The sequence below is a fragment of the Cohnella sp. GCM10027633 genome (genome assembly GCF_042675445.1).
GTDB lineage: Bacteria > Bacillota > Bacilli > Paenibacillales > Paenibacillaceae > Cohnella.
On the sequence record NZ_JBHTGV010000008.1, the window covers coordinates 1 to 57,671 of the forward strand.

General features: G+C 61.6%; 40 protein-coding genes (1 of these 40 running past the window's edge). 35 read left to right on the forward strand and 5 right to left on the reverse strand.

Annotated elements, in window-relative coordinates; translation table 11 throughout:
• Positions 1-260 precede the first annotated feature (260 nt).
• From ACFQZG_RS17930 to ACFQZG_RS17985, 12 genes are all read left to right on the forward strand, one after another.
• On the forward strand, positions 261-1,139 hold the full coding sequence (locus tag ACFQZG_RS17930; protein ID WP_378154950.1) for a glycosyltransferase family 2 protein: 879 nt from the start codon (positions 261-263) through the stop codon (positions 1,137-1,139).
• Between the two features lie 69 nt (positions 1,140-1,208).
• On the forward strand, positions 1,209-2,240 hold the full coding sequence (locus ACFQZG_RS17935) for a hypothetical protein (protein WP_378154952.1): 1,032 nt from the start codon (positions 1,209-1,211) through the stop codon (positions 2,238-2,240).
• Positions 2,241-2,268: 28 nt separating this feature from the next.
• On the forward strand, positions 2,269-2,994 hold the full coding sequence (locus ACFQZG_RS17940) for a sugar phosphate nucleotidyltransferase (RefSeq protein ID WP_378154954.1): 726 nt from the start codon (positions 2,269-2,271) through the stop codon (positions 2,992-2,994).
• Positions 2,991-4,019, forward strand: a complete 1,029-nt coding sequence (locus tag ACFQZG_RS17945) for a GT-D fold domain-containing protein (protein WP_378154955.1) — start codon at positions 2,991-2,993, stop codon at positions 4,017-4,019. The genes ACFQZG_RS17940 and ACFQZG_RS17945 overlap by 4 nt, the downstream gene beginning before the upstream one ends.
• Positions 4,020-4,024: 5 nt before the next feature.
• Positions 4,025-5,401, forward strand: coding sequence for a glycosyltransferase family 2 protein (locus tag ACFQZG_RS17950; protein WP_378154957.1), 1,377 nt, complete (start codon positions 4,025-4,027; stop codon positions 5,399-5,401).
• Between the two features lie 203 nt (positions 5,402-5,604).
• On the forward strand, positions 5,605-5,898 hold the full coding sequence (locus ACFQZG_RS17955; protein WP_378154959.1) for a nucleoside-diphosphate sugar epimerase: 294 nt from the start codon (positions 5,605-5,607) through the stop codon (positions 5,896-5,898).
• A 30-nt stretch (positions 5,899-5,928) separates the two neighbouring features.
• Entirely contained in the window at positions 5,929-6,264 is a 336-nt protein-coding gene (locus ACFQZG_RS17960; protein WP_378154961.1) for an alpha-helical endospore appendage domain-containing protein, read from the forward strand.
• Entirely contained in the window at positions 6,261-6,596 is a 336-nt protein-coding gene (locus ACFQZG_RS17965) for a hypothetical protein (RefSeq protein ID WP_378154963.1), read from the forward strand. Before ACFQZG_RS17960 ends, ACFQZG_RS17965 begins: the two co-directional genes overlap by 4 nt.
• The gene (locus ACFQZG_RS17970; protein ID WP_378154964.1) at positions 6,593-6,859 is read left to right on the forward strand and encodes a hypothetical protein; all 267 of its coding nucleotides are present in this window, start codon (positions 6,593-6,595) and stop codon (positions 6,857-6,859) included. Before ACFQZG_RS17965 ends, ACFQZG_RS17970 begins: the two co-directional genes overlap by 4 nt.
• Before the next feature lie 191 nt (positions 6,860-7,050).
• Positions 7,051-8,172 (forward strand): CgeB family protein, encoded by a 1,122-nt coding sequence (locus tag ACFQZG_RS17975; protein ID WP_378154966.1) that lies wholly within the window; start codon positions 7,051-7,053, stop codon positions 8,170-8,172.
• 20 nt (positions 8,173-8,192) lie between these two features.
• On the forward strand, positions 8,193-9,293 hold the full coding sequence (locus ACFQZG_RS17980; protein ID WP_378154968.1) for a CgeB family protein: 1,101 nt from the start codon (positions 8,193-8,195) through the stop codon (positions 9,291-9,293).
• Positions 9,290-10,747 (forward strand): glycosyltransferase family 4 protein, encoded by a 1,458-nt coding sequence (locus ACFQZG_RS17985; protein ID WP_378154970.1) that lies wholly within the window; start codon positions 9,290-9,292, stop codon positions 10,745-10,747. The genes ACFQZG_RS17980 and ACFQZG_RS17985 overlap by 4 nt, the downstream gene beginning before the upstream one ends.
• A gap of 56 nt (positions 10,748-10,803) precedes the next feature.
• Here ACFQZG_RS17985 and ACFQZG_RS17990 read toward each other — a convergent pair whose 3' ends face one another.
• Positions 10,804-11,847, reverse strand: a complete 1,044-nt coding sequence (locus tag ACFQZG_RS17990; protein ID WP_378154971.1) for a ketoacyl-ACP synthase III — start codon at positions 11,845-11,847, stop codon at positions 10,804-10,806.
• 387 nt (positions 11,848-12,234) lie between these two features.
• On the opposite strand from ACFQZG_RS17990, the gene ACFQZG_RS17995 reads away from it, so the two are divergent.
• The 7 genes from ACFQZG_RS17995 (at position 12,235) to ACFQZG_RS18025 (ending at position 31,167) form a co-directional block, all read left to right on the forward strand.
• Positions 12,235-12,948, forward strand: a complete 714-nt coding sequence (locus ACFQZG_RS17995; RefSeq protein ID WP_378154973.1) for a 4'-phosphopantetheinyl transferase family protein — start codon at positions 12,235-12,237, stop codon at positions 12,946-12,948.
• Positions 12,949-12,960: 12 nt separating this feature from the next.
• Positions 12,961-16,896: a beta-ketoacyl synthase N-terminal-like domain-containing protein gene (locus tag ACFQZG_RS18000; RefSeq protein ID WP_378154975.1), complete on the forward strand. Its 3,936-nt coding sequence runs from the start codon at positions 12,961-12,963 to the stop codon at positions 16,894-16,896.
• 77 nt (positions 16,897-16,973) lie between these two features.
• Positions 16,974-19,241 (forward strand): SDR family oxidoreductase, encoded by a 2,268-nt coding sequence (locus ACFQZG_RS18005; protein WP_378154977.1) that lies wholly within the window; start codon positions 16,974-16,976, stop codon positions 19,239-19,241.
• Positions 19,242-19,256: 15 nt separating this feature from the next.
• Entirely contained in the window at positions 19,257-28,037 is an 8,781-nt protein-coding gene (locus tag ACFQZG_RS18010; protein WP_378154979.1) for a beta-ketoacyl synthase N-terminal-like domain-containing protein, read from the forward strand.
• Positions 28,021-29,634 carry a PfaD family polyunsaturated fatty acid/polyketide biosynthesis protein gene (locus ACFQZG_RS18015; RefSeq protein WP_378154981.1) on the forward strand — a complete coding sequence of 538 codons (1,614 nt, stop codon included), beginning with the start codon at positions 28,021-28,023 and terminating at the stop codon, positions 29,632-29,634. Before ACFQZG_RS18010 ends, ACFQZG_RS18015 begins: the two co-directional genes overlap by 17 nt.
• A gap of 15 nt (positions 29,635-29,649) precedes the next feature.
• Positions 29,650-30,519 (forward strand): phosphatidate cytidylyltransferase, encoded by an 870-nt coding sequence (locus ACFQZG_RS18020; protein WP_378154982.1) that lies wholly within the window; start codon positions 29,650-29,652, stop codon positions 30,517-30,519.
• 42 nt (positions 30,520-30,561) lie between these two features.
• Entirely contained in the window at positions 30,562-31,167 is a 606-nt protein-coding gene (locus ACFQZG_RS18025) for a CDP-alcohol phosphatidyltransferase family protein (RefSeq protein ID WP_378154984.1), read from the forward strand.
• 77 nt (positions 31,168-31,244) lie between these two features.
• On the opposite strand, the gene ACFQZG_RS18030 is transcribed toward ACFQZG_RS18025, so the two are convergent.
• A complete protein-coding gene (locus ACFQZG_RS18030; protein ID WP_378154986.1) occupies positions 31,245-34,919 on the reverse strand; it encodes a glycoside hydrolase family 9 protein in 3,675 nt (1,224 codons plus the stop codon).
• Between the two features lie 349 nt (positions 34,920-35,268).
• Here ACFQZG_RS18030 and ACFQZG_RS18035 point away from each other — a divergent pair, with 349 nt between their 5' ends.
• The 14 genes from ACFQZG_RS18035 to ACFQZG_RS18100 all read left to right on the forward strand — a co-directional run bounded on the left by ACFQZG_RS18035 (position 35,269) and on the right by ACFQZG_RS18100 (position 51,256).
• Complete coding sequence (locus ACFQZG_RS18035; RefSeq protein ID WP_378154988.1) at positions 35,269-36,903, forward strand: response regulator; 1,635 nt, start codon at positions 35,269-35,271, stop codon at positions 36,901-36,903.
• Positions 36,904-36,932: 29 nt separating this feature from the next.
• Positions 36,933-38,639, forward strand: coding sequence for a sensor histidine kinase (locus tag ACFQZG_RS18040; RefSeq protein WP_378154989.1), 1,707 nt, complete (start codon positions 36,933-36,935; stop codon positions 38,637-38,639).
• Between the two features lie 175 nt (positions 38,640-38,814).
• Complete coding sequence (locus ACFQZG_RS18045; protein WP_378154991.1) at positions 38,815-39,747, forward strand: ABC transporter permease; 933 nt, start codon at positions 38,815-38,817, stop codon at positions 39,745-39,747.
• 13 nt (positions 39,748-39,760) lie between these two features.
• A complete protein-coding gene (locus tag ACFQZG_RS18050; RefSeq protein WP_378154993.1) occupies positions 39,761-40,681 on the forward strand; it encodes a carbohydrate ABC transporter permease in 921 nt (306 codons plus the stop codon).
• 90 nt (positions 40,682-40,771) lie between these two features.
• A complete protein-coding gene (locus tag ACFQZG_RS18055) occupies positions 40,772-42,376 on the forward strand; it encodes an ABC transporter substrate-binding protein (RefSeq protein ID WP_378154995.1) in 1,605 nt (534 codons plus the stop codon).
• Between the two features lie 68 nt (positions 42,377-42,444).
• Positions 42,445-43,797 (forward strand): polysaccharide deacetylase family protein, encoded by a 1,353-nt coding sequence (locus ACFQZG_RS18060; protein ID WP_378154997.1) that lies wholly within the window; start codon positions 42,445-42,447, stop codon positions 43,795-43,797.
• Between the two features lie 4 nt (positions 43,798-43,801).
• Positions 43,802-44,473, forward strand: a complete 672-nt coding sequence (locus ACFQZG_RS18065; RefSeq protein ID WP_378154999.1) for an SGNH/GDSL hydrolase family protein — start codon at positions 43,802-43,804, stop codon at positions 44,471-44,473.
• A 108-nt stretch (positions 44,474-44,581) separates the two neighbouring features.
• Positions 44,582-45,178, forward strand: a complete 597-nt coding sequence (locus ACFQZG_RS18070; RefSeq protein ID WP_378155001.1) for a YhcN/YlaJ family sporulation lipoprotein — start codon at positions 44,582-44,584, stop codon at positions 45,176-45,178.
• A gap of 219 nt (positions 45,179-45,397) precedes the next feature.
• Positions 45,398-45,622 (forward strand): helix-turn-helix domain-containing protein, encoded by a 225-nt coding sequence (locus ACFQZG_RS18075; protein ID WP_027087904.1) that lies wholly within the window; start codon positions 45,398-45,400, stop codon positions 45,620-45,622.
• A gap of 186 nt (positions 45,623-45,808) precedes the next feature.
• The gene (locus ACFQZG_RS18080; RefSeq protein ID WP_378155003.1) at positions 45,809-46,531 is read left to right on the forward strand and encodes an SDR family oxidoreductase; all 723 of its coding nucleotides are present in this window, start codon (positions 45,809-45,811) and stop codon (positions 46,529-46,531) included.
• Between the two features lie 146 nt (positions 46,532-46,677).
• On the forward strand, positions 46,678-46,908 hold the full coding sequence (locus ACFQZG_RS18085; RefSeq protein ID WP_378155005.1) for a helix-turn-helix transcriptional regulator: 231 nt from the start codon (positions 46,678-46,680) through the stop codon (positions 46,906-46,908).
• Between the two features lie 220 nt (positions 46,909-47,128).
• Entirely contained in the window at positions 47,129-48,988 is a 1,860-nt protein-coding gene (locus tag ACFQZG_RS18090; RefSeq protein WP_378155007.1) for an ABC transporter ATP-binding protein, read from the forward strand.
• Positions 48,989-49,063: 75 nt separating this feature from the next.
• Complete coding sequence (locus ACFQZG_RS18095; protein ID WP_378155008.1) at positions 49,064-49,789, forward strand: hypothetical protein; 726 nt, start codon at positions 49,064-49,066, stop codon at positions 49,787-49,789.
• A gap of 123 nt (positions 49,790-49,912) precedes the next feature.
• On the forward strand, positions 49,913-51,256 hold the full coding sequence (locus ACFQZG_RS18100) for a DRTGG domain-containing protein (protein WP_378155010.1): 1,344 nt from the start codon (positions 49,913-49,915) through the stop codon (positions 51,254-51,256).
• Here the strand turns inward: ACFQZG_RS18100 and ACFQZG_RS18105 are convergent.
• From ACFQZG_RS18105 to ACFQZG_RS18115, 3 genes are all read right to left on the reverse strand, one after another.
• Positions 51,253-51,564, reverse strand: coding sequence for a YtpI family protein (locus ACFQZG_RS18105; protein WP_378155012.1), 312 nt, complete (start codon positions 51,562-51,564; stop codon positions 51,253-51,255). The two genes, ACFQZG_RS18100 and ACFQZG_RS18105, sit on opposite strands and share 4 nt — an antisense overlap.
• A gap of 116 nt (positions 51,565-51,680) precedes the next feature.
• Positions 51,681-52,181 (reverse strand): sporulation membrane protein YtrI, encoded by a 501-nt coding sequence (locus ACFQZG_RS18110; protein ID WP_378155014.1) that lies wholly within the window; start codon positions 52,179-52,181, stop codon positions 51,681-51,683.
• A 3-nt stretch (positions 52,182-52,184) separates the two neighbouring features.
• On the reverse strand, positions 52,185-52,508 hold the full coding sequence (locus ACFQZG_RS18115) for a YtrH family sporulation protein (protein WP_378155015.1): 324 nt from the start codon (positions 52,506-52,508) through the stop codon (positions 52,185-52,187).
• A gap of 131 nt (positions 52,509-52,639) precedes the next feature.
• On the opposite strand from ACFQZG_RS18115, the gene ACFQZG_RS18120 reads away from it, so the two are divergent.
• Entirely contained in the window at positions 52,640-56,470 is a 3,831-nt protein-coding gene (locus tag ACFQZG_RS18120; RefSeq protein WP_378155017.1) for a DNA polymerase III subunit alpha, read from the forward strand.
• 485 nt (positions 56,471-56,955) lie between these two features.
• On the forward strand, positions 56,956-57,671 hold the 5' end (the start) of the coding sequence (locus tag ACFQZG_RS18125) for a sensor histidine kinase (RefSeq protein ID WP_378155019.1). The gene runs 1,036 nt beyond the window's last position; 716 of the gene's 1,752 nt are visible here — the first part of the coding sequence; its start codon is at positions 56,956-56,958; its stop codon lies beyond the right edge, outside the window.

Sequence of the window (57,671 nt, forward strand, 5' to 3'; positions counted from 1 at the left end):
GGGTTCCCATTCAAATTTCACGACCGTAACGGCAGCGTAAGGAGATAGATGTCCGACCACACTAACATCGAAAAAACAGGGACTGTCCCTTAGTCATTTAAATAATGACTTTTGGGACAGCCCCTTCCGCTTGGGCGGCGCGCGCCTGATCGCGGGCGGTAGGTTACCGTTCCGATTCCCCGTACATATGCCGTTGCGCATGTACACGTCACACATACAATGGTTTGTAAACCGATGCCCGAGCTGAGGGGGTGGATGGATTGGCCTACAAGCGTGGGAGAGTACCGGTCCGGGTTGCCGCGCTCCGAAGGAAAGACGCGGGAAGGCCGCGTGATAAGCTCGCAACGGTGTCCGCGAAGTCGGCATATCGGAGCGAGGCGTCCGTCGATTCACGTCCTTCGCCGCGTTCCGAGCCTTACGTCTCGGTCGTTATCCCGGTCATGAACGAAAGAAGAACGTTAAGCAGAGTCATCGCCGAAGCTTACCGCGTCCATCCTCGTACGGAAGTGATCGTCGTCGCGAACGGCTCCACGGACGGTTCGATGGAAATCGCGAGGAAGCGAGGCGCTAAGGTGTTGGCATACGGACGCGCGCTCGGCCACGACGTGCCCCGGGCGATCGGGGCGAGGGCGGCGAAGGGAGAAGTGCTGCTGTTCATCGACGCGGATATGGTCATTCCGGCCGCGAAGCTGAGAGCCTTCGTCGACGCCGTATCCGGCGGAGTGGACGTCGCGCTTAACGATTATTCCGGGCCCGTCAACAAGGCGGTCGTGCACGGCGTCGTGCTCGCGAAGCACGCGCTCAACGCGTTGTTCGGCAGGCAGGATCTGCAAGGCGCATCGATGACGGCGATTCCCCACGCGCTAAGCCGCAGGGCGCTGCAGCGAATCGGGGCTTCGGCTTTGGCCGTGCCTCCGCTCGCGCACACGATGGCCATACGCGAAGGGTTGAAAGTTCAAAGAACGGTTCGGGTGAACGTCGGAAGGCTGAACCCGTTGCGAATGAAACGCGAGCGCAAGCATTCGCTCGAGCCGCTCATCGTGGGAGATCATCTCGAAGCGATTCAATGGTGGCTGAATCAGACCGATTCCCGCGGCGGCTTCGATGACGGAGCGCGTCAACGTTGGATGGTGACGTAGGAGACGATGAGAACGAGAAGCACAACGCGGCTTTCGGCGCCGAAGCGTCGGGCGGGTTCGAGACCGGGCATGGCGGAAGCCAAACGGAAGCGAACGGCCTCGCGCGGCAAGCGAAGAAGGCCGGGCGAAGCGGATTCGCGGGACGGTTTCGCGGAAGGCATGAGCGACGCCGCGCGATGGTTGCAGCGCCGGGGCGCGGAGGACGTTACGCCGAAGGAAGCCAGAGAGACGTTGCACCGCATGTGGAGCGAGAGGTATTACGGCGGCCATGCCCTGATGGGCATGGCGTGGAAGCGACTGTTGACTTGCGGCCGGCATTATGCGGCGGGATTCCTGCACCGGTTCCGGGACGTTGCGCCGATCGTGCCGGTTCCTCTTCGCAAAGAGGCGGCCGCGATCGTGTGCACGAACGACCCGAACGGCGCTTTGCCGCGAGTGCTGACGGAGCTCGACGCCTTGCCGCTGCGCGAAGTGATCGTCGTCGTCTACGGGGAACAGAAGCATCTTCCTCCGTCGGAGAGCATTCATCCGACCGCTTCGGTAGTCGTCGCCCCAAACGTCTCCGATCCCGATGTCGGACGGGCTCTAGGCGCCAGACTAGCCGCATCGGATATGCTGCTGTTCGTAAGCGGAGAGAAACCGGTCGCCGCGAGCGTGCTGGCGCGCTTCCTCTGGGAATGCGACGGACGGGCGGATATCGCGCTAAGCGATCTGTCGATGCGGAACATTTTGTTCCGGCAACGCGGAAGCATCGCGCAGCTGCAAGAATTCCTGAACGCAAGCCTGAACCGTCCGGACCTGAAGTCGAATTCGTTAACGGCGCTTCCGTACGCGCTCTCCCGCAAGGCGCTGGACACGATCGGGGCGGCCACGCTGTGCGTGCCGGCCAAAGCGCATGCGGTCGCCATCCTGAGCAAGCTGCGGATCGTAACCGGGGGAAGCGCGGGAGGATCGAACGCCTTGACGGGGCAATCGGTCAGCCGACTCGCTGCGGGAGACCATGCGGAGGCATGGCATGCGGCGATCGCGATTCGCGGGGGCAGGCTTACGCGTCCGGATCTCTATCGCAACCGCGCCGTCTTAGGGGACTTGGATCGTTGATCGTTACCAATAACGGGGAGGTATTGACTTGAAGGCAGTCATACTGGCGGGTGGAACGGGCTCACGCCTCAAGCCGCTTACTTACTGGACGAATAAGCATCTGCTGCCGGTCGGTTCTTATCCGATGATCTGCTACGGCGTCGCGAAGCTGCGCGACGCCTGCATACGGGACATCGTCATCGTTACGTCGCGAACGGCGATCGGAGGCTTCGTGGACGTGCTCGGCAGCGGACGCGATTGGGGCGTATCCATCGTGTACCGCATCCAAGAGGAAGCGGGCGGCATCGCGCAGGCGCTGGAGCTTGCGCGGCCGATCATGTCGCCGAAGGAGAAGTTCGCCGTATTGCTCGGAGACAATCTGTTCGAGGAGAGCTTGAGGCCCTACTTCGAGCAGTACGAACGGCAGGCGGGCGGAGCGATGCTATTGTTGAAGAAGGTGGCAGACCCTCGCCGCTACGGCGTACCGAAGCTGGACGAGGCGAGCGGCCGCATCGAATTCATCGAAGAGAAGCCGGAGAAGCCGAAGTCGGATTACTGCGTGACGGGCATGTACTTCTACGATACGGCCGTGTTCGACCTGATCGACGGCGTGAAGCCTTCGCGCCGGGGAGAATTGGAAATCACGGACGTGAATAACGCCTACGCCGAGCGGGGGCAGCTGACCTACCGCGAGCTGACGGCTTGGTGGACCGACGCCGGCACGTTCGAATCGCTCGAGGAAGCGGGAAGGAGATTAAAGGGGGCGATCTCATGAAAGCCGTCATCATGGCCGTTCGGACCGCGCGACAGACGAGACGGCTGCGCAGCAGAGTCCGCGTCCGCCGCGCGGGCAAGCATCGCCGCGCGCACAGGCATCATGCGGCGCGAGCCCAGAGAAAGAAGGCGACGGGCCTATCTTGGTCAGAGGCCGGCCCGGGCTACGAAACGTCCGCCGGCACCGAATACGAGCTCGGGTACAGGCGCGGCATGGTCGACGGAGCGGAGAAGCTGCTCGAGCACCATTTGCCCGCGGACCGAATCATTCCGGACGTAACCGCGGACGAGGCGATGGCGGCCGGCGTGCAGGCGCTGCGGATTCGTTCGCTGCCGTTGATCGGGATAGATCGCGTCTTCGAGGAGCTTGACGGCGCGGCTAGAGAGCGTCGGCCTTATTCGTTCATTCGTCTTGGGGACGGCGAGCTGATGACGCTCGCGCAAGAGGTCGTGATGCCCGTATCGGAGTTGCGAACGTCGAGCCCGTTCCTGCCGTACGCGGGCATCGTCGTTCCCGATCTGTCCGCGCGGGACCGGCTTGCCGAAGCGATTCGATCGGCTACGCTCGTCGGCGTGCCGGTGTCCCGGCAGCCGCAATACCAGCCGCTGTTGTTCCGTGTGTTGCATGCCCACGGCATCCCGTGCGCAAACCTTAGCCTTACGACGTCGACGATGAACTACTCGCTCTACGAGCATGATTGCTTGCCCCGCTTGCTCGGCGGGCGCAAGCTGTTGCTCGTGGGCAACGTCGCGAACGAGCTGGCGATGGCGTTCAAGGCGCAAGGCTATCACGTCGCGGGAGTCGTGAGCCCGGTCAAGGGCTTCGGGGACGTCGATCGCGTCGTCGCCGAAAGCGCGGCGCACGACTTCGACTTCGCGCTCGTGTCGGCGGGCATTCCCGCCATTCCGATCGTCGTCGGCCTGGCGGCAAGAACGGGCAAAGTCGCGATCGATTTCGGGCATCTGGCCGACCGGATCGCGGGCGTGAAGACGAGAATATCTTCGCTATCAAGCGACGAGGGGTGAATGGCATGGCGGCGACCCGCAAATTGTCGCGTCGGAAACATCGCGCACGCGCCGGGCGCCCTCGCGGAAGAAGCCGGGCACGCTTCGCCGGCGGCGCGTCATCGAGCGTTCGCAACCCGATTTTCGAACAAGGCTTCGAGCAAGGCTACCAATTGGGCGTCCAGACGGGCATTCAGCGGTATCCGGTTCCGTTCGAGGGCACGAGCATCGTCATTCCGACCTATAACCAAGCGGCTCTCGTGCAGCAATGCATCGAGGCGATCAAATGGAACACGCCCGAGCCTTACGAAATCATCGTCGTCGACAACGCGTCCGCCGACGGGACGGGCGATTACTTGCGCCGCGCGTGCACGGAAGTCCGGTTCCGCGTGCTCGACCGGAACTACGGCTTCGCCGGGGCGATCAACGTCGGGCTGATGATGGCCAGAGGACGCACGATCGTGCTTCTGAACAACGACACGATCGTTACGCACAATTGGCTCGGCAATATGCTGCGTTGTCTGAACAGCGACGAGGGGATCGGCATGGTCGGCCCGATCACGAACTATATCAGCGGCAGCCAACAAGTCAGAGTGCCTTACGAGACGCTGACCGACATGCCGGAATTCGCCAGGCGCAACAACCGCCCCGACCCTTCGAGGTGGCGGGAGACGGACCAACTGATCGGCTTCTGCCTGCTGTTCCGGCGGGAGCTGTTCGAGGATGTCGGCTACTTCGACGAAGGCTTCGAGATCGGCAACTGGGAGGATAACGACTATAGTCTCCGGGTCCGGCTGCTCGGCCGCAAGCTAATGGTCGCGGAAGATTCCTTCATCCATCATATCGGCAGCGTAAGCATTAAAGCGGTCGGCGACAAAATGGTAAAGGTAAACGATCAGAACGAGCGGTTCTACCATCGAAAGTGGCCGAAGCCCGGCGAGCTGATCGGTTCGATGAAGACGAAGGCCGACTCCCGGTCTCCTCGCGCGGGCACTTCGGCGTTCTACCCCGAGCGCGTCATCGTCAGAGGCATCGGAGCGAATTATTATTGGATCGAGCAAGGGAAGAGAAGGCTCGTGGACGGCGTCGTGAGCGTGCCGGTTACGAAGCTGTCCCAGATCGAATTGCGCGGCTGGCCGATCGGCGATCCGATCTCCGCCGAGGAAGCGGAACAGCGCTGGCATGGACGGGATACCGACGATCCGACGGCGATCGTCAAGACGGCGGACGGCAGAACGTATTATCGGGAAGGAAACGTCGTACGCAGGTTGCACGGAGAAGCCGCGCTGCAAGGCTGGAGTCTCGGCGGCAAACCGGAGATGAAGCTATCGGCAGCCAACATGGCCGAGCTGCGCGAAGGATTGCCGATCATCTGTCCCCCCGTGCTGAAGCAGTCGTTGTGAACCGCCCGCGAACCGCCGCGCCGTCCGCTCCGATCGGTCTCGCTCTGCGCGCCGGCGGCGGGACGTCGCGGCGTTGCTGTGGCAAGCGCCGACAGGCGGCATATGCTATAGGGGATAACATTGTCGGCCCGAAAACCGCGCGCCCGACGTGATTCGCCCGTCTCGCGCGGGGGCAATATCCGAAGATGGAGGAGTCGGATCGCATGCAACAGGAGCTATTGACGGAGATCGTCATTCACTTGTCGCACTCCCACCAGCAGATGGCCAGAATATTGAGCGCGAAGCGGCAAGTGACCGTCCGAATGGCGCAGTTGATCGACGTGCTGCCGAACGAGCATCCTCATCTGAACGGATTGAACGGGTTGGTCGATAGCTCCTCCGAAGTGACGAAGAGCGTCATCTCGTTCTTGAACAGCTTGGCCGATCTCGAGGAAGCGGTGGCGGACAGCATGACGCACGTACTGAAAGCGATCGGAGATACGGGAGACGAGGAATAACGGAATTGGCCTGCGGAAGGAGGGGCGACATTGACGCGCGAGGATGCTTATCATATTACGTTGGACGCGATCGCCAAGATGCAATGGAACGTGGCGATGATCTTGGAAGCGAAGGCGACGGAAGCCGAGAAGGTGCGCAATTGGCTGCTGCACCACGTGACGAACGATACGTACGAAGCGCATAGCGAACAGCTTACCGCATGCTTGGGCTTCCACGAGCAGAACGTCGAGGTGATCGAGGGGCTCACGAAGCTATGCAACGGCTTAAGCCGGAACCTGAAGGAAATCATCAATCCGGACAAAGAAGACGGCGACGCCATGTCGTCGTTCATGAGCGGATTCGGTTCCGAGGACAAAGGCAAATGAGCCGTCGGGAACAGGAATGGACGATTAAGCTAAGCGTGATGGGCGCGATCGCGCGCAGCCAGGAAGCGCTCGCCCGGATTCTGAGCCACGTCGCGGACGTTACCGATCTGAGCGGGGTGACGCCGGAGACGTTGCAGGAGCACGTACGCGTCATTACGGGCATGCAGGGCGCCTTGCTTCGCGCCGCGGCCGGAATGAGCTGGCGTCCGCCCGTCAGGGGAACGCCGGCGTCGCCTTGGCTGTCGGAGCAGGTCGCGGTTCGGACGAAGCGAGAAGACGCCCGGGAACGTCGGCAGCATAGGAATAACGATCGCGGAGGTGCCGTGCAGTGAAGCGCAGGAAGATCGTCTCCCGGAGGACGAGACGAACCGGGGTCAAGTCGGGAATCAAAGGACGCGGAGCGGGCCAACGCTCGGCATTCGCGCGCAAGCCGAGAACCGGCCAAGGGAAGCTGCGGAGCCGGAAACGGCGCGCGGTCGGTAGAAACCGGCGTACGGGCGCGGAATATACGCAATCGTATAACGAGGGTTATAACGCGGGGTTCAGCAAAGGCTTCGAGGACGGTCACCAGATCGCTTACGAGCAGCAAGCCTGAACCGCTTCGCATACGGACGCACGAATAGGACGGGGGCGCATATCGCGCCTTCGTCCTTGTTCGCGTTGCGGCGCGGCCAGGCGGGGGCCTCGTCTCCGGGCCGCAAGCTTGTGCCTAAATTCGCCTTCCGGGCGGGTTAGTATCCAAGTCTATCCCCGCGCATGCGCATATATTGATTGCGGGTGATGAGGATGCGGAGGCATCGGCAAGCGATATCCGTGCGCGACGAACGCGCGGCGGCGTTCCGCGACGGTTGGATCGAAGGGTGGCGGCTCGGCGCGTGCCGCCGCATCGATCAATCGATCGTCCCGGCGAACGGACCGATCCGCGCGGCGCGCGTGCTCTATGTTCCACAAGGCTTCGAAGCGATCGATCAAGGAATCGTCGAAGCGCTGCGGGCCAACGTCTCCGAAGTCATCGTGGGCTCCAACGACGGCCTCAGGCGCCAAGCGGAACAGTTCCGGCCCGACGTCGTCGTCGTGCTGAACGGGGTGCACCTGTTCGCGCCCGATTACTTGGAGCAGCTCGGATACGTCCGCCGGATGGGCATTCCGACCGTCGTCTGGTTCGTGGACGATCCCTACGTAACGGACGATACGGTGAAGCTGGCGCTGCACTACGATTACGTATTCACGCACGAGCGATCCTGCGTTCGCCTCTATCGATCGATCGGCTGCGAACAGGTGCATCATTTGCCGCTCGCGGCGCACTTCGGCACGTTCCGTCCGATGCCGACGCCGCGGGCGTACGAATCGGACATTTGCTTCATCGGCACGGGCTTCCCGAACCGAATCGCGCTCTTCGATCGGCTCGCCCCCTACTTGCAAGACAAGAGAGTCGTCATCGCGGGCGGCCTATGGGACAGAATGCGCCATTACCGGTCGATCGAACGGTTTCTGCGCAAGGGCGGCGTGGCCGTCCCCGAGTCTGCCTACTTCTACAACGGAGCCAAGATCGTCATCAATCTTCACCGCATGCCGGGCCTTAGTCCGGAGAACCGCAACGCCCTCGACTGGCCGGCGGAATCGATCAATCCGCGGACGTTCGACATGTCGGCTTGCGGCACGCTGCAATTGACGGACGAGAGAAGCGAGCTTAGGGAGATGTACGCGGTCGGTTCGGAGCTGGGGGTCTATCGGGACGCTAACGATCTGATCGAACAGATCGACTATTATTTGACTCATGAAGCCGAGAGGCTGATCGTCGCCGCCAAAGGCTACCGCCGCACGAGAACGCAACATACGTTCGACGACCGCATTACAAAAATGCTCGACATCGTCGGATTCCCGATCATGCGGGCGCACGAAGAATAGGATCGCGGGAGGGATCGACAGTGGCCAATGGGATAGCGAGGTCGCGAACGAGGGCGCGGAGCGATGCCTACGCGCTCGGGTGGAGCCACGGCCATTGGTTCGGCCGATGCGAAGTCGCCAAGCTGCGGGCGCTGCCGCCGATCGTCAAGCGTCCGCTGCACGTCCTGTACGTGACGTCCGGCAAGGGTTACCCTTACAGCCCGCTGGACTATGCGATTCACGAGACGCTGAAGGAAATCGTCATTCGCGTTACGATCGCCGAGCCGACACAGGATATCGAATTCATCGCTTCGCAGGCGAAACCCGATCTCATGCTCGTGCTCGACGGGATGAACATGCCGCCCGAGAAGGTGCGGGCGGTCCGGACGCTCGGCGTCCGAACGGCGATCTGGTTCACCGACGATCCGTACTATACGGACATTACGTCGGGCATCGCCCCGCATTACGACCGCGTGTTCACGCTAGAGCGCAATTGCTTGGCTTTCTACGGGAGTCTAGGTTGCGAGAGAGTCCATTACTTGCCGCTCGGCGTGTTCCCCGCGGCATTCCGCCCGTTCAACCCGAGGCAATCGCTGCGCGGGGACATCAGCTTCATCGGCACAGCCTATTGGAACCGGGTCAATCTGTTCGAACGCGTCATTCCGCTCATCTCTCATCGGAAGCTGTATATATCGGGAATGTGGTGGGACCGGCTATCGAACTTCAATAGATACAAGCATCATATCGATCTTCAGGCTTGGCAGGATCCGGGGAAGACGTGCGAACGATACAACGCCAACAAAATCGTCATCAATACCCATCGCGCGCACGACGACGATACGTACAACATGAACCGGGCGAGGGTGCAAGCCTTGTCGCCGAACCCGCGAACGTTCGAGATTTCCGCATCGGGCACGCTGCAATTGACCGACATGCGGCAAGATCTGGACCAATTCTACGTTCCGGGAGTCGAGGTCGTGACCTACGACTCGCCCGAGGATTTGGCTAACAAGGCGGAGTACTACTTACACCACGAAGCGGAGAGACAGCAAATCGCGCTCAGGGGGCTCTATCGCACGATGAGGGATCATACGTACGCGTCCAGGCTGAATCAGCTGTTCGATCTGGCGATGGCGCCATGACGGAGACGAACGCCAAGCCGAAGCTGCTCGTGTTCTCCCATATTTGCAATCCGGTGCTCGTGACGGGCGGGGAAAAAGTGCTGTCCCTGTTCCTGCGCGAGCTGGTCCGGCATTATCAATGCGTCCTCGTCGTTCCCGAGCTCGGGGCGATCGCGCACAAGGCGAAGGCGATCGGCATACGCACCGTCGTCCTCGATATTCCTCTCTGCTTCTCGCTCTACACGTGCGCTCCCCACGTGCTGCAAGACGTCGAGAACGCGATCCGGCAGCCCGCGTTCCGTACGCTGAACGCGCTGCTCGCGCACGAGCGTCCCGACGTCGTCATGGTGAACACGGCGGTTCATCCGTTGCCGGCGATCGCTTCCTTCGCCAGAGGGATTCCGACCGTATGGCTGCTCATGGAGACGTTATACGATACGCCGCATCGGGACAAATCCGTCTCGCTCATCTCCGGCAATTGCGATCTGATCGTCGGCATGTCCAAGACGGTGTTGAAGCCTTTCTCCGGCGCGAGCAAAGCACGTTCTACGTACGTGCTGCCTCCTTACATGGAAACCGAGGAGCTCGTGCCCGGCGTATGGCCGCAGGCAAGGACGCAACTGCGCAAGCTGTACCGGTGGAAAGACGAGCATCGCGTCGTCGGGTTCATCGCGGCGACGATCTATCCGAACAAAGGGCAGCTGCAATTCATCGACGCGATGCTGCCGATCGCCGCGGAGCATCCGGACGCGAGGTTCCTGATCGTCGGCAGCCAAGTCGACGAAGGGCATTACGTCGCTTGCCGTACGAAGGTGCTCAAGGCGGGTTACGAGGACCGATTCGTGTTCTATCCGTTCTCCGAGCAGGTCCATCAGGTGTATCCGGCGATGGACATCGTCGTCGTTCCGAGCTTAATGACGGAGGGCTTCGGCATGACGGCGCTCGAGGGAATGATGTTCGGCAAGGCGGTCGTCTCTTATTCATCGGGAGGGTTGGCGGAAATTCTGACCGCGACGGGCAACGAGCGGTTCCTCGTGCCGAAAGGGGACGTGGAGGGTTTAACGGAGCGGGTCGGTTGGCTCGTCGGGGACGAATCGTACCGGCAAGCGATCGCGAAGCGCAACGGCGAAGCATCCGTACGCGCCTACGGCGTCGCGGCGTTCCGGAGCAAGCTGGCGGAATTGATGGCGTTGATCGCCGCCCTGCCGACGGACAGAGCGCCGTCGCCTATTCCGTCGTTCGCCGCTCCGCCCGAACCGGCCGCGGCGGTCGTCTCGCCGGCAACGGCTCGACGCGCGAGGCCGGCGCCGTCAAGAGGGCGAAGAACCGGAAGCGGCGGCAGTCGCGCCGCGGCTCATCGTTCGCCCGGACGCCGTCGGACGCGAGGCAAAGCCCGCCGCGGCGGTTCTCGGATCGGCGCCGGCGCGCGCAGGCGCAAGCATGCGGGAAGGCGCGCGGGGAGAGGGCGTCGTTAAGCCGCCCGGGGAATGCGGATCGACGGCATTCCCTTGTTCGGCGGACAAGCCGCCGCTTACGAGTTAATCGACCAGCGAACCGCCAAGCCGGCTTGCGTCAAGCCGGAGCCGAAGCCGTACAGCACGATCAGCTGTCCCGGCGACAGCTTGCCGGCTTGGACCGCGAGGTCGAGAGCGAGCGGGATCGATGCCGCCGACGTATTGCCGTACGGAGTGACGCTCTGCAAGGCTCGTTCCGCGGGAAGCCCGAGCCGTTCGCAGATCGCTTCGATCATGCGCAGGTTCGCGCTATGGGGAACGAACCAGTCGACGTCCCCGACTTCGGCGCCTAGAGCGCCGAGCAATTGAAGGACGCCGTCAGGCACGGTGGACAGCGCCCATTTGTACACTTCTCTCCCGTTCTGGACAAGCTTCCCTTCTCCGGCCAGCGGCGAGCCGTCTCCGGCTTGGGACAAGCCGGTCGCGTAAACTTGGAAGCCGCCCGAGCCGTCCGTCACCGCGTTCGAGGCGAGCAGAGCGCCTTCCTCGGCGCGTTCCAGCAGCACGGCGCCGGCTCCGTCGCCGAACAAGATGCACGTCGAACGGTCGGTATAGTCCGTAATCTTCGTCAGCGTCTCCGCGCCGACGACGAGCACCTTACGGTACGCGCCGGACAGAATCAGGCCGTTGGCGAGCTGGAGCGCGGACACGAAGCCCGCGCACGCGGCGCTTACGTCGGCGGCGAAGCATCTTGCGGCGCCGATCGCTTGCTGCACGCGCGAGGCAACGGACGGGCACGGCATGTCGGGCGTCGTCGTCGCCACGAGAATCGCGTCGACCTCGCCCGGGTCGCCCGGATATCTGCGGAACAAGTCTCGGATGGCGAGAATCGCCAGATCGCTCGTATATTGGTCCGCGGACGCTTGGCGGCGTTCTTGGATTCCCGTGCGGCGCACGATCCATTCGTCGTCCGTGTCTACCATGCGTTCAAGATCGGCGTTCGTGATCACCCGATCGGGTACATAGCTGCCGATCGCGGTTATGGCGGCTTGCGAAGCGATTCGCGCGGCTCCGGCATTCGTTCCGGCGTTCGCGGCGTTCCTGGCGTTTCGTTCGGTCATGGCGATTCCTCCGTTACGTTTATCGTCAAGTTATAGTACATAGTATTAGTACCTGGTGTTAAAAATAATTATGACGGTTAGAGGCGTATACGTCAATCCTATTCGGGTAGAAACCGATCTCGGTCCAATGACCGGGGTCGTTTTTCGATTCAAATCGTATAATGCGACTTTTGGAGTTGTTTTATTTCACGTAAAGCGTCAATTTTCATAGCGTATCGACAAGTTTTGCGTTCACGGCGGCATGTTATTCCCTTATAATAGAAAATTATGAGTCCAAGCGCAGTAATCGCGGCAGATCAGACTATCGTAGTTGCCTTCTCGCCACATAGCCGTGTTTTAACCTCGGATTACTATAGATTCATCTTCATAGAGGAAGGGAGAACGGCCATGCCCGACATCTTCGCGATCCGCATGACCGGACCGCTGTCGTCCGAAGTCGCGGATGGTCTCGCATCGGCTCTGCCGGAAGAAACGAGAACGAGGCTTGGCCGATACCGGCTGCAAGCGGACCGCGACCGGAAGCTGCTCGCGGAGTCGCTGATCCGGCATTTGATCCGCGGGAGGTTAGGGAGGCAACCGAGCAACACCGTATTCGCGAGGAACGAATTCGGTAAGCCGTATATAAAGGAAGCGACGGATTTTCATTTCAATCTGTCCCATAGCGGCGAATGGGTCGCGTGCATCGTACACGACCGGCCGGTCGGCATCGATGTCGAGCAGATCGTTCCGATCGATATGAACGCGATAGCAAGCCGCTATTACGCCGACCGGGAGCGAGAGCTGCTGTTACGATTGCCCGAAGAAGAACGGCTTCGCGGTTTCTATGAGGTGTGGACCTGCAAAGAAAGCTATATGAAAGCGGAGGGACTCGGACTGTCGTTGCCGCCGCGAGATTTTCAAGTGGACATAGAAGGCTGCTTCGCGCATGCCTATCCCGCGTATCCGGGCTCGATGGCTTCCACGCCGCGGCCGTTGCGGCTGTACGGATTGGAAGGTGCCGTCATGGCGGCCTGCGCGGAGGAAGGGGTCCGATATCCCGATCGGCCGATTATGCTGTCCAGCGATGAATTAGTTAATGCATGCTTTCACGAAAGTGGATAAGGAGGATTGCCAGTGAACGAGATACAAGGATCCGGAGCGATCGCGATCGTCGGGGTAAGCGCCCTGCTGCCCGGATCGACCGACAACCGGGGATTCTGGAACGACATCATGGCGGGCCGGGATCTGATGACCGATATACCGCCCACGCACTGGCTCATCGAGGATTATTACGATCCTACCCCCATGACGCCGGACAAAACCTATGCCAAGCGGGGGGCCTTCCTGCCGCAGGTTCAGTTCGATCCGAAGGAATTCTCGATGCCGCCAAGCAACATTCCCGCTACCGATACGAGCCAGCTCCTCGGATTGATGGTGGCCAAAAGCGTGCTGGAGGACGCCGCTTCCGGCCAATTCAACGCGATCGACAAGGATCGTATCAGCGTCATTCTCGGTACGGCCTCCGCCTCGGAGCTCACCGTCGAGCTCGGCAGCCGCATTCAACGGCCGGTCTGGGTCAAGGCGCTGCGGGAAAGCGGAGTGCCGGAGGACCAGGTGCAGGAGATTAGCGACCGCATCGCTTCCGAGTACGTGCCTTGGAAGGAAAGCTCATTCCCCGGCTTGCTCGGGAACGTCATCGCGGGAAGAATCGCCAACCATTTCAACCTAGGCGGCACGAACTGCATCGTGGACGCGGCTTGCGCCAGCTCTCTTACCTCGATCTCGATGGGGGCGATGGAGCTGCTGGCCGGCAAGTCCGATCTCGTCATTACGGGCGGGGTCGATACGTTGAACGATATATTCATGTTCATGTGTTTCAGCCAGACGCCGGCGCTCTCGCCGACGGGCGATTGCCGACCGTTCTCGGATCAGGCCGACGGCACGATGCTCGGCGAGGGGCTGTGCATGTTCGCCCTGCGGCGCCTGGAGGACGCGGAGCGGGACGGCGACCGGATCTATGCCGTGCTGAGAGGCTTCGGCACGTCCTCCGACGGCAAGTCTAAGAGCGTATACGCGCCCGTCTCCAAAGGACAGGCCAAGGCTCTTCGCCGCGCTTACGAAATGGCCGGCTATTCGCCGGCTACCGTAGAGCTGATGGAAGCGCACGGCACCGGGACGAAAGCCGGCGATGCGGCGGAATTCGCGGGACTCGCGTCGGTATTCGACGACGGCGAGAGAGAAGACCGGCAATGGTGCGCGCTCGGTTCGGTCAAATCGCAGATCGGACACACGAAGGGAACGGCGGGCGCCGCGGGCTTGTTCAAGGCCGTCATGGCGCTTCGGCACAAGGCGCTGCCGCCTACGATCAAGGTCGAGCGGCCCAATCCGAACCTGGATATCGCCAATAGTCCTTTTTATCTGAATACGAAATCCCGGCCCTGGATCAGAGGGGCATCGCATCCGAGGCGGGCATCGGTAAGCGCCTTCGGCTTCGGGGGAAGCAACTTTCACGTCACCCTGGAGGAATATAACGGACCGGGCCGTCAGGCATGGAAGCTGCGGAGGATGCCTTCCGAGCTGCTCCTGCTCGGCGCTAACGATCCTTCGTCGCTGCTGGCGCGGTGCGAAGAGTTGCTTGCCGGCCTGACCGACGATGAGGGGTTGCTTGTTTATCTCGCTCGGCAGACGCAATCGCATTACGATCCGAAGCTGCCGGCTAGGCTGGCGATCGTAACCGCCGACTTGGGCGGGCTAAGGACGAAGCTCGAGAAGACGATCGCGGAGCTTAGCCGCCATCCGGAGCGGCAGATCAACGACAACGGCGGCGTCTATTACGCCTATGACGCGAATCCCGGCGAAGTCGCGATGCTGTTTCCCGGTCAAGGCAGCCAGTATGTGAACATGGGCGCGGAGCTGCTGCTGGCGTTCGACGAAGCCCGGGCCGTATGGGATAAAGCGGCGGACCTGGAGATGGATGCAAGCGCCAGCCTGCAAGAGGTCGTCTATCCGCGGCCCGTCTTCTCCGAAGACGAGCTCGAATCGCAGCGCGGCCGGCTGCAGGCAACCAAGTGGGCGCAGCCGGCAATCGGCGCCATGAGTCTGTCGATTCTGCAAGTGCTGCGGAAGGCGGGCGTGCAGGCAGCGTATGTCGCGGGCCACAGCTTCGGCGAGCTTGCCGCGTTGAGCGCCGCGGGAGTCCTTGAAGAGAAGGACATGCTTCAAGCGGCGAGAAAGCGGGGCGAGCTCATGGCGGCAGCCGCGGCGGCATCCGCCGGAAGCGGCGCGATGAGCGCGGTGTTCGCCTCCGTCGGGCGGGTTCGCGAGCTGATCGCGGAGAGCGGCACGGCCGTCGCTTGCGCGAACCATAACAGTCCAAGCCAGGTCGTCGTCTCCGGGGAGACGGGGGAAATCGGCCGACTGGAGGAGAAGCTGTCCGCCGAAGGCATTCGATCGATGCGGCTCCCGGTATCTACGGCGTTCCATTCGCCGCTCGTCGCTTCCTCCGTGCCGGAATTCCGCGCGTTCCTGTCGAATACGCCGCTTGGAGAGGGAAAGGCCGTCGTCTTGTCCAACGCGGACGGACAGCCTTTCCCTGCCTCGCCGGACGGCTTGAGGGATCGGTTGGCCGGGCAAATCGCGCAGCCGGTCCTGTTCGCCGAGACGGTGGAGGAGCTGTATGCGCGCGGCGTCCGTACGTTCATCGAAGTCGGTCCGAGCGGCGTGCTGTCCGGACTCGTCGAGCAATGCCTGGCGGGCCGAGACATCGTGGCCGTTGTGACCGACCGGAAGGGGCAGCACGGCGTCGACTCGATATGGCATGCGCTCGGCAGGCTTGCGACAGCGGGCGTTCCGGTCGACCTTGCGCCGTTCTGGGACGAATACAAGCGGGAGGAAGATCCGCGCAGCCGTCCGAAGCCGGCCTTCACGATCCCGATCAGCGGGGTCAATAGCGGAAGACCGTATCCGCCCGAAGGCGGCACGCCGGCGCTCCCGAAGCCGAACGAGGCAAGACTGCCTGACGTTGCAGATTTGCGAGTATCCGAACCGGATATAGCGGCTGTGGCTGTGCGACCGGTGCAAGTAGCTCTTAGTCCGATATCGGACTATGAAGCCTACCTGCAAGAGGCTGCAGCCAGCCGCGCCGTTGAAGTCGGCGTAGAAGCCTATCGACAGAATGCCGTATCTCAACCGACAATAGCCCGAATTAACGATAATCAGGAGGAACATATAATGTCTACTTACCCGACGAATACCCAATCCGTTCTGCTTGGCGCGATCACGGAAATGCAGCGGCAGACGGTCGAGGCGCACGCCGCCTATCAACGCGCGATGGCCGACGGACACGTCGCGTTCCTGCGCACGGTCGAAGCATCGCTGGCCGGACTGAGCGCCTTGGCGGCCGGCGGGTTTGGCGCCTTCGCGGCAATGCCCGAAGCAGCGGCCGCGGCCGCGCCAACGGCTCCGCCGGCTTACATTCCGGCAGCGCCGCCGGCATACGCGCCGCCAGCGCCGGTAGTTGCCGCGCCGGTAGCCTACGTGCCGCCAGCCTACGTGCCGCCAGCGCCGGTAGTTGCGGCACCGCCAGCCTACATGCCGCCAGCGCCGGTAGTTGCGGCACCGCCAGCCTACATGCCGCCAGCGCCGGTAGTTGCGGCACCGCCAGCCTATATGCCGCCAGCGCCAGTAGTGGCAGCACCGCCGGCCTACGTGCCGCCAGTGCAAGCAGTGTCCGCACCGCCGGCCTATGTACCGCCTGCGCCAGCCGCTCCGGTTGTCTCTGCGGCTGCACCGCAAGCGGAGGCAAGCGACGTACGTTCGGTCATGCTCGAGGTCGTGGCGGAGAAGACGGGCTATCCGGTCGAAATGCTGGATTTCGATATCGAGCTCGAAGCCGGACTGGGGATCGACTCGATCAAGCGCGTCGAGATTTTGTCGGCCGTGCAGGAACGGTTGCCAGAGCTGCCCGACGTGCAGCCGGGCGAACTCGCGGCGCTCAATACGCTTGGCGAAATCGTCGACTATATGAACCGCGCGCTCGGTAAGGGCGGGGTATCCCCGGGAAAAAAGTAGTTGCCCATGATCGCAATCGGCGCGCCGTCGCGCGTTACGGGGTGAAGGCTGCCCCTGCGCCGGCAGCAGGCTTGGCGATGCCAGGCCTATGGAGCGGCGCGGCCGTTGAAATCATGGATGACGGGAATGGAATCGCTTCGGCGCTTGCTCTGCGTTTGCAGGAGTCGGGGGCGCAGGCGCGCGTGGTCGCGACGATCTCCGATGAAGCCGATGCCGTCGTATGGCTGGATGCATTGAAGAAGATGAATACGGACGAAGAGGCGCTCTCGGTCAACCGCCGCGCCTTCGAAGCGGCGAAGACGGTCGCAGCGAAGTTCGCGAAGCAGGGCGGCGTCTTCGTCACGGTGCAGGACACCGGGGGCTCGTTCGGGCTGTCGGATTCGCCGGAGTCCCGCAGCGTATGGACCGCCGGCTTGACGGGGCTCGTCAAGACGGCCGCGCGCGAATGGACGCAAGCGGCCGTCAAGGCGATCGATCTTGACCGGACGGGGCTATCGGCGGAGACGGCGGCGGAACGCATCTTCCTGGAGCTGACCGCCGGCGGACCTGAAGTTGAGGTCGGTCTGCAACGAGGCGGAGAGAGAATGACTCCGACGTTGGAGCTGAACTCGTCTGCGGTCGCACCGGCAAACGGAATCCAAGGAAGCGCATCGGAGCGTGCCGTGCTGCTCGTGTCCGGAGGGGCAAGAGGCGTTACGGCGGCGGCGATCGCGGAACTGGCGCGGACCGAACGTCCTCGCCTCATCCTGCTCGGCAGAACGCCGCTCGAAGAGGAACCCGCCGCATGCAAGGGGATTGGCGACGACGCGGGGATGAAGCGCGCGCTGCTCGAGCAAGCGAAGGCGGAAGGCGCCGCGTTGGGATTGGCGGAGCTTGGCCGGCGCGTTCAGCGTATCATGATGAATCGCGAGATCGCCGGTAATCTGAGGATGCTGAAGGAGCTCGGCTCCGAAGTCGTCTATGTGCCGGTAGACGTGCAGGATACGGAGGCGCTACGCGAAGCGCTGCGTCCGATCCGCGTTCAATGGGGGCCGATCACCGGTATCGTGCACGGCGCGGGGGTGTTGGCCGACAAAGCGATCGCGGACAAGACGACCGAGCAGTTCGACTACGTATTCGATACGAAAGTCGGCGGCTTGCGGACGCTTCTGGCCGTCACGGAGAATGATCCGCTTGATTTGATCTGCCTGTTCTCTTCGGTATCCGCGAGAAGCGGCAATGCCGGGCAAGCGGATTACGCCATGGCGAACGAGGTGCTCAACAAGTGCGCCCAAGCGGAAGCGTTCCGGCGCGGCCCGGGCTGCACCGTGAAGTCGATCAACTGGGGACCTTGGGACGGCGGGATGGTCAGTCCGCTGCTCAAGAAACATTTCGAACAGCGGGGCGTCAATCTCATTCCGCTGGAAGCGGGAACGGCCGCCTTCGCGGCGGAGACGTCGGACGCCGGCGGACCCGTGGAGGTCGTCATCGGCGGCTGCTCGGAGGACAGGCCGACGTTGATCGAAGGCGCGGCGGAGAAGACATGGACAGCGGAAATATTCGTGCCGGATCCTTCGATCGCGCCATGGCTGGACGACCACCGTATCGGCGGAAGCCCCGTCGTGCCGGCCGCGATGGCCATGGACTGGTTCGTGCGCGCCGCCAAGGCCGCGTATCCGCACCTTGAAGTCAAGCGGTGTTCGAACTTGACGGTGAAGAAAGGGATCGTCGTTGCGGAGCGGGACGGCAAGCGCGATCGGTTGACATTGACGTGCAACGACCGGACGGACGGCCTGGCGCAAGCATGGCTGAGCTTCGAGCTCCGGGGAGAAGGTGGCCGCGTTCACTATACAGCCGACGTCGAAATGAGCATGGAGCGGGACGCGGTCCCGCCGGATGCGCAGCCGCTTCCCCATGCGGGAACCGAAGCTTGGGACTGGCAACCGTCCGACGCGTATGACGGCGGCAAGCTATTCCATGGCCCGGCCTTCCAGGTCATTCGCGAGCTGACGCTTGCGGGCGGCGCGGGCGCGGAGGCGATATTCGAGCATGACGCGGCGACGGCATGGTCGCATCGGGACGGAGGAATCGACCCGGCGATGATCGACGGCGGCTTGCAGCTCGCAAGGTTATGGGGCATTCGAGCGTTCGGCGAACCGACCCTTCCTACCAAGATCGGGTCGTATGCGGCTTACCTGAGCATGCCCCGTAATCAACCCGTCGTCTGCCGCATTCGAAGCGAGCGCCGAGGAAGATATAAGACCGTTACGCAAGTGGTTTGGTTGAACGAACAAGGCGAAGTGACGGCCGAGCTCCGTGACGTCGAGATGCATATCGTGGCAAGTCAGGATCAGGCACATGAGTGAGAGGAAGGTTGGGGCATGAGATTCGAGCCGATCGCGATCGTCGGGCAGGGATGCGTGTTTCCCGGCGCGGCGAACCCGGATGAATTATGGCGTATCGTCGACGAACGGCGGGAGACGCTGACGGAGCCCGAAGACGGACAATGGCGTCTGTCCCGCGCGGCATCCAGCCGCGGCCCGGACGGGACAGAGTGGTCGATCCGCGGCGGCTACGTCAGAGGCTTCCGGGCGGAATGGGATCGGCTTGGTTTGCAGGTCGACGCGGAGCGGATCGGCGCGATGGACCGAATGGTCCACTGGATGCTGCATGCGGCGGCGCAAGCGCTGCCCGATCCGTCGGCCGGCCCCCGTAAACATAAGCGGACCGGCGCGGTAATCGGCAATCTGTCGCTGCCGACGGAATCGATGTCGCGTTATGCGGAGCATGTATGGCTGCAAGCGCAGGAAGGCGATGCCGCGAGGGAATTTCTCGCGCGCGAGGTCGGAGAGCCGCCGGATGCGGTCAACCGGTTCATGTCGGGGTATCCGGCGCATTTCCTCGCGGAGGCGTTCGGTCTCGGAGCCGGCGCGTTCTGCTTGGATGCCGCCTGCGCTTCGTCGCTCTATGCGATCAAGCTCGCTTGCGATCGCCTGCATGACCGCAGCGCGGACCTGATGCTTGCCGGCGCCGTGAACGGGACGGACGCGCTATTCCTTCATACGGGCTTTCGCGCGCTTAAGGCGATCAGCAGGAGCGGACGGAGCCGACCTTTCCATCCGGAGGCGGACGGCCTCGTACCGTCCGAGGGCAGCGGCTTCGTCGCGCTGAAGCGATTGGCCGATGCCGAGCGAGCGGGGGACCGTATTCTTGGCGTCATTCGGGGCATCGGTCTGTCGAATGACGGGGGGCACGGCGGCTTGCTAGCTCCCGCCCGGGAGGGGCAAGTTCGCGCGATGCGGCAGGCGTACGAGATGTCGGGCCTTGATCCGCGGGACGTATCGCTGATCGAATGCCATGCGACCGGCACGCCGCTCGGCGACGCGGTGGAAATTCAGAGCATGAGCGACGTGTTCGCCGGGCGGAGCGGCATTCCGATCGGATCGATCAAAGGAAATATCGGACACCCGGTGACGGCGGCGGGCATGGCGGGTTTGATGAAGCTGCTTCGCGCGATGGAGGAGGGCGTCTATCCCGCCACTCTGCACTTGCCTGTCGAAGGACCGGTTAAGCTGCTGGAGGATACGCCCTTCCGATTGCCGCGGCCGGGAGAGGCTTGGCGGACGGAAGCTCCGCGGCGAGCGGCGCTGAGCAGCTTCGGCTTCGGAGGCAACAATGCGCACTTGATCGTCGAACGCTATGAATCCGGAAGCCGCGAAGCGACAACGAAGCACGGCTATGAAGCCGAATCGGCAAGCGGCAGGAATGCGGATCTGGCCATCGTCGGCATCGGCGTCAGCGCCGGCGGCAGCCGGTCAACCCGGGAATGGGCCGCGGACCTATTCGGGACGGAAGAGAGCGATCGCGGGAAACAAGGAACGGATGCTTTCCGCTCCGGCGATATCTCGTTGGCCATGCAGGACATTACGGTGCCGCCCGTCGACCTGAAGCAGGCGCTGCCGCAGCAGGTGATGCTGCTTCGGACGGCGGCAGACGCCGCGGCGGAAGCAGGCGGACTGACGGGCGATCGCGTCGGCATATACGTCGGCATGCAGTGCGATGCCGAGATCGCCCGCCATATCGCGCGGGTTCGAATCGGGGAATGGGCCGGCAAGCATGCGGGGCTGTTCGAGCCGCAAGCATCGGGAGATTCCGTCTCCTCGCTGCAGAATGCCTTCTATGGACCGTTGGAATCTTCTACGGTCGTCGGCCTGCTGCCGAACGTGCCGGCCAATCGGCTTAACAAGCATCTTCGAATATCCGGTCCGGGCTTTACCGTGTCCAGCGAAGAACTATCCGGCATTACCGCGCTCGAGCTGGCTTCCCGCGCCTTAAGGTGCGGCGAACTGGATGCCGCCCTGATCGGGGCGGTCGATCTCAGCTGCGAGAGCGTGCATCGAGCCGCGGCGGAAGCTAAGCTGGATATCGGCCAACGGCGGCCGGGCGATGCTTCGGTCGTGCTGGCGGTCAAGCGGCTCGACGACGCTCGCCGCGACGGCAACTCGGTCTATGCCGTGCTGCCTGCTTCTAACGCCGGTGACGCCGAACCCGGTCTCTTGCTTGGTTCGGACGACGAGGATGCGGTGCGTCTTGCTTCGCGCTTCGGCCATTCGCATGCGGCTTCCGGGCTGCTGCACGTGGCGGCGGGCGCGCTTGCCCTGCACTATGGCTTGCTTCCGTACGGAAGCAAGCGCGGTCCGCGCCCTTGGCTGCGAGGAGAAGAGGCCCGTACCGCTCGGGTAGACGTCCGCGCGCTCGGCGGCGCTTCAGGCTCCGTCTTCCTCGAGGAAGGAGACGGCGTCGCTCCGTTCGTGCCGAGCGGTTACCTTGCGCCAACCCTGCATACTTATGCAGCCGGCGATCGCCGTACGCTGCTGCAATCGCTTCGCGACGGAACGGAATCGACGCAAGGCGCCGTTCGCTTGGTGATCGTCGCGCGCGGAGACGAGGAGCTGTCGGCGGCGAGAAGAGCGGCGTCGATAGAGCTGGAGCGGCTTATCGCTGCTCCCGGATCCGGACCCTTCCGCGAAGGGCCGGGTATCCATTACGCCGACGCGCCTGCCGGCGGCGAGCTTGCTTTCGTATTCTCGGGCGCGGCATCCGCTTACGCGGGCATGGGGAGTGGACTGCTCTCGGCGATACCCGAATTGGGCATCGCGATCCGCGAACGATTCGGTACGGCGGCCGAGGCTGCCGGCTGGGTATACGCGGAACAGGCGGAACGGGCTCCCGACCCGCTCGCGATGCTCGGCGGGGCTTCCTATTTGACGCAGATTCACGCGGCGTTCACGCGGGAGTGGCTCGGGCTGAAACCGCAGGCCGCGATCGGACTGTCCTCGGGCGAGACGAACGCGCTGGCCGCGATGGGCGCTTGGGACAATCTAGACGGACTATTCCGCGACTTGCAGCGGTTCGGCATCTATAGCCGCGAGCTTGCCGGAGACTACCGCGTCTTGCGGGAAGCATGGGGGGAAACGCAGCCGAGGTGGGAGAACTGGCGGGTCCAAGCTTCGCCGGACGCCATCCGCGAAGCGATCGCCACGGAAGAGCGCGTCCGGCTTACGATGCACAACGCGCCGGGAGATTGCATCATCGGCGGCGAACCCGCCGCCTGTCGGCGAGTTCTGCAGAAGCTGAGGCCGGCGCCCGCTTATCCGCTCGGCTACGATATGGTCGTGCATTGCCCGGAGTTGGCGGCGATCGCCCCGCTGTGGCGGGACATTCATCGACGTCCGACGCGGCCGGTGCCCGGCGTGCGCTTCTATTCCGGCGCGTCGGCCACGCACTACGAGCCGGACGCCGACAAGTCTGCCGACGCGCTTCTGGACATGGCGACCGGAATGATCGATTTTCCAAAAACGATCCTTAAGGCTTGGGAGGACGGCGTACGCGTATTCGTCGAGCACGGTCCCCGCAGCCTATGCTCGGACTGGATCGGTCGAATACTGGCAAGTCGCCAGCATCTGTGCATCGGACTGGACCAGCCCGGCGTCGATCCGCTCGAGCAGGCAGCGACGGCCGCAGCCCGGCTATTCGCGTCCGGCATCGACGTTAACCTCGACCGTTTGCGGTCGCGGTTGGCTGAATTAGGCGCGGGCTCTGACCGGAACGGCAAACCCTCAGCCATGACGTTCCCGGCGCACCTGCCGCTGGTTGTCCTGCCGAAACTGCAGCTTAGAAAGCAGGATGCCGGCCAATCGAATAGACGGGAAGAGGTTAAGTCATTGAAAGTAATCGGGGAATACGACAGAATGGCGTCCGCGCATCGCGGGTACATCCAGTTGCAGAGCGCCATGCAGCTGCAGCTCATGCAGGTGCTGGCTAACGGCAAATCGCTGCCGATTCACAGCGCGCCTGGGCCGATGCCGGCAGTGCATGCGACGCCCGCGGCAACGGCTCCCGCAATGGCTATCGCACCGTCACCCGCCACGGCTCTCGCAACAGCTGCCGCAACGACGCCCGCAGCGGCGCCCGCAACGGCGCGGCAAATCCGGTTCTCTCGCGAGCAGCTCGAGACGTTGGCATCGGGGCGCATCTCCGACGTGTTCGGTCCCGCCTTCGCGGGTCAAGACGGCTATGCGGTGCAGGTGCGCATGCCGGAGCCGCCGCTGTTGCTCGCGGACCGGGTCGTCGCGCTTACGGGGGAGCCTCTCTCGATGGGGCGGGGCTCCATTACGACCGAAACCGACGTGCGGAACGACTCCTGGTATCTGCACAAGGGCCGCATGCCGTTCGGCATCATGATCGAGTCGGGGCAGGCGGACTTGCTGCTCATCTCCTGGCTCGGCATCGACCGGTTGAACCGGGGGGAACGCGCCTACCGGCTGCTTGGCTGCGAATTGACGTTCCACGGCTCTCTGCCCGCGCCGGGCGAGAAGCTGAGCTACGACATTCGCGTCGATTCGCATGCCAAGCACGGGGATATCCGGCTTTTCTTCTTCCATTACGACTGCACGGACGGCCAAGGACGCCGAAGGATGACGATGCGCCAGGGACAGGCCGGGTTCTTCACGAGAGAGGAATTGCGCGAGTCGGCCGGCGTCATCTGGGATCCGGCGAAGACGGAGATCCCGCCGGACGCGCGTCTTGACGCACCCCTGGTCCGTACCGCTAGAACGCGATATACGCCGGACGAGGTGCGTGCCTTCGCTTCCGGCGACCTGTACGGCTGCTTCGGCGAAGGCTTCGGCTTCGCCCGGACGCACACGTGCTCGCCTTCGATCCAGAGCGGCCGCATGTTGCTGCTGGGCGAAGTGACGGCATTCGAGCAAGCCGGCGGACCGCTCGGCCGCGGCTACCTTCGCGCGGAGACGGCTTTAAGCGGGGACGAGTGGTTTTTTGCCGGTCACTTCAAGAACGACCCGGCGATGCCGGGCACGCTCATGCTGGAAGGCTGCGTTCAGGCGATGTCCTTCTACCTGGCGGGCCTCGGTTACACGCTGCGCAAGGACGGCTGGCGCTTCGAGCCGGTCCCGGAGCTGCTCTACAAGATGATCTGCCGCGGGCAAGTAACGCCCGAATCCCGCAGCCTCGTCTACGAGGTGTTCGTCCAAGAGGTCATGGACGGGCCGGAGCCGACGGTCATCGCCGACGTTCTCCTCACGGTGGACGGACGCAAGGCGTTCCATTGCAGCCGGCTCGCGGTGCGGCTTGTGCCCGATTTCCCGCTGCACACCGAGCTTCGGCATCTGGCGGAGGGCGCTTCCGGCGACCCGAGGGCAGCCTCGTCCGGAGGGGTTACGTTCGATTATTACTCGCTGCTCGCCTGCGCCTTCGGCAAGCCGTCGCATGCGTTCGGCAGCCGTTACGCCGTGTACGACGAGGGCAAGCACGTGCCCCGTCTTCCGGGACCGCCCTATCATTTCATGACGCGCGTAACGGAAGCCGGCGGACAGCTTGGCGTGCCGAAGACCGGCACCGTCATCACGGCCGAATACGACATCCCGCCGGACGCATGGTATTTTGCCGACAACGGTTCCCGTACGATGCCCTTCTGCGTGCTGATGGAGGCCGCGCTGCAGCCTTGCGGCTGGCTGGTGTCCTATCTCGGCATTCCCGAATCGCCGGAGCGGGACGCCTTCTTCCGCAACTTGGACGGCAAGGCGACGCAGTATCGGGAGGTGCTTCCGGGCGCCGGCACGCTGCGGACCAGGGTAAGCCTGACGAGCCTGTCGCGGATGGGCCATACGTACATCGAATCGTTCCAAGTAGACTGCTTCCTCGCGGATGCCCCCGATGCACCGGTCTTCGCCATGTCGACCGTGTTCGGTCACTTCACGCTGGAGGACTTGTCCAAACAGGTCGGTCTCGGCGCGGGGGAGGCCGAATTTCAACGCTTGCTGGAGCCGTCCGGCTTCGAGGCGGACTTGCGGAACGGCGATGCCGTCTTCCCGGCAGGTCCCTCAGGGAAGCGGGCAAGGCTGGCGAGCGGCAAGCTGCTCATGCTCGATCGCGTGACCGGCCATTGGTCCCGAGGAGGCAAGCATGGCTTGGGCCGGTCGAGAGCGGAGAAGAAAGTCGACGCCGGCGATTGGTTCTTCAAGGCGCACTTCTACCAGGACCCGGTGCAGCCGGGCTCCTTGGGCGTCGAAGCGATGATTCAGCTGCTGCAGTTCCATATGCTCCAGGAGGGCATGGATCTCGGCATGAAGCAGCCGCGCTTCGAGCCGCTCGGCACGGGCATGGAAATCGTCTGGAAGTACAGAGGCCAAGTGACGCCGCAGAAGGATACGATCGTCGTGGACCTCGACGTGCTGGAGACGGGCCGCGACGAGCGCGGCGTCTATGCGATAGCCGAAGCATCTCTCTGGGTTGACGGTCTGCAAATCTATAGCGTGCCTCGCATGGGAATGCGGTTGGTCGACGATGATGGTGCCGGCACCGAGCCGCGAGAGACGAACGACGAGACGAACGGAGAGCCGGACGCGTTCATCGAACAATCGCTGTTCGACCCGGAGGAGAATCCGTGGATTCGGGATCATTGCCCGACGTATACGGCGCCGGCGATGCCTTCGACGTTCATTCTCGATACGATGGCGGCTGCCGCGCGCAATCGCGAGCCGAACCGATTCCTGACAAGCGCGTCGGACGTGCGGTTCAAGCGATGGCTCATCCTCGACCGTCCCCGCCGGCTTCGCACGGAGGTGCGACGCGCGGACAACCAGGACGCGAGCGACGATAGTACCTTCTACGACGTGATGCTATCCGCATGGCGGGACGCGCCGGACGCCCGGTTGTCCCGGTTCGAGGAAATCGCGTCGGGCAGGTTCGAGCTGGCAAGCCGATATTCGGCCGTGGACGAAGCGGATTCCCGGCCGTTCGAGCCGCTTAAAGATCCAAAGCCCGCCGACGATCCATACGAATCCGGGCACGTTTTCCACGGACCCGCCTTCCAGGTCGCAAGCGCGATCGTGCTCGGTTCGAACGGGGCTTCCGCCATCCTCTCGGCAGAGGGCAATCGAAACGGAGCCGCTTCGATTCCGATCGGATGCCTGCATCCGCTCGTACTCGACGGAGCGACGCACGCGATCCCGCATGACGAATTAACCTTATGGACGTCCGAGGTTGCGGACGATCTGGTCGGTTACCCGTACCGCATGACGGCTTGCCGGTTCTACGGGGATACGCCGAACGCCGGAGACGTTCGTTGCGACATCCGCTTCGACGGCTTCGAAGACGACGCGCGCTTCCCGGCTTTCCGGATCCGACTCTATGAGGGCGATCGGCTATGGGCGGCGCTGCGGCTCGTCGAGGTTCTGATGCCCGCAGGACCGATCGGGCGCGGCGACGGCCGCAGCCGGCAAGCCTTCCTGCAGGCTCGCGTCTATACGGAAGGCATGGCGCTCTCCCGCCGCGAGAGCGGAGTCACGAAGCTGACGGAGGCGGAGGCGCGCGCGTCGGATTGGTTCGCGGGTACCGTGGCGGCCGTCTACGGCGTCGACGCCTCGGCGAGCTATAAAGAGCTAACGCGGCTGGCGGCGATCAAAGACCATGTGGGGCATATGGCCGGCGTGCATCCTGCGACGGTACGCATAAATGAGAACGAAAGCACTGCCTTCAGCTCGGTACATCCTTATGAACGCCATCAGATCGCGGTTGAGGAAGAGAACGGGGAAATCCGCGTCTCCTCGCAAGCGCCTATCCGGGATATCGAGAGGGCGATGAGCTACTGGAGGCGCAAGCTCGGCAGCGACGGCTGGCTCGGCGAAGACCTGTACCGGGCGTTGATCGCAAGCTTCGTCGGCCGGTTCGTCGTCGAAGACCCCGCGCGGTTCGCGCAAGCGAGCCAAGGACCGGTGCTGTATCTCGCGAACCATCAGACGGCCGTGGAATCGCTGCTGTTCGCTTGTCTGGCGGAAGGGTTGACGCACAGTCCCGTAGCGGCGATCGCCAAGAAGGAGCATCGCGATTCCTGGATCGGCCGGATGCTTGCGCACTTGGAAGCGAATCCGAATGCGCGGTTCGCGATTCCGATCGTTCATGTCGACCGCGAAGACCAAGGGTCGATGCTGCAGACGTTGAAGGAACTCGCTCTCCGCATGCAGGGCGGCAACGAATCGCTCCTCGTTCATGTCGAGGGGACGCGGGCAAAGGCCGAGGCTAAAGAGGTTACGGTCGTAAGCGGCATCTGGGCGGATCTGGCGCTTCAGGGCAACATTCCGATCGTGCCCGTCCGGTTCACGGGCGGCTTGCCGGCGGAAGAATCCGAGTCGCGGCTGGAGTTTCCCGTCGGATACGGCAGGCAGAATTATCATATCGGACGTCCGATCTTCCCGGACGAGCTGCGGTCGCTGCCATTGCCGGCGCGCAAGCAGGTCATCCTCGAGGCGCTGAACGCTACGGGGAGAACGGCTGCGCGGAAGGAAGACGAGCCGGCCGATAACGGCGGCAATCCGGAATTGACAGAACGGATTCAGGTTCTGACGGAGCAAGCACGCGTGCCTTACGAGCAAGCCGTGCTGCTTGCGTCGTTGGCGCGCCTAGAGGCGCGCGGCGACGATAGCGCGGCAGTGCTGCAAGGGGTGTCGGCAGGGAAGCTACGCGTCCAAGACGATCCCGCGGGACGATGGCTCGCGGCGTTCGCGGGTTGGCTGTACGGCGAAGAGGGACCGAAGGCGCAAGCGACGAAACGGAGGAAAAGCACGCATGCAGACAACGCTTAGATGGATACCGGGCGATACGGGGCCGGCTTTTGCAGGAGAGGAGCTTACGCTGCTGGCGGCTCGCGTGCGCGAGCCGGCGTACGTCGTCCGTTACGGAGAGAACGGAGCTTTAGGCGCCGGGGTAGGAGGGAGCGTCGTTACAGCCGGCGGCACGGAGGCAGCGAATTACCCGCTTGCCGCGATGCTTCCCGCCCTCTATCCCGAGTGGCTGGGCGGCGGCGCGTTCGCGCAAGCGCACGGCGTGCGTTTCGCTTATATCGCGGGAGAGATGGCGAACGGCATCGCGACCGCGCGCATGGTCATCGCGATGGCGAAGGCCGGCATGCTCGGCTTCTTCGGCGCGGCGGGCCTTCCGCTCCAGCGAGTCCAGGACAATCTCGACGTCATCCAGGCCGAGCTCGATCCGTTAGGGCTGCCTTGGGGCATTAATCTGATCCATACGCCCAACGAGCCGGCCATGGAGGAGCACATCGTCGATCTGTATCTCCGCCGCGGCGTCACGAGGGTGTCGGCCTCCGCGTTCATGGGACTTACGCCGAGCATCGTCCGCTACGCTTGCAGCGGACTTACGCTTGACGCATCCGGCGCGATTCGCCGCCGGAATCATCTCTTCGCGAAAATTTCGCGGCCCGAGGTCGCCGGCCCGTTCATGTCGCCGGCTCCGGACAAAATGCTGGCGGATCTCGTCGGCCGCGGCCTGCTTACCGCCGAGAAAGCGCGGCTTGCCGCCTACGTGCCGCTGGCCGAGGACATTACGGTCGAGGCGGATTCCGGCGGACATACCGACAACCGTCCGTTGACGGCGCTGTTCCCCGCGATCATGCGCCTGCGCGACGATCTGCAACGGCAATACAAGTATGCGACCCCGATTCGCATCGGGGCTTCGGGCGGTCTGGGCACGCCGGCCGCGGTGGCGGCTGCGTTCGCGCTCGGCGCTGCTTACGTTATGACCGGGTCCGTCAACCAATCGGCCTTGGAGTCGGGATTGTCGGACGAGGGCCGCGCGATGTTGGCGACGGCGGGACTGGCCGATGTCGTCATGGCGCCGGCCGCCGACATGTTCGAGCAAGGGGTCAAGGTGCAAGTGCTGAAACGCGGCACCTTGTTCAGCTCCCGCGGCTTCCAACTGCTCGACCTGTACCGAAGCTATAACCGGATCGAGGATATACCGGAGAGCGTACGCTTGAAGCTGGAGAAGGAAGTGTTCCAGGCGCCGCTCGATTCCATCTGGGCGGACACCGCCCGTTTCTTCGAGAAGCGGGAGCCCGGGCAGCTCGAGCGCGCCGCGCGCGATCCGAAGCACAAGATGGCTTTGATATTCCGGTGGTATCTCGGCAAAGCAAGCCGGTGGGCGATCGACGGAACGCAGGAACGCAAGCTCGATTACCAGATCTGGTGCGGACCGGCGATGGGCTCGTTCAATGCATGGGCCGCGGGCTCCTTCCTCGAACAGCCGGTCAACCGCACGGTCGTCCAGATCGCGTGCAATCTGCTGGAGGGAGCGGCCGTCGTCACGAGAGCGCAGCAGTTGAGGAGCTACGGTCTTCCGATTCCGGCGCAAGCGTTCGATTACAGGCCGCGGCCGTTCCAGCCGTGATCGGAGGCGCGTAAATTGCTGCTCAGTTTCTATATCGTAACGCTATCCATGATCGGCTTCTTCACCGTTACGGCTTGGATCGGACGCAAGCGCGAAGTCGTCGTGCGCGGGTTGACGTTGATCGCGCTGCAGAATGTAACCTGCCTCGCCCTCTGGGCCGGCTACCCGGTCTTTCGCTTGTACGCCGCCTTGGTCTTGCTCGCCGGATTGCTCGAGTTAACCCGGCATTACCGGGCCGTCGGCGGCATGCGGCCGCGTTCGGCTATCCCGCTCCTAATCCTCGCGGCGACGGCTTCGGCCGCGTTGTTCCTCGAGGCGGAGCGGATCGGTATCTATGCGTTGCCGGTTGGACTCGCGCTTGCCGGATACGCGTTCCTGGCGCCTGCGGGCCAAGCGCGCAGCCCGGCGTTCGGCGCGTCGTTCGCCGTCTTCGTCGTCGCGCTCGGGGCAGGCTGCCTAGCCATTCTGTCCAAGGACGGAGTAGCCGCGATCGTGACGTTCCTCCTGCTGCTGCAGATGAACGATGCCTTCGGGCTGCTCGCCGGCAAGAAGTTCGGCCGCACGAAGCTGTTCCCCCGGATCAGTCCGGGCAAATCTCTCGAAGGCTATATCGGGGGCGCGGCCGGCGTCCTGGCCGGCGTCCTGATGCTGAACGGGTGGATACCCGCGCTGACGGACGTTACGATCGGCAAACAGCTGCTCATCGTCTGCTTCATTCTGCTATTCGGCAATATGGGGGACTTGCTGTTCTCGGCGCTCAAACGCAAGCTCGGCTTGAAGGACTTCGGCAGCGTGCTGCCCGGACACGGGGGCATTCTCGACCGGTTCGATAACATTCTGTTCGGCGCGCCGCTCTTCGCGCTGCTATGGGGTCTGCTTCCGTGAAAGAACCATTCGGCTAAAGCCGCGAAAGGAGGGGCAATCGTAATGGAAAGATGGTTTCCGGCGCTCCGATACTGGAACCTGGCGAACGCCATAACGACCGGAGTATCCGTCTGCGGACTGCTGGCGATGGTGTTCTTCGTGCGGGGGGAGTATCCGCTGGCGTTTACGTTATACGGCGCCGCGATTCTTGGCGATTACGCCGACGGGATCGTCGCCCGCAAGTTCAAGCAGTCATCGGCCTTCGGCCAGGAGCTCGACAGTCTGGCCGACGCGATCAGCTTCTGCGTGCTTCCGGCATTCGCCGGTTATGCCCTCGGAGTAACGTCTCTTCCCGGCATCGCGGCACTCGTTCTGTACTTGGCAGCCGGACTGTGGCGCCTTGCCTACTTCAACGTCAGCGGCCTGGAGGAGGACGGACGGCATGCTTATTACACGGGCGTACCGACGACGATCGCTGCCAGTTGGTTGCTGCTCCTAAGCCCGTTCATGTTGGCGGGCGACTTCCCGGGACGGGAGGCATCGATAGCGGCGGCCTTCGCCGTATGCGGACTTCTGATGTTGTCCGCCGTGCCGTTCCGGAAGAACGGCATGATGACGAAGGCGCTCTACGTGCTGCTGCCCGCCGTCGTCGCGTTGAATTGGTTCTAATCCCCGCCATGCGCGAAGAAGCTCCCTCCGGTTCGTCCGGAGGGAGCTTCTGTCGATGCGATTATCGATTCTCGCCGCTAACTAACGGACGGTCCGGTCGCCACCGGCGTGCTGACCGCGTTGGAAGTCTTATCCGTCGTCGTGAAGTAATACTCGTGGTTGCCCTTCGGCAGCCTCGTGATGACCCTGTAGAGCTTGCCGTCCGCGTAGTTCGTGTCGCTCGCGTTGAGTTCGGCCATCTGCTTAACGACGCCGTCGACGACGAGCTCGACGGCATGCGGCGCTTCGTTGTCGGCATCCGTATACGTGACGGTGAAGGAGAAGTTGGACAGAACGCCGCCGGTCGTCGCGTTAATGCTGCCCGACGTAAGCGTCGGCGCGGTGCCGCTGGCCGCGTTCGTGAATCGAAGATCGTCGATGAACATCTCGCCGTAGCCCTTGACCGTCTGCTTCAGCCAGATGGTAATGACGGCTTTTTTCCTGTCTAAGGTGGCCGGTGCGGCACTCGTGTCGAATTGCAGATCCGTCCACGCGGTCGGGATGCTGATCCACCCGTTCGTCAAGTTGACGCTGCCGCCGCCGCCGGACAAGGTTGCCATCATGCGCAGATTCGGATGGCCCGGGTTCTTCACCTTCATGTTGACGTAACGATAGCCGTCCACGTTGTAGGACTCGTTCCAGTGCTGGAATTTGGCTTGCGCAGTGGCGGTTGAAGGATTCTGCGTGAACTTGCCGACGAAATTCCCCGGCGTATCCTCGACTCTGGTGAACGTGCCTTCGTTGTTGCCGCCGTTCTGGTTCCACCAGTTAACCCATTGTCCGTTCGCCAATCCCCATATTCCGTGTTTGTCGAAGTCGTCGAAGAGCAGCGGATGGGAAGGGTCCGGAAGCGGCTGGGCAACCGTATAATGCATATTGCTGAACGTATAGTTGCCCGAGGCGTCGTTGCCTCTGACTCGCATGATCAGGTTGGATAGCGGCGTGACCGCGCTTGCGTCGAACGTATGCTCGTAGGCGGCGCCGTCCAGGGTCATCGGCACGTAGGTGCCGCCGGTTCTTACCGCCGGCGTGCCGGCGTTGGTGCTAGCGAACACCGTGACGTTGCCGCGCACGACTTCGCCGAGGAGCGGGCTTACCTGAAGCTCCGGAAGGTTCGACGGCGACGATGTTTCGTTCGCAATCGCGCTGAGACCCATGACCGTGTACAGCATGCCTGCTTGGATGTTGACGCTGTATTCGTTGTAGCGCCACTGGCTCATATTGTCCGCGCCCATGTATCTGTCTTCATACCAAGGACTAACGCTGTATTTGTCCTTCGGATCGTTGATATTCGCGCCGCTTACCATGGCGCCGGGTATGACGACCCCTTGATTGGCGGAAGAGCTCGCCTCTTCGTCTAGCCGCGTATGCAGGAAATCGACGTAATCCGAGCCGATGCCCGACACCCAGCTGATATTCCAAGGATTCTGCCCGTAGACCCAGTACATCGCTCTCTGAATCACGCGGAGCGTATCGGGATCGCCGAACAGCTCGTAGTACCGCATCATATCCCCGATGTACGACATGAGCGGCTCGTTCACGCCGAAGTTGCTGAATTGGTTCATGACGCCGTACGGCGTATCGTCCATAAGCGTCATGACGTAGTGGAACTGCTGCTCGAGCAAGTCTTGAATATGCGCTTGCGTCGCCGTATCGGCCACCGGATAGAATTCGGCGAGCGCGATCGGCCGCATGCTCCAATAGGCGGTCGAGCTCAAGCCGTCGAACGTGAGAGCGTTAGCGGCAGTCGTCGCCGCGTTCTTGTAATCGACATCGTTCGTGAGCAGGTACATCTCGACATCCGCGAATATTCTGGACATATTGACGTCCCCGCGCTGCGGAGCGGTAAGATTGGCGACCATGAAGTCGTACATCGTAATAGCAGCCGCTTCGAATTCGTCGGCGGATGCGGTCAGATCCGTGACGAGTGCCGTGGGCACGTCGCCTTCGGTAATCGCCGTGCGGATCGCGCGCGCCGTCGCGGCGAGCGTGGCCGCGCCTTTGGCCGATCCTTCGACGCTGAGGATGTCGGTGCGCACCTTCCGGTCATCCGAAGTGCCGGGAATGCCGTCGGTCTCCTTGTTCGGGTGAACGAATGCGCCATGATGGGAAATGTCATGGAATGCCCCGCCGAACTGGTCGGCGAATTTCACGATATATTCGCTGGCGAAGATCGCTTCGTCGATCAGGTCGGGAATATCGTTATCGTCGTTATCGAATTTGACGCTGGGCGAGTCGACGTTCCGGAGATAAGCCAGGACGATCTCCGCGCCTACCCATTGGTTGGCTCCGTACTTGCCGTAATCTCCCGCGTCGTAGTGTCCGCCCGTCAAGTCGTAGCTCTGCGTGCCGACATAGCTCTTGGCGTCGTCCAGATGTCCCGCCGGGTGGAACACTTTGTCCGAAGGCGGAATGCTGCTATAGCCCGGAGGGTAAGCGTCCGAAGTCGCGACGGCGGAACGCTGGAGGCGGTAGAACGCCGTCATCTCGTCCTTGTAGTCGTCCCACACGTTGGTCTTGATCGAGAACGGATACGATGAGATGCCGTTCGACTTCACGGTGAAGTCGTTGCCGAGCGTCGTAATCGTCGAGAAATCGATCGTGTACAAGAATTTGCCCCATACTTGGCCTTTGTAAGTCATCGCCCCGGATTTGACCGCGGTCGATCCGTTGAGGACCTGGTAAGTGGTGTCGGCTAGGTAGGTCGTCGACGTCAGGATGGCGCTCTTGTAAGCGGTCGAGCTGTAACCGGCTTGGCTCACGAGGACGTCGATGACGTTGGACGATTGCGTAACGGTCGGTCCGGTCTGCGGGGAAGTGGACGCGGCAAGAGAAGAACCGTCTGCCGCCCGGAAGAAGTAGGTATGGCTGCCGACGGGCAGCTTCGTTATATAGAAGTAGTCCTTGCCGTCCGTGTACGTCGCGTCGCCGTAGTCGGCCTCGCGCATTTCGTACGCTTTGTCGTCGATGACGACCTGCATCGCGTTCGGTTTATTGTTGTCCGCGTCGGTATAGGTGGCCTTGAACGTATATGCGGTGTTCTGATTGTTGATCGTACCCGAGTTAGACGTCAGGGAAGCGCCCGATAGCGTAGGCGAGCTGCCGGTATTGGCCGTCGTGCCCGTGATATGATCGATCAAGATTTCGCCGTAGGTGTTGCTGGTCTGCTTCAGCCAGATTTCGAACCGGATCCTCTTCTTGTTGATCGTCGGCGAGAGCGCGTCCAAGTCGATCTGCGTATCGGTCCACGTCGTCGGCACGGCCGCGTAGCCGCCCGTCAAGTCATGATTCTTGTAGCCGTCATTGATAATAATGCGGATTCGCGCATTCGGGTACCCGGGATTCTTCATCTTGAAAGTTAGATAACGGTATCCCGTCAGATTGACGGTCTGATGCCACGGCTCGAACTTGGCCTGCGAGGCGCTCGTGGCCGGCGTCTGGGCGAACTTGCCGACTTGGAGAGAATCTACCGTCACCTTCGTGTTGGTTCCGGTCCCTCCGTCTTGATTGTACCAGTTCTGCCAGGTTTGCTTGAATTCGCCGTTGTTGGCGAAGTCGTCGAACACGAGCGGATTCGCCGGATCCGGCAGCGGCTTGACCGCGGCATGCGAAGTGTCCGGAGACATTAGAAGCGCTTGGAGCGCGAGGATCAGGCTTAGCCCGATCAAGAGCAGTTTCTTGGCACGATCCCCTATGCGGGTGACGCTTGTCATCATAAAACCTCCCATGAATGTGGTTGTTCGTTCGTAAGTATGCGAGTCCTTGATGAGGCTTCCGGCGGACGACGCGAATACCGAATCGTTGGAGGCAACCCTCCCTTCATTGCTAAATTTTGGATTACAGTGTCGATTATAGAGAATCGATTTCGGCGTAGCGATGAAGTAATTCAAGACGGGCGTGATATTTTCATAGAAGTTCGAGACTTCGGAGAACCCGCGCCCGAATCCCTTGAATTCCATCACGAACATCGCGCGTTACATCATCGACAAGCCCGGCGCCCCCCCCTTATAATGGTAAAAATGCCGGCGAAGCGTGCGGTTCGCCCCCCGCGGAGGTGCCTTCATGTATAAAATATTGGTTGTCGACGACGAACCCCGGGTCAGCATCGGCATTCGTAATTTCCTGCTCTCCTCGGATCTGAACATCTCCGTCGTGGAGACGGCCCTGAACGGCTTCGAAGCCGTCGACTACTTGCGCATGGACCGTTACGACCTCGTGCTGACCGACATCCAGATGAGCCGGATGAGCGGGATCGAGCTGATGGAGACGATCTATCTGGAGCAGCCGAGCCTCCCCGTCATCGTCATCTCCGCGCACGAGAAATTCGAGTTCGCCACGAAGTCGCTTCGGCTCGGGGCGCGCGATTATCTCGTCAAGCCGGTGAAGCGCGACGAGTTGCTCCGGGTCGTCCGCGGCGTGCTCGTAGAGAAGGAAGAGGCCGGCAAGCTGGCGCTCGAGCGGTCGGTGAGCGGCGGCTCCGGCGACGCGGCCGAACCGGGGCGCCGGCGCGAAATTCTAATGGAGCTCGTGACGGAGCGGGGCTTGTCGAAGAAGGATCACGACGATTTAATCGCCGAGCTAGGCGACCTGCTCCGGGGGCCGTATTACGGCGTCGTCTGCGTCCGTCTCGATCTGAGCCGCGGAGGATTCAGCAGCCGGGAGATGGTGCTTCAGGACCGGAAGCTGCTGAAGTACGCGGCGCTTAATCTGTTCGAGGAGAGCTTGTCCGAGTGGAACGGCCTCGCGTTCAACGGGTTCGGCAACGAGCTGATCGGCATCGTGCAGCCGAGCGACCGGGACGCGTCGGGTCAGTCTCTTCCGTTGCCGTCTCAGTTGCATTTCATCGGTCAATTCGTCTCCAACAATCTGAAGCAATATTTGAACGTGGGCGCGACGATCGGCATTAGCGGCTTGCGCGCCGACGTGACGATGCTGTCCAAGCTCATGGAGGAAGCGGTCGGAGCCGCGGATTGGAAGAAGCTCCATCCCGATCAGAACGTGTTCCATTACGAGGACGTCGCGGCGCAAGAGACGCTGAACATGGTCGGATGGGTGGCCAAGGTGGACGAGTGCGCGCGGCTGTTGAAGGCCGGCGGGGACATCGCGCCGATCGTGAAGGACTTGGTTCGGTCGTTGAACGATCTGTCGCACGCGGAAGAGCTCGTTCATAGCTACTTCGGCATGCTCGCGTACCGGGTGTACGGCTTGCTGCTCGAAGGCGCGCAAGGCAACGGGCCTTCGCTGAGGAGGTTCGATCCGGACGTCCTCTTCCGCGACTCGGGCGCGTCCGGCAAGATCGAACGTCTGGGCGGTTACATCGAAGAGGCCGGCCGGACGCTCGGCGAGTTAACCCGGGAGCGGGAGATGACGATTCTGTCCCGGGTAACGGGCTATATTCGGCAGCACTACCGCAACCCGGAGCTGAAGATTCAGGACATCGCGCAGGAGGCGCACTTCAGCCCCGCCTACTTCGGTTATTGGTTCAAGCGGGAGACGAAGCAGAACGTCTGGGATTACGTGACCGAGCTGCGCATCGAGGAGGCGAAGCAGCTGCTCGTCGCGACGGACAAGAAGCGGTACGAGATCGCCTACGAAGTCGGCTACGAGTCGCCGGAACACTTCAGCCGAATGTTCAAGCGCTACGCGGGCGTCAGTCCGGCGGACTATCGCAAGGAAGGTCAGGGGGGATCCGACTGAAGCTCAAATATAAGGTCACGATCGCGTTCTTGCTGTTCATCGTCGGACCGTTCCTCGTCGTCGGTTGGATATCGGCCTTCAAGGCCGCGGAATCGATGCAGGACGAAGTCGGGCGGACGATGCTCCAACTAACGAAGCAGAATCACGCGACCATAGAGAAGACGATGTCGGCGGTCAACGACAAGACGATCACGTTCCTGGACAACCATCTGCTCGATCCGACCGGTCCGAACGAGTTCTGGTACAACATCGAGTCGCTCGGTGACATGAACCAAGCAGACGATATTCTGGAGCGATGGTCTTCGGACGGCACCGCTTATACGCTGTTCATGATCAATCGGGAGAAGAAGCGAACGTTGTTCGATCTGTCGGGCAAGGACAGAGGGTTCAAATATATGGATATCGGCGCCGCGGAGCTTCCGGCATGGACCGAGCACGCGCTGAAGAAGCGGGGAGCCGGCGCTTTCCGCCTATTTCGTTCGCCGGACGGCCTCGCGACCGTAAGCTTCGTGAGGAGCATCCTGAATATGCAAAATTATAACGAGGTGCTGGGATTTCTCGTCGTTTCCCGCCTGGAGGTGCTGCTGCGAAGAGACCTCCTGTCGGTGGAGCTTCCGGATAATGCCGGCATTTTCCTGTTCAACGAACAGGACGAATTGCTCATGAAGGCGGGCACGTCCGAACTGGCGCCGGAGCTCGTGCCCGGTTCGGCGAGGCAAGAGCTGCCGGGCTACTTCTTCGCGAGCGAGGGAGGCGAACGGTGGCTCTATTCGCACTCTTACGAACCGTTGTATCGAACGAACTTGGTCTATCGCATACCGCTCGATGCGATCTCGGGGGGGCAGACTTCGTTCCAGTGGGTCATCATGGCGTTGTCCGCGATCTACTTGGCGTTCGTGCTGCTGTTCGTCTTGTATTTGCTGCGGACGATCGTTAAACCGCTGCACCGTCTCGTCTCGATTACGAAGATCTACGAGCCCGGCGTCCCGATGGACATCGGAGACGATCCGCTGCGTTCGGACGAGTTCGGCATCCTGACCGGCGCCTTCATGAAGATGACGCGGCGGTTGGACCGCTCCATCGAGGACAACTATCTGATGAAGCTTCGCCATCAGGAAACCGAGCTGGCGACGCTGCACTCCCAGATTACCCCGCACCTGCTGTACAACACCCTGGACTCCATCTATTGGTACGCCCTCGACAACGGCAACTCGGAAGTCGGGGAGATGGTCATGGATCTGTCGATGCTGCTGCGCATCGGGCTAAGCAAAGGGAAGACGTTGATCCCGATCGCCGAGGAAGCCGAGCACGTGCAGGCGTATAGCCGGCTGCAGATGAAGCGGTATCCCGATACGTTCGAAGCGCATTGGGACATCGAGGAAGAGGCGCTCGCGTGCACGACGCCGAAGGTCATCCTGCAGCCGCTCGTCGAGAACGCGATTTTCCACGGGGTCAGCGGCATGGACGGGGAAGGCGAGATCTGGATCCGCGTCCGCCGCGTAGACGACCGCCTCGAGATGTCGGTCGAGGACAACGGCTTCCAGAAAGTCGAGGTCGAGCGGTTGAACGAGATCGCGCACGGGGATACGGAAGACGCCGGGTACGGCATCCGGAACGTGCACCGGCGCATCCGGCTGCACTTCGGGGACGAGTACGGCTTGCGTTACGAGAGGCGGGAAGGCGGAGGGGTCCGAGCGGTCATCACCCTCCCTGCGCGCGTGCATAGATCGGGTTGAAAGGCGCTGTTCCGGAGTCGTCCAAGAGGATGACCCTGGAACAGCCGTTTTTATTTTCGCGATAGATCGCCCTTTCCGACACCCCGATTTATACGTCACGCAGTTATAGGTTTATATCATCGTATTGCGGGGAGGGCTAACCTATACTGAGATCAATCGAGAGGAGTGGAAGCAAGTGAGAGAGAGAGCGGGGATCGCGAGATTCATCCATTCGCTATGGAAATTCAGATTCCTGACGTTAATGCTCGTTCCGACGCTGGCCGTGTTGATCGTGAACAACTACATGCCGATGTTCGGGGTATTCATCGCCTTCAAGAATATCAACTATATCGACGGCATCCTCGGAAGTCCGTGGGTCGGCTTCGATAACTTCGCCTTCTTGTTCAATTCCGGATCGATCTGGCGAATTACGCGCAACACGGTAGGCTACAGTCTGCTCTTCATGATCGTCAACACGGTGCTCTCCGTCGGCATCGCCGTCGCGATCAACGAGCTGCGGGGCCGGCTCGCGAAGACGTACCAGACGTTCCTGATCATGCCGTACTTCCTGTCCATGATCGTCGTCGGCTACTTGGCCTACGCGTTCCTGAACACGGACAAGGGCTTCCTGAATTCGTCGCTGCTCGGCTGGTTCGGCATCGATCCGATCTCGTGGTACTCGGAGAAGGAATATTGGCCTTATATTCTCACCCTGGTCAACGCCTGGAAGAACGTCGGCATCGGCGCCGTCATCTATATCGCGGCGATCGCGGGCATCGACAACGAGTATTACGAAGCCGCGGTCATCGACGGAGCGTCGAAATGGAAGCAGACGATTCATATTACGCTGCCGCTCATCCAGCCGATCATCGTCATCATGACCATCCTGTCGATGGGCAGCGTGTTCAATACCGACTTCGGCTTGTTCTACCAAGTCCCCATGGATTCCGGCGCGTTGTATCCCGTTACGGATACGGTCGACACGTACGTCTATCGGGTGCTGATGGAATTGAACGACATCGGGATGTCTTCCGCGGCGGCATTGGTGCAATCGGTGCTCGGCTTCATCCTAGTGCTGCTCACCAACTCGGCGGTACGCAAGATCAATCGCGAGCAAGCGTTATTCTAGACAGAGACCCGAGGTGAATACATTGGCTCATTCCTATAGCCGGCGCGATAACGCGATCTCGCCGATCGCGAGCGCCATGCTTAACGCGACTTTCGTCATCTTGGCCTTGGCGTGCGTCTTGCCGGTATTGCTCGTCGTTATCGTGTCGTTCACGCATAACGATGCCTTGGTGAACGACGGATACCGATTCTTCCCGGCGAAGCTATCCTGGATCGCCTACGAAAGCCTGTTCAAGGATTACGGAACGATCGCCAGGGCGTACGTCATCAGCATCGGCATTACCGTCTTCGGCACAGGCCTAAGCGTCATCCTGATGGCGCTGTATGCCTATCCGATCTCACGCCAGGACTATCCGTTCCGCACGTTCTTCACGTTCTTCCTGTTCTTCACGATGCTATTCAGCGGAGGCGTGGTGAGCAAGTATATCGTCTTCACGCAAACGCTGGACCTGCTCGATTCCTACGCTTCGCTGCTGTTGCCGCTGCTCATCATTCCGTTCAACGTCATCATCATGCGGACGTTCTTCCAGTCGACGATCCATCCGGCGCTGATCGAATCCGCGAGAATCGACGGCGCAGGCGAGCTTCGAATCTTCTGCCGCATCGTGATGCCGCTGTCGCTGCCCGTTCTCGCAACGATGGGGCTGCTCGGCATGATCGTGTTCTGGAACGACTGGTTCAACGCGCTCCTGTTCATCCGAACGGAGGATAAATATCCGCTGCAATATCTCATGCTCCGCGTCTTGAACGACGTCCAGTATTTGCGCTCTAACGTGCAGCTGGCGGCGCAGAATCCGGAGCTGATGAGCAACCTGCCGGACGAATCGCTTCAGATGGCGTTCGCGGTCGTCTGCATGGGACCGATCCTGCTCGTGTACCCGTTCTTCCAGAAATACTTCGTCAAAGGGCTGACGGTAGGCGCCGTCAAAGGCTGATCCGGCTACGGTAGAACCGGCTTGCGGAACCATGGCCGCATGCCGATCTATAGATTATGAACCGACTTTAATAGGAGGGTTTACGAACGAATGAGACAAAAGAGATCGATCGCGGTTATCGTTGCCGTTCTGCTCGCGGCGATGCTGGTCCTGCAAGCCTGTTCGTCGAAAAACAACAATAACGCGAAGGAATCCCCGAGCGCGGCCGCAAGTCCGAGCGCAAGCGCTTCGGAATCGGCGCAGCCTTCGGAGTCGGCTACTCCGGCGTCCGAGCTTAAGCCGTACGAAGTGTCCATCGTCTATTTCGGCACGCCGGAAGCGGACGTTGCCCTGGTCGAAGAGAAGCTGAACGAATTTTTCAAGGAAAAAATCAACGCGACGGTCAAGCTTCAACCGATCGCGGCCAGCGATTACCAGAACCGGACCGAACTCATGATGAATACCGGCGAGAAGATGGACCTGGTATTCACCGCGTCTTGGCTTAATTACTTCGGCAACGTGACCAAGGGCGCGTTCCTGGAGATGGACGAACTGCTGGATAAGCACGGACAAGGCATCAAAGACACGATTCATCCGTTGTACCTGGAAGCGCCGCGCCTGAAGGGCAAGCTGTACGCGGTTCCGACGAACAAAGAAATCACGCAAGGGCAATCGTTCACTTACCGGAAAGATATCGTCGACAAGTATAACATCCCGATCGAGACGATTAACAAATGGGCGGATCTGGAGCCTTGGTTCGAGAAAATGAGCAAGGAAGAGCCCGGGATGACCAATCTGTACATGAGCGGCGGCTCGGGCAATAGCGGCGGCGGCATCTACATGATGTTCGAGACGAATTCCAATTACCGTCCGATCGGTCCTACGCCGGGCAAGACGCAAATGTTCTTCGTCGACTACACGTCATCGGACGTGAAGGTAAAAACGATTCTGGATCCCGAGCTCGTCGATATCAACAAGAAGGAGTTAGAGCTGTTCCGCAAGTATTACGAGAAGGGCTATATTAACTCGGACGCCGCGACCAGCAAGACGAACGCCGCGGACTTGCGGCGCCAAGGCAAGCTCTGGATGTCGTCGGGCGTATGGAAACCGGGTTCCGACATCGAAGTGAAGATCGCCGACAACAATCTGTACGATTACGTGTCCCATGTCGTAACGGAGCCGATCGTCACGACGGACCTGGCCACGGGCTCCATGATGTCCATCTCCAGAACGTCCGAGGATCCGGAGCGCGCGATGATGGTGCTTAACTACCTGCATACCGATCCGTACGTCATCAACTTGATCGTGCACGGCATCGAAGGCAAGCACTACAAGAAGGTCGGCGACAACCGCATCGAACCGATCGCCGATTCCGGATACGGCGCCTCGGCGCTGTTCTGGGTCATCGGCAGCCAAATGCTGAATTACTTGAAGCCGGGTCAACCGGACGATCTGTACGAGAGCTGGAAGAAATTCAACGACGAAGCGGTGCGCTTCCCGTTGATGGGCTTCGTCTTCGACGATACGAACGTGAAGAACGAGATTGCGCAACTGAACGGAATTATCGCCGAGTACAAGACGATCGCCACGGGCGCATTGGCGAATCCGTCCAAGCTGCTCGACGAACGGAACGCGAAGCTGAAGGATGCCGGCGTCGAGAAGGTGCAGGCGGAGCTGCAAACGCAGATCGACGCCTGGTTGGCGGATAACAAGTAAGGGATGCCGTTTCGGGGAGTCTCCTTCGGGAGACTCTCCGATTGCTATCCAGAGAAGGAGACGCTCGAATGAAACCGGATAATCTCATCTACACGTTCGTCAGCTTCGCGACGGACGTCGACGCAAGCTGGGGGAAGGGCATCGCGCTGGAAGGAATCGACCGGACGGCCGCGATCGCCCATAAACACGGTATTCCGGTCACCTGGATCGTTAACGCCGGTTCCGCTCCGATATTGGCCGACCGCATTCGGGCATGGCACGAGCGGTACGGGGACGACGTCATCCTCCAGACGCCGTTCCGCCGGGACGAATCGGAGACGTCCAAGGAGAAGTTGAAGGCGTCGCTCGAGGAAGGCTGGCGCGTCCTGCAGGAGACGTTCCCGTGGGCCAAGACGAAGATCGTCGTCCGGGGACAGATCTATAACGAGTTTCTCGAGGCTGCGGAGGAACTCGGCTTCCAGGGCGTATGGGGCTATTGCTGGGAGCAGACGTGGTGGGACGGCATTACGCATAAGGGCATCCCGTGGGGCTCGTGGTATATCGACGGTTCCCGGTTCAAGGCGCCGCATCCCGGCAAGGGCAAGCTCGTCGCCGCCGAATGGACGGCCCGGGACTTGCACGCGACGTATCATTCCGGGAGTCCTTGCATCTATTCGACCGATCCGAACGACGTGCTTCGGGCCGGTCTGTGCGCTGGAGACGATATCGAGTATTGGAAAAACGTGTTCCATGGCTATCTCGACAATACGGCGAATAACGACCGGGTATATTTTCTGCAGCAGCAGGAGAGCCACGAGATGGAATATACGGATCGGTTCGCCATCTACCCCGCCTCCCACGTCGAGGCATGCTCGGAGATGCTCGACCGATTCTTCGCCTACGTCCGGGAATATCCGGTCACTCTGACGACGCTGCCGCTCGCGATCGAGGAGTATCACGGCCTTAACGAGACGACCGCGCCTTCGTGCATGCTGGTCAAGGACACGCAGGTCCGTCCGGCCGTCAACGACTATACGATGACGCTCGGCGGCACCGGGGCGGGGCCTTGGCCGGATACGTTCCTCTACTACGACGTCGAATGCCAGATGGCGTTCGCGGAAGGAGCGTGCGCGCCGGACAGGCTGCGGAATTACGTCGGCAAGGGCGATATGGGCGGCACGTTCGAGGACGACGTTCCGCCCGTGTTCGTGAGCGGGTACGAGAAGACGGAGCATCGCATCCGCATGACGTTCGAGATCGGGCATTGGCCGCCGATGCCTTTCGGACTCGCCTATTGGGATGACTTGAGCGGTTACGAAGTGAGCTCGTGCTCCGAAGGCGTCGAAGCGAAGGTGATTCAAGACCGGCTGGCGTTCTTGAGATTCCGACTGACGGGAACGCCGGCGAAGATCAAGCTGGAGTTGAAGAGACGGAGCATATAGGGGGATGAAGGAATTGGCGAAGGAAGCGAACGCGGGCAAGACGGTACTGTTCCAGGGAGATTCCATCACGGACGCGGGCCGGTCGCGGGATGGGTTCGCCAACCGCGGACTCGGGCAAGGATACGCGAATTTGATCGCCGGCCGGGTCGGAATGTCGCAAGCGGAAGCGGGTCACAGCTTCCTGAATCGCGGCATAGGGGGCAATCGCGTCTCCGACGTCTATGCGAGGTGGAACGAGGACGCGATCAACTTGCGGCCGGACGTCATCAGCCTGCTCATCGGCGTGAACGACGCTTGGCGTACGGTGCACAAGCTGCCGGAAGGGGCGAGCGACCGCTTCGAGCGAATCTACCGCCATCTGCTCGAGGAGACGAAGGAGACGATGCCGGATGCGGCGCTCGTGCTCTGCGAGCCGTTCGTTCTTCCAGTCGGCATGGTCGCCGAGGCGTGGGACGAATGGCGATCTATTCTGGACCGCTACGGCGCGGTGGTGCGAGCGCTAGCCGGCGAATACGGAGCCTCGTTCGTCTCGCTTCAGGAGCCGTTCGACAAGGCGACGGAGAGAGCGGAAGCGGACTATTGGCTTCCGGACGGCGTGCATCCTTCCGCCGCAGGACACGAGCTGATCGCGGCGGAGTGGCTGAATGCCGTCCAAGCTCGCGGGATTCTGGATTAGGAGGGCAAGTCCTCCACTCCCTTCCCGTGCATACGTTACCGAATTCTGGAGCACCCTATGACCGGTTGGCTGGCGTATGCCAAGCTATAGACAAGGGGGCTTCGAACGATGCGCAAGAGCTTATGGCTAGGTACGTTGCTGTTGACGACCGCGCTCGCGGCGACGGGATGCATGGAGAAGACGGGAGACCTCGGCAATAAGAACATCAGGCCGAACGCCGTCAATAACGAGCGGATGCTCGGTAACGGAACGCGGTTCGCGGACGACCAGCGGAACGAGATGAACCGCGTGAACGGCGATCAGCGGGTGAACAACAACATCGTCGGCATGCATGGCAACTCGCATTTGCAGATGAGCGATCAGATCGCGGATCAGCTCGCGGCGATGCCGGGCATCGACGGGGCTTACGTCGTCATGACGGACCGCAACGCTTACGTGGCCGTCAATCAAGACCGCCAAGGGGCGAATGCCGGAAGCGCGGATTTGGACGGCGCGGCGAAGACGAGGATCGCGGACAAGGTCAAGTCGATGTCGCCGTCGACGGAGAACGTGTACGTCTCGGCGAATCCGGACTTCGCGGGCCGCATGCGCAACTTCGCCGACGAGACGAAGAACGGGCATCCGATTCAGGGCTTCCTGACGGAATTCAACGCGCTCGTCACGCGGATCTTCCCGGCGGAATCGAGCCGCGGAGGCACGAGATAGCAGGCGATATCCGCACCTGGGACCTGCAATGAACCGAGAACCGACCCATCATGGCAATGGGTCGGTTTTTTCGCGTCAGGACGCGATTTTCCGGCATAAAATCCTCCGCCTATTTTCCTCGTCCTCCGCACCGAGCGATAAGCCCTTTCATATGATAAAGTTGACTGTATCCCTATACCTTGTATTCACACATTCCCGGGCAAGGAGGGGTGACACACGTTGAAGGGCAGCGACCACAAGAGTAAGTTTCTCCTAACCATTCGGGAACGCGAAGTGTTTGAACTGCTTGTGCAGGACAAAACGACACGCGACATTGCTCAGCAATTGTTTATCAGCGAGAAAACGGTACGCAACCATATCTCCAATGTTATGCAAAAGCTGAATGTCAAAGGTCGTTCGCAAGCGGTTGTCGAGCTAATCAAGCTCGGGGAGTTGAAAATTTAAAGAACCAGCGTACGTATTGAGCCGCTCACCCTTGTAGCGCGAGCCTTCTTCGACGTAGCCCATCTTCGCGATGGGGGCGGGGGAAGGCTTTTTGGTTTACGTTCGAGAGCAAGCCGGCTGCCGCATTGCCAAATCGCTTCCTCTGTCACACAATAAGAGAAAGAAACGGAAGAGGGGGAAGCGAGGATGGCATTGACCGCCTGCGTGACGGGAGCGGACCATGGGCTCGGCTTGGCATTGGCGAAGACATTGCTCGAGCAGGGGGACCGCGTCGTCGGCGGACGTTACGCGCCGGAAGACGGCGACGGGTTGAGGGAGTTGCGGGAACGATACGGCGACCGATTGCTCGTCGTGCGGATGGACGTCTCGAGCGAGGACAGCGTGACGGCCGCGGCGGAAGCGATCGCGGATTTCGCCGATCGGATCGACGTCGTGATCAACAACGCGGTGATTCTCGGAGACATTACGCGTACGATAGAAGACGAATTGGATTACGCGGAAATGCTTCGCGCGTACGACGTGAACGCGCTCGGCCCGTTGCGCGTGAACCGCGCGCTGCTGCCGCTCGTGCTGCGGTCGGCGCATAAATTCATCATCAATATCTCGTCCGAAGCGGGGAGCATCGGCGATTGCTACCGGAGCGGCTGGTTCGCCTACGCGATGTCCAAGGCCGCGCTCAACATGCAGACGGCGCTGCTGCACAATCACTTGAGGGATGCAGGCGCAACGGTTCTGTCCGTGCACCCCGGCTGGGTGCGGACGTTCATGCAAGGACGGCTCGACGCGGCCGCGACGTATACGCCGGAAGAAGCGGCAGGCCACATCATAACGCTCGCCCGCTCGCCGGAGCGGTTCCGTTCGGACAAGCCGATGTTCGTCGATCTGCTCGGCAAGCCGCTGCCTTGGTAACCGAATCGGTCATCCGCGATAAAAAAAACGATCCGACACGATAGTTCGACAGCATTCTCGAACGAGACCTCCTATAATCGGCTATAAAGACGCTCATTTCGCAAGTTGGGGTCGTTAGAGGCTACGAAAAAGGAGATGCGTGCACATTGATTCAGGTCAAGCTTGAGGACGTGCTGCAGCAGGCGAGCGAGGAGTATCATCTGACTGGGCGCGAGAAAGAGATTATCGGATACTGGATGAAGGATTTCAATTATCGGGAAATCGCGCTGCTGCTCGGCATTAGCCAGAATACGGTCAAAGTACATATTTCCAGAATCAATCTGAAGCTGAACGTGAATTCGAAAGCGTCGCTCATCCTTCGGCTTATCGGCGCCTGAACAACGGACAAGCGCCATCGGAACGCCCGCTCTCTGGAGAGCGGGCGTTCGTTCGTTGTAGGGAGGGGTGAGGTTGGCGAAAAATGCGGTACAACGGCACCTGGGGCCGACGGAAGGCAAAAAAAACGAACTCTTCGCCTAAATTGAGGGTTTACAAGTGAACGCGAATCAACGAAAATAGGTCCATAAACGCGCGTTCACAAATAGAGGAGAGGTTACCTTGCCACCCGCACCACAGACCAACTCGCCCGGTACGGGCGCCACGCCCCCCACATTCGCACCGGCGGACGGCGCGCCGGCTTCCGATTCGCCGTCCTACGACCTGGAGGCGCTGCTCGACGACGACTCGCTGACCGGCAGCCGTCCCTCGAGGATGCTGTTCCGGCTCTACCGGCAGCACGGAATGAAGCTGCTGTTGTCGATTCTGTTCTTCATGATCAAGCATTCCCCGGTGTACGTGTTGCCGATCGTCACGGCCAATCTGATCAATCTCGCGGCGAAGCCGGAGGAATACAGCCCCTCCAGCTTATGGATCAATATTATCGTGCTCGTCGTCGTCATCGTGCAGAATATCCCGACGCAGGTGCTGCATATCAGTTATATGAGCAAGGCCATCCGGTTCGTCGAAGCGGGCCTTCGCAGCACGCTCGTCCGGAAGCTGCAGCGACTGTCGATGTCCGCCCACGGGGAGCTCGCCGCAGGGAAGCTGCAGGCGAAGGTGCTCCGCGACGTCGAGGCGATCGAGCAATTGTCCAAGCAGATTATGCTCTCGTTCTTCCCCGCGATCATCAGCGTCGCCATCGCGATCGTCATCACGTCGACCCGCAGCTTGACCGTGATGGGCTTCTTCGCGTTGACGATCCCGGCGGCGCTCGTCCTCGTCCGGTTTTTCCGGAAGAAGATTCGCCGTTCCAATACGGAATTCCGGACGCAGATCGAGACGATGTCCGGTCAAGTCACCGAGATGGTCGGCATGCTGCCCGTCACCCGCGCGCACGGGCTCGAGCAGACGGAGATCAGCAAGATCGACAAGACGTTAGGCCACTTGCGTAAAAAAGGGTATAAGCTCGACATCGTCGAAGCGTACTTCGGCTCCATCGCGTGGGTCGTGTTCCAGCTGTTCCAGGTGCTCTGCCTGGCCTTCTCGGTGTGGCTCGCCTATCGCGGACGCATTCCTGTCGGCGACGTCGTGCTGTATCAATCGTACTTCACCATGATCCTGAACTCGGTCTCGCAGCTGCTTAACGTCTATCCGCAAATCGCCAAAGGCTTCGAATCGATCTATTCGGTGACCGAAATCCTGCTCTCGAAGGACGTCGAAGCCTATCAAGGCAAACGCAAGGCAGAGGAGGTGTCCGGCCGCTATTCGTTCCGGGACGTCCGGTTCGGCTATCCGAATTCCGAACGCCACGTGCTACAGAACTTCTCGCTTGACGTGAAGGAGGGAGAGAGCATCGCGCTCGTCGGTGCGTCCGGAGCGGGCAAGTCGACGATTCTGAACCTCGTCATCGGGTTCAACAAGCCGAGCGGGGGCCAAGTGCTCGTCGACGGCGTGCCGATGGAGGAGCTGGACATGGCGGCCTACCGCAAGCACTTGGCGGTCGTGCATCAGAACACGGTGCTGTTCTCGGGCACGATTCGCGAGAATATCACGTACGGGTTGCCGACGGTCAGCGAGGAGAAGCTGCTCGAGGTCATCCGCATGACTCATCTCGAGGACGTCGTCGCGCAGTTGCCCGACGGCCTTGATACCGCGATCGGCCAGCATGGCGGCCGATTGTCCGGCGGCCAACGCCAGCGTATCGCGATCGCGCGAGCGCTCGTCCGCGATCCGAAGGTCATCCTGCTCGACGAAGCGACGTCGGCTCTCGACAACGAGTCCGAATTCCGCGTGCAGCAGGCGATGCGCAAGCTGATCAAGGGCCGGACGACGTTCATCGTCGCGCATCGGCTGTCGACCATTCGCGACGCCGATCGAATCGTCGTCATGAAAGCGGGCCGATGCGCGGAGATCGGGACTTACGACGAGCTCATGGCGCTCCGGGGCGAGTTCTATCAGCTAAAAATGCTGCAGAATTAAAGGATTTCCCGCCCGCTTGTCGAATGACCGTTAGTAGCAAAACATTCCAAGAATGTTTCCGAGGAGGAAGATCGAATGTCCGACCAACCGTCTAACGTAGATCCCGCAGAACAGGCCGAACGCCAGACCGCTGCCGCGAGCGCGCCGCAGCAACCGCAAGGGAGCCAGCCGGGCTCGAACCCGCTCGCCAGCGTGGATACGCAGAAGCTGATCGGCTTGCTGAAGAATCCGTCCGCCAGCGTGAAGCTGCAGCCGGCGACCGACTGGATCTACGGCGCGATCGGCGCCGCCATCGGCGTCATCGGCATGTGGTTCTTCGTATGGGCGTTGAAGGAGAAGGTGACGCCGGACGCGAGCGATATCGACGATTTGCTGGGTGGAGCGTTTTCCTCACTGTTAAGCGCGTTCGATTCGCCGTTCTGGAGCTTCTTCGGCGCCGTGTCGCCGGGTACTTATCTGATTCTGTCGGCTTGCTCCATCGCGCTCGCCGCGGTCGCGCTGACGTTGATCGGCAATTGGGTCGGCGGACGCAAGCGCTCGTGGCTGGAAGCGGTCACGTATTACGGCGGATCCCAGGTGCTCTTCGGCGCGGGACTTCTCGTCTCCGGCATCGTCGCGTTCGCTTCGGCGGAGCTCGGCTCGCTGATCGCCGCGCTGTTGCTCGCGGTCAACTTGGTGACGCTCGTCATTCAAGGGCTTGCGCTGCATGAAGTCAGCCGCGACCGCGTGTTCCAATACGTCTATGCGTCCGTGGGCGGATTCGGCGTCGCGCTGTACATCGTGTACAAAGTGCTGCAATAAGCGGGATCGGCGCAGTCGCGCCGCGTATCTCACGAAGGCTGTTCCGGGCGCCGATTGCGCTCGGGGCAGCCTTCTGTTATAGCTAGAGTATACGGAATCGCGGAATCGGGAGGTACGGGGCGTATGGCCGGCAAGGAGACGAGTTCGAACGAGGCGACGAAGCACGAGCAACTGCTGCAATATATACGGGCGCTGCCGATCGGAACGAAAGTATCGGTTCGCCAGATGGCGAAGGAGAAGGGCGTGTCCGACGGCACGGCGTACCGGGCGCTGAAGGAAGCGGAGCAGCTCGGCATCGTGAACACGAAGGAGCGGATCGGCACCGTCCGGGTCGACAAGAAGCGGCGAGGCAATCCGGAGCAACTGACGTTCGCGGAAGTGCTGGACATCGTCCAGGGCAGCTTACTCGGGGGCGAGGAAGGGCTCGAGAAGTCGTTGCACAAGTTCGTCATCGGCGCGATGGAGCTGGACGAGATGATGGCGTACATCGACGCGGGCAGCCTGCTCATCGTCGGCAACCGGGAGAACGCGCACCGCACGGCGCTCGAGCACGGCGCGGGCGTGCTCGTCACGGGCGGCTTCGGAACGAGCGAGGACGTGCGCAGGCTCGCCAACGAACGGCAACTTCCGATTCTGACGTGCAAGCATGATACGTTCACCGTCGCCTCGATGATCAACCGTGCGATGTACGACCAACTGATCAAGCGCAAAATCATGATCATCGGCGATTTGCTGTCTACGTCGTCCCGCCATGTTTCCTTGAAGCAATCGGCCGACGTCGCGGAGTTCTTGAAGCTGAGCGAGGAGACGGGGGGCGGACGGTTCCCGGTGACGGACGAATGGAATCGCGTCGTCGGCATGATCACTTCCAAGGACGTCGTCGGATCGCAACCCGACCATCCGCTGGACAAGCTGATGACGCGGAGGCCGATGACGGTAACGCTAAGCACGCCGGTCGCGTCGGCCGCGCACCGGATGGTGTCCGAGGGCATCGAACTGTTGCCCGTCGTCGACCGGCAGCGCAAGCTCGTCGGCGCGATCAGCCGCGTCGAGGTGCTGCGGGCGATGCAGTTCGCCAACCGGCCGTCTCAGCTAGGCGAGACTTTCGACGCGCTCATGTGGAGCGGATTCGCGGAACAACGGGACGCGGAAGGAAGGGTATACTTCGTGGGGCCGGCGACGCCTCAGATGTCGGGGCCGCTCGGCACGATCTCGGAAGGCGTCATGACGGCGCTCATGCAGCAAGCGGCGAGCCGGGCGGTAGCCGACCTCGGCAAGCGCGAGCACGTGCTCGACAACATGACGACGTACTTCCTGAGGACGGCGCCGATCGACGCGAGCGTGACGATCGTGCCGACCATTATCGAGGCGAGCCGCAGGCACGTGAAGGTCGAAGTGCAGACGCTGCAGGACGGGGATTCGATCGCCAAGGCGATGCTGACGGTGCAGACGATCGACCAGGCTTAGCGGGATTGCTGCTGCTCCAGCAGGCGGCTGTAATGCGAGCGGTTGCGGATGCCCGCGAACAGGTTGAACAGGCCGAGCAGCAAGAACAGCGAGCTGACGACGACGCGAACGCTGGAGCCGGAGAACATCGTCAGCAGCAGGATCGAGAGGAAGATGAGCATGAGCCCCATGTTGATATTCATGCGGGATGCGAATAGCCCTCGCCATCTGCCGTCCGCCGTTCTCCGCGATTTGAAGCTGTAGAAGGCGGACAGGGCAAGCGTGGCGACGACGAGCAGGGCGAGGATGATTTGCAAGGCGTTATCCATGGATAGAAGTAGCTCCTTCGGTACTGGCTTGTAATGGAATCTATTGTAGCATAAACGACAAGGACCGCGCTTCCATAGGGAAGCGCGGTCCTTGTCTGTCGAAGCGACGGCCGACTTCACTTCGGCCTCGGCGTCTTCACGTCCACGCGCACCCACAGCTGCAGCACGCCGTCGGCGACGAGCATCGTCTGGACCGAGACTTCGTACGTTTTATCGCCGATGTCCTCGTAGACGATTTTGTTCAACAGCTTGCGTGCCAAGGGGGCGTCTGTGTCGATGTTGTAGATGCTGCGCCCGAGGAAAATATCCAAGTCCGCCTTCAGCCGCTTCTTGATTTCCTTCTCGGTCAGCACGTCGAGCTCCGGTTCGCCGGGCGCGAGAACGACGTAGGGGACGATGTTCTTGATGACGCTCGTCTTGCGAATCTTCTGTTCTTTATCCAAACTCTGCTGCATTTCGTCGAGCTGCAGCCGGAGCAAGCGGTTGTCGACGATAACCCGGTCGTATTGGTCGTTCATGAGGGCGGAGTAGACGGCGCTGCCGACGATCATGCCGCATAGGAAGAAGGCCGCGACCTGCATGAGCCGGCGGAACCGGTCGAACGGAGGGACGCGCATCGGCTACCCCCCGTGGCGGCACATCCATCGGACGAGCTCCGTGCCCATATGGGCGCCGAGGAAGGCGAACAGAATATAGCCGATCTGAATGATCGCCGGCGACATAAACCCCTTCATCATATTCGATTCGATGACGCGAATCGGATCGATCGTGCCGCCGACCGCGGCGACGAGCGCCCATATTTTCAGGCTGTCCGCCACTTCGAGCATCTTCAGCTTCGGGGAAGCCCACAGGAACACCGAGCCGACGCCCGCCAACAAGGCGCCTCCGAGCACGACGCCGAACGCGATCAGGAAGCAGAACGCCGCTTTCGAATAGAAGTCCATGCCAATCCCTCCGTAACGGGGCGATTCGATCGGACGAACAATCGTCTCTATATATGTATGGGACGGGTATCCCGCCGTATGATATAATTATCGATAGAGAACACATGTACGGTTGGAAGGCGGGGATAAGCATGTGCGATTTCGTCCACTTGCACGTTCATAGCGAATACAGCCTGCTCGACGGAGCGGCGCGGATCAAGGAAATGGCGGCCAAGGCGGCGGAGCTCGGCATGACATCGCTCGCCTTGACGGACCATGGCGTCATGTACGGCGCGGTGCCGTTCTATAAAGCCTGCAAGGAGCACGGCATCAAGCCGATCATCGGCATGGAAGCCTATATCTCCGCGGGTTCGAGGCACGAGAAGCAGAATCGCAAAGACCAGCCGATCTATCATCTGACGCTGCTGGCGAAGAACGAGACGGGTTACCGCAACCTGATGAAGCTGACGTCCATCGGCCATCTGGAAGGGTTCTATTATCGCCCGCGCATCGACTTCGAAGTATTATCGTCGCATGCCGAGGGACTCATATGTCTGAGCGGCTGCATGAGCAGCGAGCTGTCCCAGCAGCTGGCTGCGGACAAGTACGAGGACGCGAAGGCGACGGCGCTCCGCTATCGCGCCGCGTTCGGCGACGACTACTACTTGGAGCTGCAGGATCACGGTATTCTGGAGCAGAAGAAGATCGCGGCCGGCGTCCTGCGAATCGCGGAGGAGACGGGCATTCCGCTTGCGGCGACGAACGACTCCCACTATCTGAATCCGGGAGATTCGGGCCTGCAGGACGTGCTCATCTGCATCGGGACGGGCAAGACGCTGGACGACACCGACCGGTTGAAAATCACGACGAACGAGATTTACCTGAAGAGCGGCGAGGAGATGGCGGCTTTGTTCCCGCACGTGCCGGAAGCGCTGGCGAACACGGTCCGCATCGCGGAGAGCTGCACGCTCGAGCTGGAATTCGGCAAGCACATTCTGCCGGCGTTCTCGCCGTTGCCTGAAGGGAAGACGGCCGGTCCATACTTGCGCGAGCTGTGCGAGGAAGGACTGTTGGCGCGCTATGAGTCATTGCCGGAATGGTCGGACGAGACTTACCGGGAGAGCGCTTGGGGGCGGCTCGACTACGAGCTCAAGGTTATCGGTGAGATGGGGTTCGACGATTACTTCCTGATCGTATGGGACTTCATCCGGTTCGCCCACGACAACGGCATCGTAACCGGGCCGGGCCGGGGCTCCTCCGCAGGCAGCCTCGTTGCGTACGCGCTGCGCATAACGGACGTTGATCCGCTCGCGCATAAGCTTCTCTTCGAGCGGTTCCTGAATCCGGAGCGGATCAGCATGCCCGATATCGACGTCGACTTCAGCGACGAACGCCGGGAAGAAGTCATCCGCTACGTCGTAGATAAGTACGGCAGCGAGCACGTGGCGCAGATCATCACGTTCGGTACGCTGGCCGCGCGGGCGGCGGTGCGCGACGTCGGCCGGGTCATGAACTTGCCGTACGGGGAAGTGGACAAGGCGGCGAAGCTCATCCCGGCGATGCCGGGCATGTCGATCGAACGCGCGATGCGGGACAACGCGGAATTCAGAGGGCTGGCGGAAGGCGCGGGCAACGCGGCGGAGTTGATCGCGATGGCGCGCAGAGTCGAGGGAATGCCTCGCCATGCGTCGACGCACGCGGCGGGCATCGTCATCTCCTCCGATCCGTTGACCGATTACGTGCCGCTGCAGGAAGGGACGGACGGCGTTCCGCTGACGCAATATTCGATGGAAAATCTCGAGGCGGTCGGCTTGCTCAAGATGGACTTCCTGGGCTTGCGCACGCTGTCGATCATCGAGCGGACGCTGGGATCGATCAAGGAGTTGACCGGGCGGGAGCTGCGCTGGCAAGACGTATCGTACGAGGACGCCGCGACCTACGAGCTGATGGGGCGCGGCGAGACGACGGGCGTCTTCCAGCTCGAGTCCTCGGGCATGCGGCGGGTGCTCAAGGAGATGAAGCCGAGCTCGTTCGAAGATATCGTATCGGTGCTCGCGCTGTTCCGGCCGGGCCCGATGGAGTTCATCCCGCAGTTCATCCGGGCGAAGCACGGACAAGTCGAAGTCGAATATCCGCACGAGAACCTGAAGCCGATATTGGAAGATACGTACGGCATTATCGTCTACCAGGAACAGATCATGCAGATCGCGTCCGTCATGGCGGGCTTCACGCTCGGCCAATCGGACTTGCTGCGGCGCGCGGTCAGCAAGAAGAAGCGCGAAGTGCTGGACGAACAACGGGTCTCCTTCGTCGATGGCAGTCTACGCATGGGCTATACGGGCGAGGAAGCGAACCGCGTGTACGATCTGATCGTCCGGTTCGCCGATTACGGCTTCTGCCGGGCGCACGCGGCGGCGTATGCCGTGCTGGCGTTCCAGACGGCGTACTTGAAAGCCCATTATCCGACCCTGTTCATGGCGTCGATGCTGACCGCGGTCGTCGGCAACCAGCGCAAGACGGCGGAGTACGTGGACGAGTGCCGCCATATGGGCATTCCGGTGCTGCCGCCGGACGTGAACGAGAGCGGCACGTTGTTCACGCCGGTGATGGGGGCGGCTGGAGAGAGTAGCTCGCGGGTCGGGGCAAGCGCGGTTGCCGGCGACGAGGCCGGGGCGGCTCGGAAGTTAGGGGGCATACGCTTCGGGCTCGCCGGCGTGAAGAACGTCGGCACGCAGGCGATCGACAGCGTGCTGAGGGAGCGCGCGAAGGAGCCGTTCGAGAGTCTGAACGACTTCTGCAGGCGGGTAGATTCGCGCGTGTGCAACAAGCGCGTCATCGAGTCGCTGCTGCTCTCCGGCGCGATGGACTCGTTGCCCGGCCATCGGGCGCAGCTGTTCGCGGCGTTGGAGCCTACGCTGGAGGCGGCGACCAAGTGGCGCAAGGAGCGCGAGGAGCTGCAGATCGAGCTGTTCGACTTCGAGGAGTCGCCGAACTGGATCGCGGAATTGCCGGAGATTACGCCGTACACGCAGCCGCAGACGCTGGAATTCGAGCGCGACCTGATGGGCTTGTACTTGTCCGGGCATCCGCTCGACGAGTACGACGGCTTGGCGGAGGAGTTGCGCCTCGACAAGCTCGTCGAGATTACGGACGCGCCGGACGGGGCGACGGTGTTCACGGCCGGCATGATCGTGTCGCTGAAGCCGTTCGTGACGAAGAAAGGCCAATCGATGGCGTTCCTCGAGCTGGAGGACCGCATCATGGCGGCGGAGCTCGTCGCGTTCCCGACCGTATGGAAGAACGCGGCCTCGTTCGCGAAGAAGGGCGCGCTCGTCCTCGTGCGGGCCAAGGTGCAGCAGGGGGACGAAGACTACAAGCTGCTCGCGGACGATATCATGCCGCTCGACGCGCCTGACTTGAAGCAGCAGGTGGAGCGGCTGCGGCGTTTGAGCCAGCTGCCTCGCAGGACGGGAGGCGGCGCGGCAGGAAGCTCTGGCGGCGATCGCCGCCCGGCCGCGGCTGACGAGGGCGGGCAAGGACCGCGGTCGGCCTCGGCTGACTCGCGGGTTCAAGGGCAGGCGCAGCCGAATGCGGCTCGGGCGACGGCGGTCGACCGTCCGCCAACGCGCCGCGCGTCGCAGTCGGCGGCTGCGAATGCCGTGCCTCATACGCGCAGCGCGTCGCGGCCGAGCGAACCTTCGACCGCTGCGCGCGGCCCGGGCGGCAAGCCGGCGGCGGTCCCGAACGCGGAGGCGCCCGAGCGCGTCTACATCCGCATTGACGAACCGCACGAGCAGCCGGCGACGCTCATTCGCTTGAAGCTGCTGCTCAAGTCGCATGCCGGCAGCGTTCCGACGGTGCTCCGCTACGAGCGGACCCGCCGCACGGTCGCGCTCAGCGACGAGTTCAAGGTGGCGCCGTCGGCGGAGCTGTACGACAAAGTCGAGAAGCTGCTCGGCGACGGCAGCATCGTGGCGAGGTAATGGAGATTGTAGTTTCCGAACGAGGCAGTCCCGAAGTCATCGAATGGATGACTTCGGGACTGCCTTGTTTTCGTTACGTTAACGCTATGAGACAGCGCTAATCTGCCGCTCGCCGGGATTCCGCCGCAATAACGCTATGAGACAGCGCTAATCTGCCGCTCGCGGGGATCCCGCCGCAATAACGCTATGAGACAGCGCTAATCTGCCGCTCGCGGGGATCCCGCCGCAATAACGCTATGAGACAGCGCTAATTGGCTGCTCGCCGGGATTTCGCCGCAATAACGTTATGAGACAGCGCTAATCGGCCGCTCGCCGGGATTCCGCCGCTGTACTTTTCTCGACTTCCCTTATCTTTTGGCGCCCTCCTGGTACTTGCGAACAGGAAAACGCGATCGGAGGAAGAATACTCATTAGATTCCGCGAATGGCGGACAGTAGGCGAGTTCCGCGCGGGACTTGCTTATTTTTACGAGGGAGGGCGATTCGGTGCGCATCGGCATCAAAAAACTCAGGCATACGTTGTTTCCGAAGCTCGTCATCGCCTTGCTCGCGGTCATCGCGCCGCTCTATATTCTCGGGCTGTCGATCAACAAGCAGCTCGAATCGAGCGTCGAACGCGAGCTCACGTACTCGCTCGAATCGCGAATCAACTATTATACCGACTCGCTCGTCGTCGAGAAATCGCACATCATGAACCTGCTCCAGGAGTTCGCGCTCGACCGGGACGTGCAGCGGCTTAGCTTCAATAGCAAATACATGTCGATCTACGAGTGGTCGGAGGCGGTCATGCGCATCCGAACGAAGCTCCAAATGATCCAGAATTCCAGCACGCACATCGGAATCGTGAAGGCGCATCTGCTCACGATCAACCGCACGCTGTCGAGCAACAGTCCGATCGAGCCGGAGATCACGGACGATTACGAGGCCGTGAAGCCCGAGCCCGACCTGAAGCTCGAACGTCAAGGCTTCACGTACTGGCAGGACCGCATGTTCCTGCGTTTCGCGTATCCCGAGTCGATCGTTCCGCGCCGGGAACCGGAATTCGTCGTCGCAGTCGAATTCAACAAGGACTCGCTGCGCAAGGCGCTGAAGCAATTCGCGCTCTATCCGAACTCCGGCGCGCTGCTGTACGATCCCGAGCAGCACATGGAGCTGGAGAACGAGACGGACGCGGCCGCGACCCCGCAGCTCGAGAGCTTCCT

What these genes read in the sequence shown, in the direction of transcription:
- ACFQZG_RS18095 (WP_378155008.1), top strand. Translation starts at nt 49,064, where the DNA reads ATGTCCGACCAACCGTCTAACGTAGATCCCGCAGAACAGGCCGAACGC.
- ACFQZG_RS18015 (WP_378154981.1), top strand. Translation starts at nt 28,021, where the DNA reads ATGCAGACAACGCTTAGATGGATACCGGGCGATACGGGGCCGGCTTTT.
- ACFQZG_RS18055 (WP_378154995.1), top strand. Translation starts at nt 40,772, where the DNA reads ATGAGACAAAAGAGATCGATCGCGGTTATCGTTGCCGTTCTGCTCGCG.
- ACFQZG_RS17975 (WP_378154966.1), top strand. Translation starts at nt 7,051, where the DNA reads ATGCGGAGGCATCGGCAAGCGATATCCGTGCGCGACGAACGCGCGGCG.
- ACFQZG_RS18100 (WP_378155010.1), top strand. Translation starts at nt 49,913, where the DNA reads ATGGCCGGCAAGGAGACGAGTTCGAACGAGGCGACGAAGCACGAGCAA.
- ACFQZG_RS17950 (WP_378154957.1), top strand. Translation starts at nt 4,025, where the DNA reads ATGGCGGCGACCCGCAAATTGTCGCGTCGGAAACATCGCGCACGCGCC.
- ACFQZG_RS17990 (WP_378154971.1), bottom strand. Translation starts at nt 11,847, where the DNA reads ATGACCGAACGAAACGCCAGGAACGCCGCGAACGCCGGAACGAATGCC.
- ACFQZG_RS18110 (WP_378155014.1), bottom strand. Translation starts at nt 52,181, where the DNA reads ATGCGCGTCCCTCCGTTCGACCGGTTCCGCCGGCTCATGCAGGTCGCG.
- ACFQZG_RS18120 (WP_378155017.1), top strand. Translation starts at nt 52,640, where the DNA reads ATGTGCGATTTCGTCCACTTGCACGTTCATAGCGAATACAGCCTGCTC.
- ACFQZG_RS17985 (WP_378154970.1), top strand. Translation starts at nt 9,290, where the DNA reads ATGACGGAGACGAACGCCAAGCCGAAGCTGCTCGTGTTCTCCCATATT.
- ACFQZG_RS18005 (WP_378154977.1), top strand. Translation starts at nt 16,974, where the DNA reads ATGCCAGGCCTATGGAGCGGCGCGGCCGTTGAAATCATGGATGACGGG.
- ACFQZG_RS18035 (WP_378154988.1), top strand. Translation starts at nt 35,269, where the DNA reads ATGTATAAAATATTGGTTGTCGACGACGAACCCCGGGTCAGCATCGGC.
- ACFQZG_RS18010 (WP_378154979.1), top strand. Translation starts at nt 19,257, where the DNA reads ATGAGATTCGAGCCGATCGCGATCGTCGGGCAGGGATGCGTGTTTCCC.
- ACFQZG_RS17935 (WP_378154952.1), top strand. Translation starts at nt 1,209, where the DNA reads ATGGCGGAAGCCAAACGGAAGCGAACGGCCTCGCGCGGCAAGCGAAGA.
- ACFQZG_RS18060 (WP_378154997.1), top strand. Translation starts at nt 42,445, where the DNA reads ATGAAACCGGATAATCTCATCTACACGTTCGTCAGCTTCGCGACGGAC.
- ACFQZG_RS18025 (WP_378154984.1), top strand. Translation starts at nt 30,562, where the DNA reads ATGGAAAGATGGTTTCCGGCGCTCCGATACTGGAACCTGGCGAACGCC.
- ACFQZG_RS18105 (WP_378155012.1), bottom strand. Translation starts at nt 51,564, where the DNA reads ATGGATAACGCCTTGCAAATCATCCTCGCCCTGCTCGTCGTCGCCACG.
- ACFQZG_RS18065 (WP_378154999.1), top strand. Translation starts at nt 43,802, where the DNA reads ATGAAGGAATTGGCGAAGGAAGCGAACGCGGGCAAGACGGTACTGTTC.
- ACFQZG_RS18070 (WP_378155001.1), top strand. Translation starts at nt 44,582, where the DNA reads ATGCGCAAGAGCTTATGGCTAGGTACGTTGCTGTTGACGACCGCGCTC.
- ACFQZG_RS18030 (WP_378154986.1), bottom strand. Translation starts at nt 34,919, where the DNA reads ATGACAAGCGTCACCCGCATAGGGGATCGTGCCAAGAAACTGCTCTTG.
- ACFQZG_RS17955 (WP_378154959.1), top strand. Translation starts at nt 5,605, where the DNA reads ATGCAACAGGAGCTATTGACGGAGATCGTCATTCACTTGTCGCACTCC.
- ACFQZG_RS18080 (WP_378155003.1), top strand. Translation starts at nt 45,809, where the DNA reads ATGGCATTGACCGCCTGCGTGACGGGAGCGGACCATGGGCTCGGCTTG.
- ACFQZG_RS18115 (WP_378155015.1), bottom strand. Translation starts at nt 52,508, where the DNA reads ATGGACTTCTATTCGAAAGCGGCGTTCTGCTTCCTGATCGCGTTCGGC.
- ACFQZG_RS17945 (WP_378154955.1), top strand. Translation starts at nt 2,991, where the DNA reads ATGAAAGCCGTCATCATGGCCGTTCGGACCGCGCGACAGACGAGACGG.
- ACFQZG_RS17995 (WP_378154973.1), top strand. Translation starts at nt 12,235, where the DNA reads ATGCCCGACATCTTCGCGATCCGCATGACCGGACCGCTGTCGTCCGAA.
- ACFQZG_RS17965 (WP_378154963.1), top strand. Translation starts at nt 6,261, where the DNA reads ATGAGCCGTCGGGAACAGGAATGGACGATTAAGCTAAGCGTGATGGGC.